The sequence below is a fragment of the Streptomyces anulatus genome (genome assembly GCF_014650675.1).
In the GTDB taxonomy this organism is placed as follows: Bacteria; Actinomycetota; Actinomycetes; order Streptomycetales; family Streptomycetaceae; genus Streptomyces; species Streptomyces anulatus.
Genome location: NZ_BMVK01000025.1, coordinates 1 through 57,083 on the forward strand (window position 1 = coordinate 1; position 57,083 = coordinate 57,083).

A 57,083-nucleotide genomic window follows, 5' to 3' on the forward strand; every position below is an offset into this window, starting at 1 on the left:
TCGCTGCGGGAGTACCCGTCCGCCCGGACGTCGGACCGGGGCTCATCGCCCTGCGCGCTGTGCTCCGGCACTCACGCCTGCACCCCATCGACTCCCTGCCCTGGACCCATACGCGCGCCGGGTGGCGAGCCGCCGACAAGACCTGGCGGGGCGCGGAGGCAACCGGTGACCCGATGGACCTCGCACCGTAAAGCCGTGCGATCGCCCCCACGAAGCCGCTCGGGCCCTGCCCGTCGAACGCGACGACCCTCACCGCCGAGCACCGCGGCGCCCCCCTCCGGCAGCGAGAAGTCCGGGTGAGCGGCAGTCCATCTGGACGGGCCACGCCAGCACGGTCGTCATCCCGCCGCCGGGCCCTGCCAGCTCTTGTCGGCGGCGTGCCATCCGGCGAGCCGGCCGCGCTGCGCCTGGTCGCCGGAGGCAGGTTCTCAGTAGTCGCGATCGTCGCCGTCGCCGTAGCCGTAGTCCGGCTTGTGGCTGGGTCCGGGCTTCGTCGGGGTGGGGGTAGCCGTCGGGGGCCGCGTGATCGGCGGGGTGGTCGGCGGCAGGGTGATCGGGGGGATCGTGACCGGCGGGATCGTGATGGGCGGGTCGGTCACCGGGGGTTGAGTGGGCGGGGGTGTGGTGACCGGCAGTGACGTCGTTCCTAGCGAACCTGGCAGAGGCTTTGGTGACCTGCGTTTTCCCTGATGGGATGGGTTGTGGCGAGTTGCTGATCCTGGCGGCCCGCAGCGGCCCGATGCGCGCCGTGGCGGTCCTGATGGCGACTGCTTGCCGAGTCTCCTGACAGGCTGTCAGGAGGGTGGTGCGGTGCTGGTGAGTGGTCGGCCGGAACCGGTGTGCTCCCACGATCCTGCCGAGGAGTCGCGTTCGACGCCATCTGGCGCTCCCGGCGGTGACGAGGCGGCGCATGCCGGCGTCCTGGATGGGCCGAGCGCAGGGCGAGGATGGGATGCCCGCCCAGCACGCTGGCAGGCGCTGTGTCATCCAGCGTTGTTCTGCGGCACACGGAGGGATACCGGTTCGTCCTGACCGTCCCACACCACCTTGATCACGGCCGGAACGGGATCTTGGTAGTCACCCGCCATCATGAACGTGTGCGGCTCGTTCTCGCCCAGCGACAGCCCGGCCGGCCAGGACCTCATCGCCGGGTACTCTCCCACCGCGCGGATGTTCCCAGCGCGGGCAGCCCCCTGGTTGAACAGCAGGAACATGCCACCACCGCTGTACTCGATGCGGAGGTCCACCCGAGGGCGGGACGCCTCTTCCTCCGCCGCACGCCGCTCCGCCGCCTCGCGTCGCTGATCGGCCAGCGTCTCCTCGGCCACTGTGGCCGACCGTTCCGAAGCAAGGCGTGACAACCGCGCTTCCTCCACCGAAGCTTCAGCGGCTGCAACCGACTTCTCGGCCGCGTTCGCGGAACGTCGACCGTCCCGCTGCGCCCTGATGCTGATGACCAGCGCGACCACGGCGGCCAGGCAAGCCAGCCAGGCGGGCCAGTCCCCCCAACCCAACGATGCGGTCCACGACCGTGCGTATCCCCAGTTCATGGACGGACCGTACTGTCGCGGGCCTACGCGGCGCTGCCGGAACGGCGAGCGGAGTTCTTCGTGGCCTGGGGCCGGTCGCCCCGTGGGCGTTGTCAGTGGACGGGGTCACACTGCTGTCATGAGCGTTTCTTCGTCTCCCGAAGCCCATTCGTCCTGCGCCTCCCCGGTCTGGGTGGAGTCGATGGGCGGGCCTCTGATAGTCGTCCCCGTCTCCGCGTTGGATGCATGGCGCGGGTGTACGGAGACCGGGGTCATGGTGGGAGACGCCACCGCGCCGGACGACTACGACCGGGCCTGCGCGGTGGACGGTCTGGCCGGTGTGATCGCCGTCGGCGAGAACGGTGCGCAGGCACTGGTGTTGGCGGACGAGCCGGCCACGAGCTGCTTTCTACCGGAGCATCGGGCCTTCCTGCGGTGGCTCGCGGCTGACTCCGAGGCCGGGCTGAAGGCGGCGGCCAGGGCTGTTCTTGCCGACCCCGACACAGAGTGGGAGGAGTGCGGCACGTGGTCATCGGACGGTCCAGCCACACTCATGGACTCTGCCGAAGCGGGTTCCGCGCTGGACGCCGAGTATCCCGGCGGCGGGATGCCCTCCCAGGCGCCGGCGACGCTGCCTGCCGGCCGCTGGAGGGTCCGAGCCACCCATGCCAAGGCGGACGGAAAGAACTGGGTCGGCCTGGTCCAGATGCTGCCCGTCGAATCCTGAACGGTCAGCTGCTTCGGCTGAGTGCGGTCACATGCTGCGCGCAAGGTTGTGCGGGGCCTGTCCAAGACGGCTCCGGTGCCGTGACCCACACCAGCCACACCAAGATCATCTCGCCTGTCGCCTGTCGCCTGTCGCCTGTCGCCTGTCGCCTGTCGCCTGTGGCCAGGCGTTACGGGACAGCTCTCAGGCGGACGAGGCGCTTCGCCTTCCGATGTCCGGTCACTCCCTGGGTAGGACAGCCGGAGTCGCTCTCACCCGCCCGGCGGAGGCGGTTCCGTACCCGGAAGGATCCTGACCGGCCTCGTCGGCTGCGAGTCTCGAAGCGCGGGTCGGTCCGGCCCGCGGACGCAGGGAGCGCAGATGTCCATGGCCAGGCCGACCACGACGAGCGAAGGACCGGCACACGCGCCACGCGGAGTGGGCCGCCTGCGGCAGGCGTGGCGTGCGGCTCACGAGCCCGCCGCGGGGGTACCGCGCTGGGCCCGCAGGGTCGCCTGCACCGTGCCGCTGGTGGTGCTCCCGTCCGGAATCTGGCGCCTGGGCGTGCTGTTCACCGAGGACAAACGGGGCGGGGCCATCGAAGACTGGGCGATGAACGGCTACATCGTCCTCCTCACCCTCCTCTCCGAGGTCCTCGCGTTCACGGCCGTCGGGCTGGTCGCCCGCTGGGGCGAGGTGGTCCCGCGCTGGATGCCGTGGCTGCGCGGGCGGCGGGTACCGACAGCCGCCGCGGTCGTCCCGGCCATGATCGGGGCGACGATCCTGACCCTGGTCTTCACGGTCGTCGCGACCGTCACCACGGTCACCCAGTCCAAGACCAATGGCGATCCGCTGCCGGCCGACTTCCCGAGCAGGGCCGGTGGCTGGGAAACCGTCTACTTCTACGCCGCCTACGTCCCCCTGGTCCTGTGGGGCCCGATGCTCGGGATCCTCACGTACGCGTACTGGCGCCGGCGTGGGTCGGCAACGACCGGGCCGCTGCTGCCGCCGACGAGCGGCACCATCACGTGATCCTTTGCCAGTCGCATCTCCTCGCGATGTTCTCCTGGGGAATCGTCCTTGCGACGTGCTCGGGCAGCGACGTACACCTCCGCAGCACCACCTCGGCGGGTGAGGAGATGAGACGGCCACCGGGACGAGAGCTCTCACGACGGTGATCTGTCGGTGCGCCGGCCGGAGTGCCCGATCATCCGCGTCACCGGTGCAGCCGGTGGGAAGTGGCCCGGGGCCTCTCCGTTGTCCGCTGCGCCGAAAGGTGTACAGGGGGATCGTCCGCGTGCACGACGTTCCTGACTGGTGGTCGGGCGAGCCTGGAAGGCACACGGGGTTGTCGATGGGAGTCGGCCCTGCCGTCAGAAGGAGCGCTGTGACCGAGCTGCACGTACGACATCCTCCGTCCGCGCCCACGGCCGCCGGGGCCATGGGCCGTGCGTTGGCCGGCGGCCTGATCATGGCGGTGGCTCTCGGTGTCGGCAACGGCCTCGGCCCCGTACTGGCGGACATCACCGGAGCCGGTGGCCTGGCCGCCCGGCTGATTGCCGCGGCCATCGTTACCGTCATGGCCGTGCCGTTCGTCCTGCGGCTGTCACACTCCCGGACGGTCGGTTTCGGCAGCCCGGGCGCGAGCCTACGGGCGTTCCTCACCGGCGTCGGGGTGACGGCCGCCGGAGCGGTGCTGGTCCTGGGCGCGGGCACGGCCATGGGACTACTCGTCTGGCAGCAGCTGGACCTCGTCACCCTGGTTGGCTTTCTCGTCACCAACACCGCCGTCGCGTTCCTGCTCGAAGCCCTGCCCGAGGAGACGACGCTGCGCGGCTACACCTGGACATCGCTGCGCGGACGGTTCGGGCCCGCACCGGCGGTGCTCGGCACCACAGCGGTCTTCATGCTCGTGCCGGGCGCATCGACGCTGGTGACGGCGGGCATCGCCCGGTTGGCCGGTGACGATCCGGGCCACATCGGCATCGCCCCGGAGGGGCAGCATCCGGTCGACTACCTCGTCCTCCTGGCGATCTTCAGCCTCACTCTGATCGCCGCCCGTGCGGCCGTGGGCCACGCCCCGCTGTGGGCGGCGATCGGCACGCACCTGACCGTCCTGACCGCGAACCGCATCATGCTGCAGGGCGAGGACCGCGACACGGGCGTGACGGTGGAGCAGACGTCCGGTGACGCGGTGCTGCTCGTACCGCTGTACCTGGTGGTCGTCGCGATCGCCTTCCTGGCGTGCCGCCGGGTCACGCGTCGGCACACGCCCGGCGAAAAGTAGGCGGTCACCGTCACCGGTCTGCTCGACGCCGGGCTGGTCCGACCCGCACGTCCTCGGTCAAGGAGGATCTTCATGAGCGTGTCGTAAGCGTTCCGCTGTGCGGCGAGCCCGACGTGCCGGTCTCCACGGAGAGAACGAAGTCCTTGTCGACGGTGGAGGAGAAGGTGTTGATCCGGTGAGAAATCCGGACCAAGGGCTGTCCCTGTCCCGCAAGGACTGCTCATGGCTCCGGGAAGGGCAGGGTGTAGTCCATCACCTGCAGCAACTTTCGAGCAGGGGCCGCCTCCTCCGGCCGTACGGAGGAGGCGACCCCCTCGATGACTGACCGGCCCGCGTACACGGCTGTCCTCGCGGCTGTCTCCCAGCCGGTCTGCTGCTGGTAGCTCGCGTCGTGCTTGCGGTCCCGGGTCGCCGCAGCGGCGGTGTGCCACTGGTCGGTCCGGCATATGTCTCCCAGCAGGTCCAGCAACTCGGCCCCGCAAGCCACGTGCGGGGAACCGACCAGTTCGAGAAGAAACGGGACCGTGGGAGCCGTCGCCTCTCCGACGACGAACCCCAGCGCACAGATGGCATCACCCAGGTCGTCGATGGCGATGCGGGCCATGTCCTCATCCCCGTAAGCGATCCGGGACAGCAGAGAGGGAATGCCACCGGCCGCAGCCCCCGTCGCATCGCGCAGTTCTCCCCAGCGGACCCCGGAGACGCTCCTCAACACACTTCCCACGCCCTGCTCCTCATCAGATCCTCGTGCCGGCCCCTGCGGCGTCCTGGAAGCCGTATATCTCAACCGGTCATGACGCCGGGTGGTCGAGCACATCTCATGGCCCGTTACATGCAACCTTGGGCTTGCGCCGGGAGTCGTTTCAGTCATGTCCTCCTCCCCGATTGTCCGCGGCCGCGGGGCCACTGCCACGCTGCGGAAGTCAGCCGTCATCGTCGACCGCGACCAGGTGCGCACCACCATTCCGTTCGAAGTCATTCAGGAGGCACGAGTAGGCGGACGTCGCGCGCGTACGGTCGAGATTGTTCTCACCGACGGCGTGACTCACGAACTCCGGGCGAACAACGCGACCTCCGCAACAGCGTTCGCGGCTGCCGTCAGCGCCGGCCTTCCGGTGGAACTCGATCCGCGCGGAAGCGGGCTCGTCCGAACCAAGAGGTTGCGCGCGCCCGAAGCCCCGCCACTGTTCACCGACTGGCGCATACCAACTGCGGTCCTCTGTGGCGCAGTCGCCTACTGCGGATACCTGATATATCTCGGCGTCGCGCATTCATCCGAGCTCATCATCGGTGCGGTCGTCGGCCTCTTCCCTCTCATCCTGGGCTCGGTAGGCACTTTCATGTCAGTGAAGCACCTGTGCGACAGGGTCGTGCTGCGACGGAGAGGCGTGACGGTCGAGGCGGTCTCCGCGCACAAACTGCATGGGAGATCGGAGTACCGATTCATCGACGGAGAGGGCAGTAAACGCACCTTCAAGAGTGCGCTCAACACGGGCATCCTCGAGGTGACCTACGACCCCAGGAACTCGAAGCGGATGGCTGCGAACATTCCGCTCCTGCTGGCCGTGCCGGTAACGGTCCTGAAGCTGGCTGTCGCCTTGGGCCTGGTGGCAGTGGGCGTGGTCGCCGCCTTCAGCCCCGTGATTCCCTGACGCCCCGTGTGCTCGCACCCGGCCCCTGGGCGGTCCTTGCACCCCCGGCCACGGACCGCCGGCCGGCACTGAATGCCCCGGCGCCTCCAGGAGGAGCCACCCACGCTCCGCCGGGCGCCGGGCTTTCGACCGCAGCCCCTCGACCTTCGCCGGCGTCGCTCCGAGGCCGAGCTCCACCGCGATCTCCTTGGCTCGCAGCGGCCCGTGACCTGTGGATCGCTGCTGTTCCAGCACGCCCAGAATCCGTTGACAGTCCGGCGCCGGAACCATCACCGGCCGGTCCGCTGCGGTATGGCGTGAGCTCCCACCGGGTGGGGCCCTGCGTGGAGCCTCGCTCCGATGATCAATGGTTCACGATCTCCTGAATTCACCATTACGTGTACTCTCATCGATGTGCTGACTCTCGCTGCTGACATCGAGGTGCTTGCGCGGTTCGGCCGCGCCCTCGCCGACCCGATCCGATGCAGGATCCTTCTCGCCCTGCGTGAAGCTCCGGCTCATCCCGCTGACCTCGCCGACGTCCTGGGGATCTCCCGGACCCGGTTGTCGAATCACCTGGCGTGCCTGCGCGACTGCGGTCTGGTTGTTGCGGTGCCGGTCGGTCGACGTGCCCGCTACGAGCTCGCCGACGAACGCCTGGGGCGTGCCCTGGACGACCTGCGCACTGCGGTCGTGGCCGTCGAGGCCGACAAGACCTGCCCGGACACGGACTCGAAGGGCTGCTGCTGATGACCGCGGAGATATCCATCGGCACAGGCCCGTCCCCGGCCCGCCGCGAGGTGTTGGCGAAGCGCATACGGCTGCTGGTCGCGGCCACCATCACCTACAACGTCATCGAGGCGGTCGTCGCGATCACCGCCGGGAAACTCGCCTCCTCGACCGCACTGATCGGTTTCGGTCTGGATTCCGTCATCGAGGTGTCCTCCGCCGCCGCGGTGGCCTGGCAGTTCTCCGCCCGGGAGCACGCCGTGCGCGAGGCACGGGAGAAGACCACCCTGCGGATCATCGCCGTCTCCTTCTTCGTGCTCGCCGCCTACGTCACCGTCGACGCCGTTCGGGCCCTGACCGGTACCGGAGAAGCGGAGCGCTCCATCCTCGGCATCGTCATCGCCGCCCTGTCCCTGGCGATCATGCCGTTCCTCTCCGCCGCCCAGCGCAAGGCCGGCCGCGAACTCGGCTCCGCCAGCGCGGTCGCCGACTCCAAGCAGACCCTGCTGTGCACCTACCTCTCCGCCGTCCTGCTGATCGGCCTGGTCCTCAATGCCACCCTCGGCTGGTCCTGGGCCGACCCTATCGCCGCCCTCGTCATCGCCGCCATCGCGCTCAAGGAAGGCCGCGACGCCTGGCAGGGCAAGGGCTGTTGCGCGGCGCCGGCCGCAGCCGGGTCTCTTCCGGCGTCCGAAGCTGACGCCTGCGGCTGCCGTTCCGGGTGCGGCTGCAGTACATGATCGGCCGGCCCCGGTGCCGCCGAAACCCGGGCTCCGGCCGCTCGGACGCATCGGACTCCAGGCCGGAACCCCGCGCACGGACCGGATCGTCCGGGCGCTGAGTCAGGAGTGCCGGCGGTGTCGGACGGGGCGCGCTCCCGGCGGATGCGGTCTGTCGGGTCGCTGTCGGTTCAGGTGGTCAGACCGCTGATGGCGTCGCCGAGGTACTTCACGCCCAGGACCAGGAAGAGGACGGTCATGATGGCGGTGTTGTGGCGGGCCATCCACGCCTTCCAGTCGCCCAGGACCTTCGCCGACTTCGTGCCTCCGCCGAGGTAGACGGCGAGGGGGAGGAGGGCGCACAGAGAGGCGATGAGGACCATGAGGACGCCGGCGACGGCCTTGCCCCCGGCCGTGGCGGTGGAACTCGCGATGGAGACGGCGCCGCCGACGGCGAGGACGAGGTTCTTGGGGTTGGCCACGACCAGGGCAGCGGCGAGGCCGGCGGCCTTGGCGGGAGTGAATGTGTCGACGGCCTTCATCCAGCCCGGGGTCGATGCCTCGTGGCCCTCGCGGGGCCTGTCCTTCCACTGCCTGGCGCCCAGGAGCAGGAACAGCAGACCGAGGGCGAGCTTGAGCCACAGGGTCCAGGGGGCGGGTCCGTCGGCGCCCGCCGCGCCCGCGCCGGAACCGGCGAGGATCACGGCGGTGACGACGGCGGTGAGGGCGATGACCCATCCGCCGGTGAACGCGAAGCCGTTCGTGCGCCCTTGGGGGGTGGCCAGCATGAGGATCACCGCGATCAGCGGCAGGGGGCTGATCGCGATGCCCACGGCCGAGGTGAGCATGTGACCGATGGCGTCACCCATGCGTCGTCTCCTTGCCGGACGGAACGGGCCGGGCTGTCAGGATCGGGGGGTGACGATGGCGAATCCGGGGTCGGGTTCGTCGAGGACGGACATGAGGGTGGCAAGGACGTTCGGGTCGCCGGTGTGGTCGATTCCGTCGAGGCCGCGGCCGGCGAGCATGCCCATGAGCTGTGGCCTTGTCAGGGTGAGTGTGAGGTCGGTGCCCTCCGCGGAGGCGGCGGTGACGGGGTGGTGGACCAGGACACCGTTGTGCAGGCTCGTCCTGTACGTCTGGTCGAGGTCGGTGAACCGCCACAGTGCGGTCAGGGAGTGGTTCCACGCCTTGGGGCCGTTGACGCGGATGGCGAGGGAGTCGAAGACCTGCTCGACGGAGAGCGCCGTGGCCATGCTGCCGGTCGCGATCGCGACCGGCTTGACACCGTTGCGGAGTTCGTCGGCGGCCGACAGGTAGTTGTTGCGCCAGGTGCCGCATTCGGAGCCGTAGCCCAGGCGTTCGAAGGTCTCGGCCAGCAGTTCCTTGGCCCGGGTGTCCTCGGGGGCGGCGAAGGTGGCGTGCTTGAGGAGCTGGGCGGCGAAGCGCAGGTCGCCTTCGTCGACGTAGGCGCGGGCTTTGGTCAGGACGGAGCCGAGGCCGCCCATGCAGTCGACATAGCGCCGGGCGGAAGCGGTGGGCGGGTGCTCCCAGAGAGAGGAGGGGTGGCCGTCGTACCAGCCCATGTACCGCTGGTAGATCGCTTTGACGTTGTGGCTGACCGAGCCGTAGTAGCCGCGGGTGTGCCAGGCGCCCGCGAGGCGGGGCGGCAGCTCGATCATCTCGGCGATCTCGGTGCCGGTGTGGCCCTGGTTGAGCAGGCGCAGGGTCTGGTCGTGGAGGTACCCGTAGAGGTCGCGCTGTTCGGAGAGGAAGGTCGTGAGGCGTTCGGTGTCCCACGTGGGCCAGTGGTGGGAGGCGAACAGGACGTCGGAGTCGGCGGCGAACAGCCCGATGGCCTCGGTGAGATAGCGGGACCAGATCCGGGCGTCGCGGACCAGGGCGCCGCGCAGGGTCAGGATGTTGTGGAGGTTGTGGGTGGCGTTCTCGGCCATGCACAGGGCGCGGCGTTCGGGCAGGTGGAAGTTGAGCTCGGAGGGGGCTTCGGTGTCCGGCGTGAGCTGGAAGCGGAACAGGACGCCGTCGAGGCGTTCTTCCTGCCCGGTACGGGTGATCTGCAGGGTGGGCGGCAGGAGGCTGGGCAGTCCCTGGGAGGCGGTGAAGCCGAGGCCGACGCCGATCAGGCCGCGCGGGCCGGGTTCCAGTTCGCCGCCGGTGTGGTAGACGCCGCGGCGCAGCATCGCGGTGCCGGCGTAGACGTTCTCGGCGACGGAGTGCTCCATGAAGCCCTCGGGGGCGACGATCGGAAGGTCGTCGTCGGGGCCCATCACGCCGAGTGTGCCGCCGAAGTGGTCGATGTGGGAGTGGGTGAACAGCACCGCGGTCACGGGCCGATCGCCCCGATGGGCCCGGTAGAGGGCGAGTCCTTCGGCGGCGCACTCCTGGGACACGAGCGGGTCGACGACCACGACCCCGCGCTCGCCTTCGATGAGGGTCATGTTCGACAGGTCGAAGCCCCGGATCTGATAGACGCCCTCGGTGACCTCGTACAGACCGGCGCGGGCGCAGAGTTGGGACTGGCGCCACAGGCTCGGGTCCGCCGTGTCCGGGCAGTCGTCCTGGAGGAACGCGGTCGCCTCGAAGTCCCAGACGACCCGGCCGTCGTCCGCCGTGATCTTCGCGTTCGCCGGGGCGGCCACCAGGCCCCGGTCGGCGTCCTCGAAGTCGGTGCGGTCGGCGAAGTCGGGGACGGTGTCACCAGTCACAGCGGGACCTCCAGATCGGGGTTGGCATGCCGGGGGCCGGTGCGAGCCCGGTCCCGCCATCCTCAGCCGACCGGGGGGCGGCCGCCCCGGGAGTGGGCCGAACGGGTGGCCGCCGTTCGCCACGGCGGGGGAACGACGGCCGCGCCGCTGTCCCGGGGGCGCCGGTGCCGAAGCCGATCTAGGGTCCCGTACAGATGCTCCCTCGGGGTTCCGGTCCGCTGCCGGCCGCGTGGCGCGTCACCGCAGGGAGAAGGGGACCTCTGGCCGGCCATGCGCACGCACACCCTCCGCAGGAACAGGATCCGCCGCCCTCGCCTCGGACGGCCCACGGGATCGGACGTGACCTCGGGGACGGTGACGGGCCTGTTCTCGATCCCGGAGGGAATGGCGTACGCGGCGATCGCCGGATTCAACCCGGTCGCCGGACTGTACGCGGGTGTGGTTCCCGCGATCGTCGGCTCCCTCACCTCCCGTACCGTCCTCATGGTCACCACTCTGACCAGCGCGATCGCGTTGACGTCGCAGAGCGTGCTCTCCGACGCGGGGCTCGACCCGAAGAACGCCGGAAACGTCGCACTCCTGACGGTGATGGTCGGTGCCGTCATGCTGCTCATGGGGGCGCTGCGGCTGGGCGCGGTGATGAGTTTCGTGTCGAACGCCGTCATGACCGGCTTCTCCACCGGTATCGCCCTCCAGATCATCACCGGCGTCCTGAAGGACGCCACCGGCTACAAGCCCGAGGGCCACAACAAGATCCATCAGCTCGGAGACTGGCTCCGGCACGTCGGCGACTGGCAGCTCGCGGCCACCCTCACCGCGCTCGCCACGATCGCGCTGTGGGCAGTCGCCCGTGCCGTGAAGCGGCTCGAACCGGTCGCGCTGCTGATCGCGATGGTCCTCGTGAGTGCGGCGGTCGCGGTCCTGTCCACGGACGTGGACCTGGTCAAGGACATCGCCTCCATCCCCGCCGCCCTGCCGTCCTTCACCGCCCCCGATCCCACGGCCGCCCCCGACCTCGTCCAGGGCGCGGTATCGGTCGCGCTGGTCGCCCTTGCCCAGGCCGCCGGCATCGCCCCGTCCATGCCCAATCCGGACGGCACCCGCTCCGACATCAACGGCGACTTCCGCTCCCAGGGCTACGCCAACCTCGCCGGCGGCCTGTTCCAGGCGCTGCCCTCGGGCGGTTCGATGTCCCGCACCGGCGTAGCCGTCTCGGCCGGCGCCCGTACCCGCTGGGCCGGCATCGTCTCCGGTGTCTTCCTCGCCCTGGTCGTCCTGCTGTGCGGCTCGCTCGCCGAACGCATCCCCATGCCCGTGATCGGCGGCCTGATCCTCGTCGTGGGCGGCGAGCTGATCTGGGGCAAGCGCCACGACATCGCCCTGGTCCTGCGTACGTCGTGGATGTCGGCCGGGGCGATGGCCGTGACCTTCCTCGCCACCACCCAGCTCCCGCTCCAGCAGGCCATCGCTCTCGGCGCGGTCCTCTCCCTCCTGCTGTACTGCGCGCAGACCGCCCGCCAAGCCCGTCTCGTCGCCCTCGTCCCGAAGAGCGACGGCCGCTGGGAAACGGCCCCGCCGCCCGCCACCCTCGCTCCGGGCGAGGTCACCGTCCTCGACTACGCGGGTTCCGCCTTCTTCGCCGAACTGCCCCGCATCGAAACCCAGCTGCCCTCACCCGGCAGCGTTCACGGCGCGGCCCTGGTCCTGGTCGTCCGCGCCCTTCCCGACGTCCCGTCCTCAGCCATGCTCAAACTCCTCGACCGGTACGCCCAACGACTGGCCGACCGAGGTAGCCACCTGATCCTCTGCGGCGTCCAGCCACCCCTCCTGCGCCTCCTGAAGCGCTCCGGGATCGCCGACCGGCTCGGCGAGGACGGGATCGTCCCCGCCACACAGGAACTGTTCGGTGGGCTTGACAGGGCACTCGCCACAGCCCGGAGCAGGATCAGCGCCGAGCAGGACAGACCTCCCCGATAGCAGGGAGACACTCATCAGCCGCAGCGTACGACGAGGGTGTGACAGCCCGGCCGAAAGCGAGCACGAACCCTGCCCCTCCCAACCCCGGCCTCCGGGGGCTGCGGGACGGGCAGCCCCCAATCCCGCTTGTCCACGGAGGGGACGCTGTGGGTCGCCTACCCCCCCACAGCTCGCCCGGAGTGCCGCCCCGACGAGGAGATCGGTGCGTTCGTCCTTCTCGACGACGGGTTCGTCGTCTCCTGGGTCAGTGCTTCCCGCCCGGTCCGTGGGGAACGGAGCCGGCCCACATCTCTGCCGCAGCCTCGCGTGGCCCGGTACACGCAGGAGGGCGAGTGCCTCTGGTCCACGCCGATCGCGCTCGGTGCGATGTCGTTCCCGGGCGTGGTGGAGATGGGAGACCGAACCGGATGGGAGCTCCGGCCGCGTCGGCCCCGGGTCCCGGAGGAGACCGGCGTGGACCACTGGGAGCCGCTGCTCGTCTCGGCCGACCGGATCGCGGCCGGCTTCACCGACACACGGGGCGGCATCGGGCGGACGTTCTTCCTCGACCTGGACAGCGGCGAGACCGTCTCGGCCACCTCTCCCGCTCCTGCGGGACGAAAGGCGATAGCGGGACCTGGCCAGTTCCTGATCGGATCCCAGGGCTACGGCGCGTTCACGACCGGCCGCTTCGGCCGCGATGGCGTCGAAATCGCGCGCTGGGCCAGCCACGGGGCCATGCTCGTCGACAAGAACGGCAGCCCCAGCGGCCCCGAGCTCGAGAACTGCCTGCCTTCGGGATCACGCTTCCGGCGGCTCGCACCGGACGACACCCTCGTGGACGGGCCGGCGCTGACGGGCTTCTACACGTCCTACCCGGCGATGGACTGCGAGGGAACCACGGTGTTCTGGCGTGACGGCAAGCTGCTCGCCGTGGACAAGGACCTCGTCGGGTACGAACTGTTCGCCATGGACGACGACCGAGCCGTCATCGGTCGCGCGCTACTGCTGGACGAAGGTGGCGTCGCCATCTCCCTGGACAACGAGATCCTGGTTTTCCGTACACCGCTGGGCCCCCTGGCCGAGGGCCCCTGGCCGTGCGGTGAAGCGAACCTTCACGGCAATCCCCTGGTGAGCTGAGACCGCGTGCGTGACGTTCGAAGGGAAGGGACCGTTGCCTCTTCCCCGGCCGGTTGCTGAGCACCGTACCCGGCCGGGCGGGCCGAGTACGGTGCTCAGTCACCCTGATGTGACGTGGGCCGGACCGGACCGGACTCTGTGGCACGCCTCAGTAGGCAGTGCTGAGTTCCCAGAACCGGAAGACGGTCGAGGTGTCCAGGCAGTTCTGCAGGCCCCGGACGTTCTCGTGGGCGACCGCGTACTGCTTGCCCTGCCAGAGCGGCAGAATCGGCAGCTGTTGCGCCACGATGTCCTGCAGTTTCATGTACTGCTGCCGCGTGTTCGCGCGATCCGTCATGGACGAGGTCCGCGGGATGATCCGGTCGACGATCTCCTCGTTGTCGTAGTTGTTCGACAGGACGTTGCCCTCGCCGAAGAACGGCTGGGTGAAGTTGTCCGGATCGGGGTAGTCCGGCACCCAGCCCTTGACGTAGATGCCGTACTTGCCTTCGGCGATGCCCTTCTCGTACTCGCCGAAGGGGACGGACTTCATACGGGCGTCGAAGAGGCCGCTCTGGTTCAGCTGATCGGCGATGGTGTCCAATTCGTCGTCGGTGGCCGGTCCGTAGCGGCTCGGGGTGGACCAGAGGGTGAGTTTCACCTTGTCCGCTATGCCGGCCTTCCGTAGCTCCGCCTTGGCCTGTTTCGGCTTCGGGCTGTCCCCGTAGGTGTCGAAGAAGGAGGTGCCGTGGCCCGTGATGCCTCCCGGGATGATCGAGTAGAGCGGCGCCGCCGTGGACTGGTAGACCTCGCTGACCAGGGAGTGGCGGTCGACGAGGTAGGCGATGGCCTTCCGGACGGCGAGCTTGCCGACGACCGGGTCGTCGACGTTGAAGACCATGTGCTGGACTTCGGCGCTGTTGCCCTGGACTACCTCGATGCCGTCCTTCTCCGCGGTGGACGAGGTATCCAGTTCGGCTATCGCCTTGGCGCTGAGGCCGCGGTAGGCGATGTCGACGTCGCCCTTCTCCAGAGCCGACTGGAGGGCCTGCTGGTCACCTTGGAAGAGCTCCAGGGTCACGCCCGAGTTCTTCACCTCGGCGGTGCCCTGATAGCCCGAGTAGACCGAGAAGACCGCTTTCCCCTTGTCGATGGAGTTCAGCTCGTAGGGACCCGAGCCGACCGCCTTGCCACCCTCGAGCAGGCCGTCCTCGGGGTAGACCTGACGGTCCACGATGGAACCGCCCCCCGAGGCGATCTTGCTGGGGAACGTCGCGTCGGGCACCTTGAGGCGGAAGACGACGGTCCTGTCGTCCGGGGTGCTGATCGACGCGATCGTGGAGAGCAGCGGCGCGGGGCCCGCCGGGTCGTTGATCCTGATCGTCCGGTCGAAGGAGTACTTGACGTCCGCCGAAGTGAGGCTGTTGCCGTTGCTGAACTTCAGCCCGTCACGCAAGGTGCAGGTGTACGTCTTGCTGCCGTCGGAGAACTCGCACTCCTCGGCAGCCTCCGGCACCGGAGTGGACGCTCCGGGCGGGAAGCTCAGCAGAGACTGGAAGACGTTGTTGAACAGCAGCCAGGACCCCGGGTCGTATCCCGAGGCCGGATCCGTGGCGATGATGTCGTCGGACATCCCGACGACCATCGTTCTCTCGGAGTCCTGGGAGCTGCAAGCCGTCAATAACATCGCTGCCAGTGCCCCGGCGATCAGGGTGCTCGGCCGCCTCGTACGAACCTTCACAGAACGTTCCTCATGCTCTCGGCCGGCCGCGTGGGGGGTGTCCCCGGACAACCGGATCAGGTCGGAAACGACAGCGAACACCGCGACCGTCCAGCGCTGTCGGGCCCGACCGGCTTGATTCTGCAGACCGACGGGCTGTCCGGGCTCGGTGTTCGTCAGGAACTCTTCACAAGATGACTGACCGCCAAATACCTGTCGGTGAACTGCAGTTGGCAGGTCGATATCAATCTCGCGATGGTGTTGGCAATCTACTGGTATACCGCGATGCGCACGGTCACATCGTACGAAAAAAATCTTCATCCAACAGCCCGCGAACCCACGGGAATCAACCCTGCGACCTGGGCAGTCCGGGTGTCTCAGCGATTTACCCCTTCAAGCCGGACGCTTCGTACCTCTGTATAACCTGTCGGTGTATACGAACAGATTGACGGCCCCTCAGGTGAACGCCGGACGATCGGATATCGCAATCGAGTTGCCCGAAGGTTCCGGGTGGGACGGGAATGTCCTCGCCCGGGCCGCGATCGGTCCCGCAGGTGTTCCGGGACAGGACCGGGACCTGATCGAGCGGGAGTCGCTGATGGCGTCGGCACGGCGGGAGCACACGGCACTCCGGGCGGGGGCGGCGTAACGTTGTCGGGGGACCTGTCGGTCGGCAGTGGGCGGCGGACGGGGGGAGAAGGGACGCGGTTCCGGTCGCGCGCTGTGGCCTTCCGAAGGAGGCGCCATGACTTCCATGACTCAGCAGGCGTTGGATCCGGTCCGGCAGGAGGAGTTCGCCGGCCGGATGGTGCAGGTGCTCAACGATTCCTGCCTGGGGTATCTGTGCAGTCTCGGGCACCGGACGCGGCTGTTCGACGTGATGGCGGAGCTGCCGGCGTCCACCAGTGAGCAGATCGCCGAGGCCGCGGGGCTGAACGAGCGCTATGTGCGCGAATGGCTGGGCGGGGTGACCGTGGGCGGGATCGTCGTGTACGACCCGGCGGACCGTACGTACCGGCTGCCGCCCGAGCACGCCGCCTCCCTGCGCCGCGCCGCCGGGCCCGACAATCTGGCCTCCTTCCTCCAGGACCTCGCCCTGATCGGCCTGGTCGAGGACGAGGTGGTCACGGCGTTCCGGGACGGGGGCGGGGTGCCGTACTCCTCGTACCCGAAGTTCCAGGAACTGCAGGCCGAGGAGACGGCGCGGGTGTACGACGCGGCCCTGGTCGACACGATCGTCCCGCTGGTGGCCGGTCTGCCGGAGCGGCTGGGCTCGGGCGGCGGACTGGACGTGCTCGATATCGGTACGGGCCAGGGGCATGCCGTCAACCTGCTGGCGCGGGCGTTCCCGGCCAGCCGGTTCCGCGGGGTGGACATGTCGGAGGGCGGGATCGCGGCGGCCCGGGCCGAGGCGGAGCGGCTGGGCCTGAAGAACGCGCGCTTCGACCTCGCGGACGCGGCCGCGGTGACCGGCCCGTACGACCTGATCACCGCCTTCGACGTGATCCACGACCTGGCCCGCCCGGCGGAGACCCTGGCGGCCGTCGCCGGTGCGCTGCGGGACGACGGGGTGTTCCTGATGGGGGACATCGCGGCCTCCAGCAAGCTGGAGGAGAACCTCGACCTCCTGCTGGGTCCCACGCTCTACGCCTTCTCGGTCTTCTACTGCATGACGGTCTCGCTGGGCGAGGGCGGTGCGGGTCTGGGGACCGTATGGGGCAGGCAGACCGCGCTGCGGATGCTGAAGGACGCGGGCTTCGGCGAGGTCGCGGTGCGCGAGGCGGAGGGCGACATCCTGAACGTCTACTACGTGGCACGCAAGGGGAGTTGAGGGCTCTGCGGTACGCGGCCCTTCCTTAGGCGGCCCGGCCGCTCAGCGCACCCGGAAGACCGGTCCGCGCGGGGTGAACGGCAGCCCCGCGCCCTCCGGGATCAGGTAGGCGTGCTCGCGGCGGACCCGCAGCACGTCGCACCAGCCGTCGGTGATCACCAGGACCGGGGCCGTCGGCGGGAAGTCGTCGGCCCGCTGCAGCAGGTCGATGCCGGGTTGCAGGACCGTGCCCCCGCGCCCCCTGACCCGTACCCGCCCGGCGATCTCCGTCGGCGCCAGATACCCGGCGTCGTAGGCGGCGGCGTCGCAGAACACCACGCGGGCGGCCGGCACGTCGCGGGCCTCGGCGTAGGAGGCGATCGCGCCCAGAGCCTTGGCGAGCAGCGGGCCGGACATCGAGCCCGAGGTGTCCAGGACGACGCCGAAGGTGCAGCGCGCGACCTCCTCGGGCGGGAAGGAGCGGCCCGCGCGCGGGATGTCGGGGGTCGAGGCCTGGCGCCGGGCGGGCCGGGAGTAGCTGCGTACCGGCTCGGGGCGGGGCACGAACTCGTCGAACCAGCGCGCCAGCCGGGCATCCCACGGGACGGGCGGGTGGGCGAGCGCGCGGATCTCCTGGACCAGTCCGGCCGGTAGCAGACCGCGCTGTCGGTCGGTGTGCAGCTGGTGGCCCTGGACGAGGGCGCGCCGGTAGAACGCGTCGAGGTCGACGGGGTCGGCGGTCCGGCCGGGCAGCGGTTCGCCCAGGATGTCGCCGGCGCCCTTGCCGCGCAGGGTCGCGAGGCGTCGGCCGCGCCGCAGCCCGGTAGCGATCCGGTCGTACACCTCCTCGGTCGACAGGCCCTTCAACTCGGCGTCGTACAGAAGCCCTTCGGGCATCGTGCCGACGTTCATCTCGACCAGCCAGCCGTTGATGACGTAGTCGGCGGCGACGTTGAAGAGATAGTGGTCGCGGGCGCCGCGCCGCCCGCCGTGCCGCAGGGCGGCGTGCAGCATCTCGTGGGCGAGGACGAACCGCCACTCCTCGTCCGTGAACCGCTTGAGCGGGTTGATGTAGATCTCGCCGGCGGAGGCGTCCACGGCGGCCACGGCGATGTCGTGCACGCGGGCGAGTTCGGCGTCGGCGACGACGGTCAGTCCGGCCGCGAGTCCGCCGAGCAGCGGGTAGGACGAGACGAACCAGTTGAGGGCGCGGTCCCAGGGACGCTGGGCGACGCGCTCACCGGTGAGCCGGTCCCGGCGACCGCCCGCGACGTCCATCGCGGCCGAGACCGTACGGGTCAGGGCGTACGCGAAGGCGAGCTGCCGGTCGGGCAGGGCGGTGTCCCAGCGCGGCCACTGGACCAGCAGCTGGTCGGGCTCGCCGTCCGCGGTGCCGCCCCGCTCGTAGGCGGCCGGGACGCCGGTCCTGCGCCAGCGGGCGGCGAGCTGCTCCTCGTCGCCGTCGGGGTAGCTCTCGGGGAGGTGGTCGGGGGCGGTGCCGATGGGGAAGGTGGCGAGGAAGCGGTTGACGACGGTGCAGCGGGCGGCGAGGTCGAAGCGGTCGGGCTGCTCGCGGAGCTCCTTGGCGGCGGGGAGGTGACCGAAACCGAGGTGGAGGAGGGCATGGGCGAGCGCCCAGGCCCACTCGCCCGGTTCGGCCCGGCGGGTGGGGTGGATGTGCACCCGCCCGTTGGAGTCCGCCCGGACGAGGCCCCGGCCGGGGGCGTCGGCGTTGCCCTTGGCGCGGACGAAGTCGGCGTGGACGGCTGCGAGGGCGGGGTTGCGGCGCACCAGGTCGGCACCGGCGGCGAAGGCCTCGGCGGCCGGGTCGGGGCGGTCCGCGCCCTGCTTGCGGGACCTGCTCAACGCCGGGCCTCGACCAGGCGCGGCATGTCGCGGGCGGCCTCCACCAGGAACCAGGCGGGCAGCACCGGGTTGCCGTCGGCGTCCTCGGCGATGACGGTCTGGGCGACCTCGACGGAGATCTCGGCGAGCTGGACGAGCAGCGACTTGGCGCGGTAGGAGGTCTCGCGCACGGCGGCCGAGGCGTGCTCGCGCCGGGCCGGGAGATCCTTCACGAGCCGTCCCCGGAACGCCTCGGCGAGGTAGTAGAGCAGGTCGCGGTCCTCGACGCGGCGGGGCCAGGAGGCGTCTCCCTTGATGATCGCCTCGATGCCGTAGGTGTGCCGCACGATCTTGGCGTACCCGCAGAAGGAGACGGCATGGGCGGGGGTCAGCGTCCCGTGGGCCACGATCTTCAGTGTCTCCTCGTCCAGCGCCGGCCCGAAGGAGTGCAGCGCGTCGGAGAGCATGTGCCAGGAGCGGGGCGTGGAGAACGGCTCCTCGGTCTTGGGCGGCTGCGACCACAGGTGGTCGGGCCGGTCGGCGAGGTAGTCCACCACCCAGGGGTGGATGCTGTTCTCGCCCGCCCACACCAGCCAGTCGGTGGCGGAGGCCCGCAGATGGACGTGGGTGAGTCGGTTGACGAGTGCGGAGGCGATGGGGCGTGCCAGGGCGTTGTCGGTGGCGCGGTTGCCGGCGCCGATCACGATCGAGCCTGCCGGGAGCTCGTAATTGCCGATCCGGCGGTCGAGGATGAGCGAGTAGAACGCCTTCTGCACATCCGGGGTCGCGGCGTTCAGCTCGTCCAGGAAGAGGCAGTACGGCTCGTCGCGGGCGATTGCCTCCGGCGGACAGAACACGGAGCGGCCGTCGCGGATCTGCGGCACGCCGATCAGGTCCTCGGGGGCGAGCTGCGTGCCGAGCAGGCTGACGCACTCCAGGCCCAGGGACTCGGCGAATTTCCTCACCAGGGAGGACTTCCCGATGCCGGGGGCGCCCCAGAGGAATACCGGGCGGACGGTGGCGAGCCCCAGAAGGAGCTCCGGGATCTGGGTGGGGGTGACGGTTACTGCGGCCTGCAAGCTGGTGGGCTCCTCCGGGAGGAATGTGCTGTTCGGTCAACGTAGGGGGCCGGCGGAGGCCGTCGCACCTGGTTTTCACTGCCCTGCCTATGTGCCGATGCGCCGACGTGCCGGCTCGCTGGGAGCCCCGCCGGCAACAACGTTTCCGTATGTCGGAGCAGCACCATAAATGGCGCCGATATACGAATGATGCTGAGAATGTGGTGGGGGTTGTGAGAACCCGCACGGCAACTCAGCCCGCAGCGGGCATGGAGGTAGGAATGCCGAGGCCTTTGTGGACCGGTGCGATCAGCTTCGGCCTGGTCACCATCCCGGTGAAGGTCGTCTCCGCGACCCAGGACCACTCGATCCACTTCCGCCAGGTCCACCTGGAGGATCTCGGGCGGGTGCGCACCCGTAAGGTCTGCGAGCTGGACGGCGAAGCACTGTCGCAGGACGAGATCGGCAAGGGCTACGAGCTCTCCAAGGAGCAGACGGTTCCGATCACGGACGAGGAACTGGACCGGATTCCGCTGCCCACCGCGAAAGCCATCGAGATCGTCGCCTTCGTGGACGCCGACAGCGTCGACCCGATCCGGATCAGCGACTCCTACTACCTCGCGATCGACGGCCAGGTCGCCGCGAAGCCGTACACACTGCTGCGCCGGGCGCTGGAACGCTCGGACAAGGTGGCCGTCGCGAAGTTCGCCTGGCACAACCGTGAGCGGCTGGGGCTGCTGCGGGTCCGGGAAGGGGCGATCGTGCTGCACTCGATGCGCTGGCCGGACGAGATCCGCAGCCCCGAGTCCCTGGCCCCGCGGCAGGTGGAGCTGGACGACGACGAGATCGACCGGGCAGTCCAGCTGACCGACACCATGGCTCTGGACAGCATCGCCGGGTTCCGCGACGCCTACCGGGACGCCCTGGAGGAGCTGATCGCGGCGAAGTCGGAGGGCAGAGAGCTTCCGGAGCCCGCCGAGGGCGAGGAACAGGGGGAGGGCAAGGTCGTGGACCTGATGGCCGCGCTGAACGCGTCGGTCGAGGCGGCGAAGGAGAGCCGGGGGGAAGGCGGGGGAGGGGAGGCCACGGTGCACGCGATGCGGCCCCGGAAGAAGACCGCGTCGAAGAAGGCGGCCTCGTCCGGAAAGGCGACCACCGGCCGGAAGGCGGGAGCGTCCGGGAAGACCACCGGCCGGAAGGCGGGCGCCGGGAAGACGACCGCGGCGAAGAGGACGGCCGGCGCCAAACGCACGGCGAGGAAGCGGAGCGCCTCCTGACCGAGGACCGGGACGGTTCCGTGGCGCGTCTGCCCCGCATCGCACCGATGCTCGCGACCCCCGGACGGCTGCCCCCGCCCTCGGAGGACACCTCGTACGCGTACGAGGTGAAGCAGGACGGGCAGCGGTGCATGGTCTACGCCCCCGGCGACGGTTCGGTGGAGCTGCGCTCCCGGTCCGGGGCCGACATCACCCCCGCCTATCCCGAGCTCGCGAGCCTGGGAACGGTGCTGGGCTCCCGCCCCGCCGTGCTGGACGGGGAGATCGTCGCGCTGGACGACGAGGGGCGCAGCGACTTCCAGCGGCTGCAGCCCCGGATGGGGCTGGCCGGCTCCCCGGTCAGGGCGGCCCGCATGGCCGCGAAGGCGCCCGTGCACCTGATGCTCTTCGACGTCGTGTTCCTCGACACGAGCCGGCTCACCCGCACCCCGTACTCCGAGCGCCGCGCCGTCCTGGAATCCCTGGACCTGGGCGGGCCCGCGTGGTCGACTCCGGCGGCGGTCGTCGGGCACGGTCGGCGGGCGCTGGAGATGACGCGGACCGCCGGCTTCGAAGGCCTCGTCGCCAAGCGACGCACCTCCCTCTACGAGCCGGGCGCCCGCTCCCGGGCATGGATCAAGATCCGGCACGTGCGGACCGAGGACATCGTCGTCGGCGGCTGGCTGCCCGGCCACGGCCGCCTCGCCTCCCTGCCCGGCGCCCTCCTCATGGGCCGCCCGGACCCCGGCGGGGGACTCCGCTACGTCGGCGGCGTGGGCACCGGCTGGAGCGACGACGAACGCACCACCCTCGCAGCCCTCCTCCACGCCGCGGCGACCGACATCTGTCCGTTCACCGAGCGGCCCGCGGTGGCCGGGGCCCGGTGGGTGGCGCCCCGGCTGGTCGGAGAGGTCCGCTACACGACCCGCACCAGGGCCGGACGCCTGCGTCAGCCCTCCTGGCACCGCCTGCGGCCCGACCTCACACCCGACGACCTCCACTGAGTCACGGACGGACGTCCGTCCTCCGTCGAGCAATCGCCGTACCGCGTCCTCCACCTGCCCCGCGCCGGGGTGGAAGGCGTGATGTGCCGAGAACGCGCCTTGTTACGCTCGGCCTCATGCTGAGACTCGGAATGCCTGTCGTCGGTGTCACGGACATCCCCCGAGCGGTGGCCTTCTGGACCGGGGCGTTGAACCTGGTGGCCAGCCAGGAGCGGGCGAGCGAAACGTGGCGCACGCTCGACCACGCCGACGGCTCCGGCCGGGCACTCGGCCTGCTGCGCAGCGACTCCCCGGCCGAACCCCGCCCCCGTCTCCACCTGGACCTGTTCACGGATTCGGCCGAGGAACAGCACCGGGAGGTCCGGCGGCTGCTCGGACTCGGCGCGCGAAGCGTCGACTGGGACCACTACCCGCCCGAGCCGGACTTCGTCGTCCTGGCCGACCCGGACGGCAACATCTTCTGCGTTGTGGACCTGAGCCGCGCACCCGGCGGCGGGAGCTGATCGGCCGGCCCGGCAACCGTTCACCGGTTCAGCGGACGGCCACCAGGACGCTGTCGTCGCCGCACTGCCAGACGGTGGCGGCGCCGCTGAAACCGGCCTCGCGCAGAAGAGCGATCTGGTCGGCGGTCGTCAGGCCGTTGGGCTCCCTGAAGGTGCGGTGCGCGATGGGCGAGCGGGCCCGGGCCTCGGCGAGCGGGGCGAGTTCCGGGGCCGAGAGAAAGGCCTTCCACCAGCCCGCCCAGGCCTCGCTGCCCTGACGGCCCGTCCGGAGGGCGCGGCGGGCCCGGACGTGGTGGGCGATGTCGTTCAGCTCCCGGCTGTCGGTGGGCCTGCGGTTGTCCGCGTCGACGAAGACGCCTCCGGGGCGCAGCCGGCCGGCCAGGGTGCGGTAGAGCAGCGTGAGTTCGTCGGGGGTGAGCCAGTGGAGCGCGGTGGTCGAGACGGCGGCGTCCCAGGGTGCCGGTCCGATCTCGTCGGCCCAGCCGGGTGCGGTGAGATCGCGCGCCAGGAGGCGGATGTCCGTGCCCGTGACGGCCTCCTCGGCGAGGCCGAGGAGGAGCGGGTCCGCGTCGACGCCGACGGTGTCGGCCCGAGGGAAGGCGCGGGCGAGCCGGGTGGTGAGCGAGCCGGTGCCGCAGCCCAGGTCCACCAGGAGCGGCCGGGCGGCCGTCCCGTCCCGTTCGAGAGACCGGCCGACGATGTCGATGACGACCTGGAAGCGTTCCTCCCGGTCCGGGCTGTAGCGCTCCTGCTGCCGGTCCCAGCGTTGCAGCCAGGTGCGTGCGGTCTCGCCGAGCATGTTCGCCTCTTTCTGTCGAGGGGCGGGGAGTACCGGGGAGTGCGTCGTACGGCGGGATGAACGGGGGCGGGGTGGGGCCCGGCGTGGCCGGGTTCGTCGCCCTGTCGCAGGGTGCTCAGCCGCGGCCGACGAAGGGCATCGTGGTGGGGAGGACGGTGAGGGACTGCACATTGGCGGTGACGGGCAGGGAGGCCATCAGCAGGAGGGCGTCGGTGAAGTGGGACACCGGCAGCGTCGCCTCCACCGCCTTGCTGCCGTCGGCCTGGCGCGCGGGGGGCTGCGGGGCGCCGTCCGGGGGCTCCACGTTGCCGACGTCGATCTGGCCGCAGGCGATGTTGTGGGCGCGGCCGTCGAGCGAGAGTGAGCGGGTGAGGCCGAGGACCGCGTGTTTGGCCGCGGTGTAGGCGGCGGATCGCGGACGCGGTGTGTACGCGGACGGCGCGCCGTTGTTGATGATCCGTCCGCCGCAGGGGTCCTGCTCGCACATGACGCGGAACGCCTCCCGTGAGCACAGGAACGTACCGGTGACGATCGTGCCCAGCACCCGGTTCCAGTCGTCGAGGGCCACCTCGGCCACGGGGACGCGGGGCGCCGGGGCGCCGGCGTTGTTGAAGAGCAGATCGACCCTGCCGTACCGGTCGCGGGCGGCACGGAACAGCGCCGCGACCTCGTCGGGGCGGGTGATGTCGGTGGGGACGGCGAGAGCGTGACCGGCCCCGGCCGGGGAGAGGGTCGCGGTCCCGTCCAGGGCGTCGGGGCGCCGTCCGGCCAGGACCACGTTCCAGCCCCGGCCGAGCAGGGCCAGGGCGGCGGCACGGCCCAGTCCGCTTCCCGCGCCGGTGACGACCGCCGTGCCGATCACGGCGCCACCTCGTCCAGCCACAGGCGCAGGACCCGCCGATGGTGCGGTTCGGGGCCGTCGGTGAACGGGGAACGCCCGTGCATGACACGGCTGTTGCGGATGATCAACAGGTCTCCGGAGGTCAGGGTGACCGGGTAGGCGGTCTCCGGGCGGTTGAGGACCTCGTCCAGGACGTCCAGGGCCTCGGCGCGTGCGGCGTCGAGCGGGGGCCGCCCGTCGCGCCCGGCGGAGGCCCGTACCGTTCGGGACTGGTAGTAGCAGGTGACGGTGGAGTCCGGTCCGGTGGTGAGGATCGGGGTGTGGACGAGTTGGCTGCCCGCGCGGCCGGCGCGGTCGAAGTACCACTTCTGGCCGAGGAGTTCCAGCACGTCGGGGTGTTCGGCGGCGAGGACGTCATGGATGTACGGCGCGCCGGCCACGCGTGTCGCGCCGCCCCGGGCCGCCGGCCGCAGACAGAGCAGCACGAGGAGGTCACAGGTGTCGCAGTGGAAGGCGATCTCGTCCGGATCCCCTTCCCGGCGCCGCAGCACCTGCGTCACGTCGCCCGCGCCGTTCTGCGGCACGATCTCGCCGAAGTCCCGGACGAGACGCGAGACCCGCTCGGTGACGTCCGCCTCCTGGCCGACGTCCGCGACAGGGCCGGCGGGGAAGAGCTGCCGCACGAGGGCGAACCCGAAGGCGTCGAGCCCCGTGCGGATGCGGGAGCGCAGGGCTTCCCAGACCGGGTCGGGCTCCCTTCCCGGGCTGCCGGCGGCCGACCACAGCCGGGCGCGGTCCTGCTCGGTCGGTGTCAGGCGCCACACCTCATGTCCGGCCTTGAGCCTGCTGGTGTCCCAAGCCCCGGAGGGGGTGGGCGCGTTGACGTGCGAAGCGTTCTCCATCGGGGTCCCTTCCGCTGTCCTGTACGTCGTGCCGGCCCGGCCCGCCACCGGGTGGGGGGTTCGGCCCGACGAGTCGACGGGTGCTCAGCCCTGTTCCCGCACGGAGGCCGCGACGGCCTTCGACCAGAGGGCGAGCGCCTCGTCGATCTGATCGCCGGTGACGGTCAGGGCGGGGATCATCCGGACGGTGTTCCCCCAGACCCCGCAGGTCAGCAGCAACAGGCCGAGTTCCGCGGCGGCCTGCTGGGCCCTGCCCGCGGTGTCCGGGTCGGGTGACCCGTCGGGCCGGCGGAACTCGCTGCCCAGCATCAGCCCACGCCCGCGGACGTCGGCGACGGCCGGGGTCTGCGCCGCGACGGTGTGCAGGCCGCGGGCGAGCCGCATGCCCTGCTCGGCCGCGTTGGCGACCAGCTTCTCGTCGCGGATGACGTCGAGGGTCGCGAGGGCGGCCGAGCAGGCGACGGCGTTCCCGCCGTACGTACCGCCGTGCGAGCCGGGGCGGGCGAGGCTCATCAGGTCGGCGCGTGCGGCGATCGCCGAGAGGGGAAAACCGCTCGCCAGGCCCTTGGCCGTCACGAGGATGTCGGGGGTCGCGTCCCCGGTCTCGTATTCGTGCGCCCAGAACCGCCCGGTGCGGCCGAACCCGCACTGCACCTCGTCGAGGACCAGGACGATGCCGTACCGGTCGGCGCGTTCGCGCAGCCCGGCGAGGAAGCCGTCGGGGGCGGGAACGTACCCGCCTTCGCCCAGTACGGGCTCCACGACGAACGCGGCGGTCTCCTCCGGGGCGCTGGTGGTGGCCAGGACCCGGTCGAGGCCCCGCAGGGCGTACTCCACCGCGGCGGACTCGTCCAGGCCGAGGTCGAAGGCGTGCGGGAAGGGCGCGACCGAGACGCCCGGCATCAACGGGCCGGTGCGCGCCCGGAAGCGGGAGCCGGCCGTGGTCAGGGAAGCGGCGCCCATGGTCCGGCCGTGGAAGCCCCCGTCGAAGACGACGGTGCCCGTTCGCCCGGTGGCCTGCCGGGCGAGGCGCAGCGCCGCCTCCACGGCCTCGCTCCCGGAGTTGGCGTAGAAGAGGGTGTCCAGGCCCTCGGGCAGAACCTCGCCCAGGCGTTCGGTCAGGGTGAGCAGCGGTTCGTGCAGAACGGTCGTGTACTGGCCGTGGATCAGCCGGCCGGCCTGTTCGCGGACCGCCTCGACGACCCGCGGATGGCAGTGACCGGTGCTGGTCACGCCGACGCCCGAGGTGAAGTCGAGGTGGCGTCGCCCCTCCGCGTCGTAGAGGTACAGCCCTTCCCCTCGGACGGCGGTGACGGGAGTGGCCTGCTTCAGTACGGGTGACAGCCGGGGCATGGTTCACCTCACGGTTCGGGGACCTGCGGCGGGAGCCTGCGGCCCGGGGCGGGAGTACGTGCGTTCAGTGGCCGGCGGGGTCCGGCCGGGGCAGGAAGCCGGACTCGGTGGCCCAGGCCAGTGCGGAGGCCCACCACCGGGGTGTCGGTGCGGTGAACCGGACCCCCAGCCGGTCGAGTACGGCCAGGGTGTGCGAGGAGTCGGTACGGATGTTGCGGTCCTCCAGCAGACTCCAGGCCGCGGCCAGCCGGACCTCCTCGGGGTGATCGCCTTCCGCCCGGTCCAGCGCGGCTTCGAAGTCCTTCGCGTCGCACAGCTCGATCCGGTGGCCGGACCGCCTTATCCAGCCCACCAGTTCGTCGTGGGCGACCTGGTGCGGGGTCTCGACGTGGTGGGCCCCGGGGGCCGCGTCCGCGTACAGGGCCAGAGCCGCGATCCCCGCGGCCACCGTGTCCACGTGGCTGAAGGCGAACGTCGCCCCCTCCAGGCGCGGGGCGGCTCCGGCCAGCAGATAGCCGCGCAGGGTCTGGTAGACGCGGTTGGTGGCGATGCCCCCGTGGAACGCGCCGGTGCGGCTGTGGGCGGCGACGTGGCCGCTCCGGTGGATGTGGCAGCGGCGGCCGGAGGCGGCCCAGGCGCGGACCGCCTCCTCGGCGAGGAACTTGGACCGCTCGTACGGGGTGCGGAAGTGCTGGCCGATGTGCAGATCGGCCTCGCTGAACCGGCGGTTGGGGGCCGCGGGGTCGATCCCGCCGGCCACGGCGAGGGTCGAGATGTGGTGGAACCGGACCCCGCCCATGGCCTCGGCGTCGATCCAGGCCAGCAGCCGCCGCACCCCGTCGTGGTTGGTGCGCTCCAGTTCCTCGGGCGGAGCGACCAGGCGGACGTCGGCGGCGGCGTGGACCACGACCTGGGCGTCCCGGGCGAGGGCCCGCCCGGCCTCGGAGAGGCCCAGCCCCTCGCGACCGATGTCCCCGGCCACCACACGCAGACCGGGCGGGACGCGGCGCAGCCGGCCCGCCGCTTCGTGGTCGCGCTCCCCGCGTACCAGGCAGGTGACCTGCGCGCCGCGCTCCAGCAGGGCGTCGAGGAGGTGCCCGCCCACGTATCCCGTCGCCCCGGTCAGCAGGACGCGGGCCGGTTCGCGCACCACACGGACCGCGGGGGACGGGGCGGGGGGCGCCCCCAGGTGGAGGGGCTGCCCGGAGGTGGAGCGGGCGAGCCGGGCCGGGCGGGACGCGGTGGTGGCGGCGGTGGCCGCGACGACCCGGGCGAACCGGGCCATGACCCCGTCGGCTTCGGTGTCGGCGACGTCCGGCCGGGCGTGCACGAGGTCGGTCACCAGCCTGCCCTCGACGATGCGGGCCGTCAGCCGCAGCCGGTACACCGGGTCACCGCTGGGGCACCGTGCGGTGCCCACCTGTTCCGCGGCGGGATACCAGCCCAGAGCCGGCTCGGCCGGCAGCCGGAACGTGCCCAGGAAGTTGAACGCGACCTCGGGGCGCGGCCCTTCCACGTCCATCGGGAGCAGGCGCGCACGGCGCAGCCGGCTCTCCGCCCCGGAGACCCGCTCCGCGATCCCGGCATCGGGCGCCGCGATCCCGGCGTCGGGCTTCGTGCCGGCCGCCGTGGCCGGGAGGTCGGCACTCACCCGGGTGATCGCGGTGAACCAGCCGACGGTGTCGAGGTGTTCACCGGCGGTGTCCCGGCCGTGCGTCTCCACCTCGACGAGCGTCCGTGCGGCGGGGGGCCGGCCGGAACCTCGGGGTCCGTCCCGGTCCGCGTCGAGGGCGACCGTGTCCGCGAACGCGGTGAACAGCAGCGCCTCCAGACGCCGGGACCCTCCGTACCGTTCGACGAGACGGGCGGTGGCCTCCTCGTCGAGGCCCCAGCTCACCGTCCCCGGCGGGGGAGGCGGGCCGGACCGGCCCCCGGACGGCGGGGTGCCCGGGCCGTTGCCGGGCAAGGGGTTCACCGGCTGCGCCGGCCCGGGCCTGCTCGCGGCCCACCGGTAGAAGTCGGCCGCGGGCGGCAGACCGGGCGGCCGGCCCGACAGCGCGGCACGGTAGGCGTGAGCCAGGTCGTCCAGGACGACGCGCCACGACAGCCCGTCGACGACGAGGTGATGGGCGATCAGCGCCAGCCGGTCGTCGGCGCCCGGAGCACCCGGGAAGAGATGGAAGCGGATGAGGCGGCCGGCCTCGGGGTCGAGGCTCCGCTGCAGTTCGGTGCCCAGGGCCGCGATCTCCTCCGCGATGTTCCCGGGGTCCTGGATCCGGGAGAAGCTGACGAGGTCCAGGTCGCCCACCGGCCGGGGAGCGCCCGGCCCGTGCGGGCCGACGGGACGGCGCAGCGCGGGGTGGCGTTCCACCACGGCCGCCGCCGCGATGGCGAGGGCGGCCGGGTCGACGCTCTTCGTGCAGCGGAGCAGCACCGACTGGTTCCAGTGGCGGGGGTTGTCGACGCCCTGGCCGAAGAACCACCGCTGGGCGGGGGCGAGCGCGCCGCCCCCGACGGGCAGGTCCGTGGCGGGGCCTTCGGCATCGGCCTGCGGGGCCGTCGCGCGTACGGCGGACGCCAGACGCCGGGAGGTGGGATGGCGGTAGAAGTCCGCGTAGGCGGCGTGGTGTCCGTGGCGGCGCAGCTGGGAGACCGTGCGCATGGCGAGTAGGGAATCGCCGCCCAGCTCCAGGACATCGGCATCCGGATCCACCGAGGGCAGGCCCAGGGACTCGGCCCAGAGCTCCGCTATCTCCTGCGCCAGCGAAGACACTTGGGGCCCGGACGGCGGCGGGCTCCCGGCCCGTCCGGCCAGCACGGCGTCGAGGGCGGCCTCCAGCCGGGCGGTGTCCAGCTTTCCGTTGGGGCCGAGGGGGAACTCCCTGAGCACGATGAGCGGCTGGGGCACGGAGTACGCGGGCAGACGGCTGTTCAGGTGCGCGCGCACGGCGTCGAGCAGCCGGGGCTCCTCCACCGCGCCGTCGGCGGGCCGGACGGCGGCCAGCAGCCGGTTGCCGGTGGCGGTGTCCCGTACGACGACGGCGCAGCTCTCGACGCCGGGGACCTGCCGGACGAGGTGCTCGATCTCGGTGGGCTCGACCAGATAGCCCCGGATCTTGGTCTGCCGGTCCAGCCGGCCGAGGAAGACGAGCTGCCCGTCGGAACGCCGTCGGCAGAGGTCGCCGGTGCGGTACGTACGGGTTCCTCGGTGCGGGACGAAGCGCTGTGCGGTCTGCGCGGGCCGGCCGAAGTACCCGGCGCTGACGCCGCGCCCCCCGATGTGGAGGTGGCCGGGCTCGCCTTCGGCGACGGGGAACCCGGAGCTGTCGAGCAGATCGAGGGTCGCCTCGCCCAGCGGTGTGCCGATCGGGACCGTCGCCTCGTCCTCCGGCAGTTCCCCGGCCGACGTGGCGAGGAAGCAGGCCGCCCCGACCGTCGTCTCGGTGGGGCCGTAGTGGTTGAGGAGCCGGTGGACACCCTCGTCGTGCAGCAGGGAGGCGCCCAGGGACCGGGGGAGGGCCTCGCCGCCGAGGATCAGCGTTCCCGGGCGGTAGGGAGCCGTTTCGTGCCGCGGGTCCGGGCGGTCCCTCCAGAGTTCCGCCATGTGGGAGGGGGTCGTCTTCACGACCGAACACCCCGCATCGCGCAGCGCCGCCCAGCAGGTGGGGGCGTCCCGGGCGTGCTCGTCGCCGACCACATGGGTGCGCCCGGCGGTGGCGAGGGCCAGCAGCCAGCTGGTGTGCCCCAGGTCGGCGGCGAGCGTGGTGAGGTGGGCGACGCACGGCGCGTCCGCCTCGGTGAGCTCCAGCCTGTCGCGCAGGGCCAGCGCGTAGTGCACCGCGTTGCCATGGGTGACGACGACCGCCTTGGGCTCGCCGCCCGAGCCCGAGGTGAACGAGAGATAGGCGGGATCGTCGCTTCCGACGCGTGGAGCGGAACGGTCGTGAGGAGTGGGACGGTCCGGTGGGGGCGGTGCGAACGGTGCGGCGAGGAGGACGTCGGGGTCGGTGTGTTCGACGTACCGGACCCCGGTGGCCGACAGGGCCCGGACCTCCTCGTCCGGCAGTGCGGTGGTGGTGAGCACCCCGGCGGCGCGTACGGCCGCCAGCCTGCGCAGCCGGTCCTCCGCGCTCCAGGCCGTGTCGAGCGTCACCACGGCCGCACCCGCGCGGAGCACCCCGTGCAGCAGCACGAACAGCCGGCTGTCCCGGCGGCCCAGGATCGCCACCCGGTCGCCCGGCCCGATGCCCGCCTGCCGGAGTCCGGCGGCGACCCGGCCTGCCGCGGCCCCCAGTTCCGCGTACGTGATCACCCGGGCGTGGTCCGTGACGGCCGGGCGGTGCGGGTGGAGCCGCTCGGCCCGGTGGAGGAGCCCGTACAGGGTGGAGGTGTCCGTGGCCGGTACCGCTGTGCGGCCTGGTGGCGTGTCGGCGGGTATCGGCCGTAAGGACCAGGGGCTGGTGGCGGACGTCGTCATACCGGTTTCCCTTCGAGGGGGGTCCCCAGGCAGGCGGGAAGGGTCTCGGCCGCCAGGTAGGCCGTCACGGCGGCCCCACCGCCCAGCCGGCCCGCGACCTCCCACCCGACCATGCGGTGCAGCCCGTCGAGGTGGATGAGTCCCTCCCGGACCCGTACGTCGGAGTAGTCCGGGTGGTCCACCGGGCGGGCGCTGAGGTAGACCGCCGTGAACGCGGCACGGGAGAGCCGGTCGAGCTTCGCCGCGCAGACCGGATTGGCCTCGGCGTATCCGGCCGGATCGGCACGGATCAGATCCGCGGCCCGACCGACCGTCAAACCCGTTCTCGGTACCAGTTCACGCGCACCGCCTTCGCTCAGGTGCCAGGGCAGAACCACACGGAGAATATCGGCCCGGCCGAGTTCGATTCGATACCAGGAACCGAACAGGGAATGCGCGCGGCGCAGATTTTCCTCGCCGTCCTCGTTGGTGTTCGCCCTGTGCGGGCGGTCCGCCGGATGGTCCCGCCCATAAACACGCAGAACTTCGGAGAATGCGACGGCTTCCACAGCGCTCATGGAAGATCTTCCCACAGTCGTCATCGGCCCACCGCTCCCGGAAACTCCGTGAAGTGCCGCTCATCGAACAGTTCCGGCCATTGCCCGCTGCCGAGGCCGAGTTCCCTGGCCCGGGCGAGCATGTATCGCCAATACGGTTTCACGGGCCGCCACCGCGCACCGGTGCGGCAGTAGGAGGCGTCGACGAAGTACCGGTCGCGTCCGGCCAGGGGGGACAGGGCGGGGCGACGGGCATGGAAGACCGCCGAGTTGATCAGAACCGTCGAACCGTGCGGCAGTCTGTCGATCACCACCTCCCCGGGCAGCGCGGTCGTGCCGAGCGCGGCGCGGAAGTCCTTGGGCACGTCCTCGCGGTGCGATCCGGGCAGCACGGCGAGGCTGCCCACCGCCTCGTCCAGCCCGCCCAGGTAGTGCAGCGCGTGCACCATCGGTAACGACCTGTCCCCGAGATCATTGGGTTCATGGTCGTGATGCCACGGTTTGCCGGAATCTCCGGCCCCCTGCCGCTGGCTGTGCAGGTGATGGTGGGCGAACGCGCCGCCCATGACGTCGGCCAGGACGGTCATCAGGGGTGGGTGCACCAGCAGTTCGCCGTGGGCGGGAAGCTCCAGCTCCAGCACCGGCGGGCGGGCTCCCGCCTCCGGTCCGGTACTGCAGGCGATGGAGCGGGCGCGCAGCCCCTCGTCCATCCACCGGTCCACCTCGGGCACCAGACGCGCCAGGAGCGGAGGGGGCAGGAACGCGGGGAGGACCAGGTAACCGCGTTCCTCGAAGTTCTTCCGCTCTTCGGTGGTGTCGCCGCGGGGGCTGACCCAGGGGTCCGTATTTCCGCCGAATTCCGTTCCGGCGGGACTGAAGGATGATCGCAAGATGTACAGTCCTCCGCTCCAGAGGTTGAGTACATTTCTCTTCGCGTGCCTGGCATGCTCGGTGCGCTTCGCATTCTTCGCCGAGGATTGCTCGGCTTTTGCCGAAAACCGCTCGATGCCGGCGTCGGAGTTCGGGCCGGACGGCCCAGAGCGTGGAACGGGGAGTGACGCTATCCCGAGGTGACCCGGACCACAAGCAATGATTTTCGGTCACCGAATTCGATCATCGTGGCTGCTGGTCACCCTGCCGGCCGCTGCCGGTGCAAGGGAATGCCGAGGAATTCGGCTTGCCGGCTCCCGGGGTGGTGGCGCGCGGTATGCGGCTGCGTGCGGTGCGCGGCTGCGCCCCGGCGTGAGGGCTGCGCCCCGGTGTGAGGCTGCGTCCTGGTTCGCGGCCGCGTGTGCGTTCCGGTCCGTCCCGATGGCCGGTTCGCCGTCCCGGGCGGCTTCCCTGCCCGGCGTGCCCCCGCCGCCGGGTGCCTGGCTTGAATTATTCGAACGTTCGAGCGAATATCGAAGAGTGTGGACAGGTCAGCAGGTAGTCGAGGAGCGGGGCGCGGTAGCCGGTGCGGTGGCGTCGCCACTGTCCGCCCTGCTGCCGGGAGGAGGTATTCGCCCTGGTACCGCAGTGGGTGCGGGTGGGGATCTGCCGCTGCTGCTGGCGCTGGCCGCTCTGGCGGCAGCGGATTCGGTGGCGTGGGCGGCGGTGGGAGTGCCGGAGCTGGGCGGGCTGGCGGCCGCGCAGGCGGGTCTGGATCTGGCCACCGGTCTGGTGGTGAGCGATCCGGGGCCGCGCGCGGCCCAGGTGCTCGCCGTGCTGCTGGAGTCGGTGCCGGTGGTGCTCGTCGGCGCCTCGGTACGGGTTCCGGAGCGGGCGGTACGGCGGCTGCGGGCGGTGATGCGGCGCAGCGGATCGGTGCTGCTGGCGGCCGGCCGGTGGCCGGGAGCGGACGTGCAGCTCCGGGTGGCGCCGGTGGGCTGGGCCGGAGTGGGCCGGGGGCACGGGCTGCTCCGCGGTCGCCGGGTGACGGTGACGGCGGGCGGGCGCGGCGCCGCCGCCGCGCCGCGGAGCGCGGAGCTGTGGCTGCCCGGTCCGGACGGTCTGGTGGGCAGGGTGGAGCGGGGGCCGGCGGAGGCCGTGCGGAGCGGGGCGCGGGCGGATCTCCGCGTCGTCGGATGACCGGCGCGACCGATTCCGTACGGGTGGTCGTGGTCTGGGTGCCCGATTTCCCGGTGCTGGCGTGCGGCGCGCAGGACGGCGAGCCGGTGGCGGTGGTGCACCGGGGCGCGGTGGTGGCCTGCTCCGCGTCCGCGCGGGCGGCCGGGGTCCGGCGGCACATGCGGCTGCCGACCGCGCAGGCCAGGTGCCCCGGGCTGCGGGTCGTCGAGCGGGACCTCGCCGCCGAGGTGAGGCTGTTCGAACAGGTGGTGCACCGCGTGGAGGCGGAGGTGGTGCCGAGGCTGGAGGTGATCCGTCCCGGGCTGATCGCGGCGCCGGCGCGCGGGGCCGCGCGGTACTGGGGCGGTGAGCCGCAGCTGTCCGTACGGCTGGTCGCCACCGTCGCCGAACTGGGGCTGCCCGCCCGTGCCGGGATCGCCGACAGCACGTTCGTGGCGGCGCTCGCGGCCCGCCGGGGCGACGGGGTGGTCGTCCCGGCGGACGGGAACGCCGCGTTCCTGTCCCCGTATCCGGTGGGCGTGCTGGGCGTGCCCCGCCTGGCCGAGCTCCTGAAGCAGCTCGGCATCCGTACCGTCGGGGACTTCGCGCGACTGCCGGCGGGCCGGGTCGCGGAGCGGCTCGGCACCGAGGGGATCGGCGCCCACCGTGTCGCCCGCGGAGGGTCGGCCCGGCCGGTGTCCGTACGGACCGCCGTCCAGGACCACACGGTGCAGCGGCTGTTCGAGGCCGCCGAGGAGCAGCTGGACGCGGTCGTGTTCGTGGCGGTCGCGCTTGCGGACGAGCTGCACGAGCGCCTGGCGGCGGCGGGGGTGGTGTGCGGGCGGGTGGAGGCCTCGGTCGAGACGGCCGGCGGCCGGATTCTGACGCGGATCTTCCGGCACGAGGGACGGCTGTCCTCCCGGGCGGTCGCCGAGCGTGTGCGCGGCGTGCTGGCCGCCTGGTCCGAGACGGGCCTGCTGGACGCCGTCGACGGGGAACCGGGAATCCGCCGCCTGACCCTGCGCCCCGACGGGATCGCTCCGGACACCGGCTCGCAGGGCGCGTTCGACGGGGAGCGGGACACCCCGGTGGAGGTGGAGCGGGCCGCCGCCCGGGTGCAGGCGGTGCTCGGGCACCGGGCGGTCGCGCGGATCATCGAGGTCGGCGGCCGGGGCCCGGGCGACCGGATCCGGCTGGTCCCGGTCGGCGACGTCCCCGACGACGGTGCGGTCGCCTCGGGCGGTCCGTGGCAGGGACTGCTGCCCGCCCCGCACCCGGCCGCCGTCTACCCGGTCCGGCGTCCGGCGCGGCTGACCGGGGCCGACGGTGCGCCGGTCGGCGTGGCCGGCCGGCTGGAGCTGTCGGCCGAGCCCGCGTTCCTCTCGGTCGACGGACGGCGCCCGGCCGGGGTGAACGGATGGGCCGGGCCGTGGCCGGTGCTGGAGCGGTGGTGGGCGCGGGACGGCGGCCGACGGGTCGCCCGGATGCAGGTCACCACCGACGACGGGCACGCCTGGTTGCTGCTCGTCGACCGGAGCCGCTGGTGGGCGGAGGCCCACTATGGGTGACCTCCTGCGCCTCCCCACCGCCGGCCGTCCGGAGGAGGACTGGGCCGAACTGCACGCGCACAGCGCGTTCTCCTTCCTCCGGGGGGCGAGCCGGCCGGAGGACCTGGTCGCCGAGGCCGCCCGGCTCGGCATCGGCGTGCTGGCGGTGACGGACAGGGACGGCCTGCACGCCGCGCGCCGCCTGCACGCCGCCGCCCGCGACCACGGGATCGGCACTGTCCACGGCGCCGAACTCACCCTCGGCGAGCCCGCACTGGGAACGCCGGTGGTGCTCGCCCGCTCGGTGGAGGGGTTCCGGCTGCTGTCCTCGGTGATCACCGACGCGCAGCTCGCCGGTTCGAAGAACGCCCCGGTCTACGACCTGGACGCGGTGGCCCGGGCGGCGGCCGCGGGGCACTGGGCCGTCCTGCCCGGCTGCCCGCCGCCGGGCACGGACCGGTGCGACGTCGCCGCCGTCGCCCACCGGCTCGCCCGGCTGACCGACGTCTTCGGTACGAGCGGTACGCACGCCGAACTGGTCGACCACCGGCTCCCGGAGGACTCGGTCGCCGCCGACGCGATGTGGGTGGCCGCCCGCCGGGCCGGGGTCCCCGTGGTGGCCACCGGCGCCGTGCACTACGCGGCCCCCCGCCAGGCCCGCGTGGCGCAGGCGCTCACCGCGCTGCGCCGCCGCGAGACCCTGGACCGGGCCGCCGGGCATCTGATGGCCGCCCCGACCGCGCACCTCCGCCCCCGGGCCGAGCGGGCGGCGTTCCTGTCACGGTATCCGGGCGTCGCGGACACCACCGTCGCCCTGGGCCGCTCCTGTGTCATCGACCTCGGCGAACTGCGCCCCGAGCTGCCGGAGTTCGCCGTGCCCGCCGGGCACACGCAGGACTCGTGGCTGCGGGACCGCGCGGAGGCCGCCTGCGTCGGCCGCTACGGCCCCCGCGTCGACCCGGGGGCGGGAGCGGCCTGGCGGCAGCTCGACCACGAACTCGACCTGGTCGCCGGGCTCGGGCTCGCGGGCTACTTCCTGATCGTCCACGACATCGTCCGGCACGCCGCCGAACAGGGGATCTGGTGCCAGGGCCGGGGCTCGGCCGCCAGCAGCGTGATCTGCTACGTCCTCGGCATCACCGCCGTCGACCCGCTCCGGCACGGCCTGCTCTTCGAACGGTTCCTGTCCCTGGAGAAGGCGGGTCCGCCGGACATCGACCTCGACCTGGAGTCCGGGCGCCGCGAGGAGGTCATCCAGTACGTCTACACCCGTTACGGCCGCCTGCACGCCGCCCAGGTAGCCAACATGATCACCTATCGGCCGAGGCTCGCGGTCCGCGACGCCGCCCGGGTCCTCGGCTACCCGGAAGCGCAGACCCGGGAGATGACCCGGCACATCCACCACTCCCCGCCCGGCCCCGACGCCGGCCTCCCCGGCGACGTGCGCGACCTCGCCGCCCAGCTCCACACCCTCCCGCGGCACCTCGGGGTGCACTCGGGCGGCATGGTCCTCACCCGGCAGCCCATCGGCGAGATCATGCCCGTGGAGTGGGCGACCGCCGAGGGCCGCAGCGTCCTCCAGGGCGACAAGGACGACGTCGCCGCTGCCGGACTCGTCAAGATCGACCTGCTGGGTCTCGGCATGCTGTCCGCCCTCCACACCGCCTGCGACCTCATCCACGAGTACCACGGCGTCCGCCACGACCTCACGTCCATCCCCCAGGACGACCCGGACGTCTACGGGATGATCGCCCGGGGGGACACCATCGGCGTCTTCCAGGTCGAGTCCCGTGCCCAGATCTCCACCCTTCCCCAACTGCGGCCGACGAAGTTCGAGGACCTGGCCGTCGCCGCGTCGATCATCCGCCCCGGCCCCATCCAGGCCGGCAGCAAGCACCCCCTGCTGCGGCGGCGGCGCGGCGAGGAGACGGTGACGTATCCCCACCCGCTCGCGAAAGCCGCGCTGGAGCCGACCCTCGGCGTCGCCCTCTGGCAGGAACAGGCCATGCAACTCGCGATCGACTGCGCGGGGTTCAGCCCCGGTGAGGCCGACCGGCTCAGGAAGGCGATGGCGGCCAAGCACGCCCCGGAGAAGGTCGCCGCGATGCGCGACCGCCTGCTGACCGGCATGGCCGGGCGCGGCATTCCCCCGGCCGCCGCCGAGAAGATCGTCTCGATGATCGAAGCCTTCTCCGACTACGGGTTCCCGCAGTCCCACGCCCAGTCGATGGCCGGACTCATCTACGCCAGCGCCTGGATCAAGCACCACCATCCCGCCGCGCTCATCGCGGCGATCATGGCGCACCAGCCGATGGGCTTCTACGACACCCAGACCCTCATCGGCGACGCGGAACGCCACGGCATCACCGTCCGAGGACCCGACGTACGGTCCTCCCGCGTCCACGCCACCCTCGAACCGGGCCCGATGCCCGGCCAGAAGCCTGGCCCGACGTCTGACTCCACGCCCGACACGAAGCCCGGCTCCACGTCCGATATGAAGCCCGGCTCCACGTCCGATACGAAGCCCGACTCCACGCCCGGTCCGACGTCCGGTGAGCGGCCCCCGGCGATCCGCCGCGGCCTGACCGACGTCACCGGCCTCGGCGAACAGGCCGCCGAGGAGATCGTCGCCCTCCGCGCGGAACGGCCGTTCGCCGATCTGGACGACTTCGCCGCCCGCACCCGTCTGCCGGTCCGGACCCTGGAGCAGTTGGCCACCGCGGGCGCGCTCGACGGCCTGGGCGGCCACCGTCGTACCGCCCTGTGGAGCGCCGGCACCGCACCCGGCCGCAGTCACCAGGCCCCGCTCCCCGGATTCGCCACCCCTGCGACCGCGCCCGAACTCACCTCCATGACCACCGCGGAGGAGACCACCGCCGACATCACCGCCACCGGCGCCAGCGCCACCGCCCACCCCGTCCAGCACGTCCGCCCCCGCCTGGACCGCCTCGGCACGCTCACCGCGGCCGCCGCCCGCACGCTCGCCGACAGGGCCCCGGTCCGGATCGGCGGGCTGCCGAAGTACCTCCAACGCCCCCCGACCGCGCACGGCGTGGCCTTCGGCGCGATCGAGGACGAGACCGGCATGGTCAACCTCGTCTTCGCCCCGCACGTCTGGGACCGCTGCCACCGCACCCTCCTCGACGCCCCCGCCGTCATCATCACCGGGCGGGTCGAGCGCTCCGACGGCACCGTCAACGTGACCGTCGACCGGGTGGAGGCGATCACCGTGGCCACGCCCGTTCCCCGACGCCACGTCGGACGGCGCTAGAGCATCGGTCGGACGCACCGCACGCGGCTTTCGCCCATGATCATCAGATGGGGTGAACCCCCGGCTCCCCAGGGGTGATACGCCCATATCGCCCACCATGATGAGGTCGTCCCGCCCACCTCCCCACAGGAGTCACGACGATGTCAGAGACGTCCGAGCCCAATGTCGGCGCCTTCACCCTCGGCGGCCCGCTCACCGCTGAACCGGCCGGGCCCATCGAGGTACCGGAGCACGAGGAATGGCCCCTGCCGAACGGCTTCGCGTGGGTCTTCCCCGGCGAGGGCAACAACGGCAACCTCGTCCGGCCCGTGATCCTGGCCGACGGCTTCAACCTCGGCCGGAGCAAGCTCGACGTGCTCTACCACGGGCTGGAGAGCGGCGGCTTCCCCTTCATCAGCGAGCTGCGCCGGCGCGGCAGGGACGTGATCCTCCTCGGCTTCGAGGAGCGCAGCGCGTCGATCCTGGACAACGCGGAGGCGGCGTTGGCCGTCATCCTGCGGACGTCCGCCGAGCAGCTGGGCGACGCCCGCCTGGTCGTCGGCGGCTTCAGCATGGGAGGCATCGTCACCCGCTACGCACTCGCCAAGATGGAGAGGCAGCGGATGGACCACCGGACCGCGCTGTACTTCTCCTACGACAGCCCGCACCGCGGCGCCTCCATCCCGGTGGGCGTGCAGGCGTTCTCCCACTTCATCCCGTTCCCGAACGACTTCGCGAGGCAGATGAACAGCCCGGCCGCGCGTCAGATGCTGTGGCAGCACTACGACAAGGACACCGAGAAGATCACGGTCGCCCCGGAGCGCACGGAGTTCCTGGCCGCCCTGGACCGGGTCGGCAACTGGCCGCAGATCCCGATGAAGATCGCCGTGGCCAACGGCCGCGCCGACGGCATCGGCCTGCCGGACGTGAAGCCCGGCGAGGTCGCGCTGCGGATCGACCGGATCTACCCCGGCACCACCTTCTACACCCAGGCCCAGGGCGACGACGTGACGGCCGCGTACCTGAACCGCAGGTTCCCCAAGGCCGAGCAGACCGTCGCGACCAACGGCTTCCCGGAACTGGACGGCGCGCCGGGCGGAACCCTGCACACGTACAAGATCCTCTCCGGGGCGATGGAGAAGCTCGGCGGCAAGATCGACCTGCGGCACGAGGACGTCTGTTTCGTCCCCACGGTCAGCGCGGTCGCGATCCGCGACATCGAGAAGCAGGACGACCTGTACGCGAACGTCGGTGACCTGGACCCGCAGGAGAGCGAACTCGACGATTTCCTCTGCTCGTCCACGACCACCGCGCACACGGGCATCACCGAGGAGCTGGGCACCTGGATCATGGACCGGCTTCCCGACTGATCCTCGTCCCGCGCCCGTACCGCTCGGCGATCATGGGACCCATGACTTCTCCGCCGCAACGCTGGGCGCGGGCCGAGCGCCTCGATGCCACCAGGACGCTCGACGCTCTCCGAGCCCGGACCGGTGTCCGTCTGACGTTCGACGGCCCGTGTCCGGGCGGGCAGGTCGGCACCGCCTATGTGCGCTGGCCGGACCAGCGCCGTTCCGTGCTCAAGTGGCGACCGCACAGCCGCGTGGCGGACCTGGAGGCAGGGCCGCTCACCGTCGGCCGCGTGCTGCGACAGGCAGGCTGTCCGGCCCCGGCCACCGAACTGGTGGCCCAGGTCGGCCACGCGGTCGTCATGGTCCAGGAGCTCCTGCCCGGCACGAAGATCGACCACCTCGACCACGATGTCCTGGTCCAGGCCCTCGAACTCAACCGGTTGCAGGCGGGCCGGCTCGCCGATCACCCCGAGGTCCCCGCCACGGAGCTGTTCCTGCGTCAGGACGGTCCCGGCTACTGCCTGCACGAGCCCCTGCGCCGGCACAACCGCCGCAGCGCCGCGCTGGAACGCCGGGTCGCCACGATCGGAGCGGATCACCCCGACCGGCTGGCCGGCGACGATGCCGTGCACATGGACTTCCACCCCGGGAACCTCCTGGCGACCGGAGGCGCGATCACCGGCGTCGTCGACTGGGACGGAGCCGCCCGCGGTGACCACCGGTTCGACCTGGTCACCCTGCGCTTCGGCATCCACGGCGGGGGAGCGGACCCGGGGGTGACGCGACACCTCGACGCCGTCCTCGACACGGTCCCCGAGGACGTCCTGCGGCCCGCATGGGCCCACATGGGCCTCCGCATGGTCGACTGGGCCATCAGACACTTCGCCCCGTCCGACGTGGAGCACTGGCTCGACCTCGCCGAACAGCGCGTGGGCTGACGGGCGGCGAGGAAGCACCGCCCGGTGCTTCCTCAGCCTCCGAGGCGTTCGGCCCGGTGCGCTGCCCAACGCTCCATCATCGAGCCGAGTTCCTTCTCCAGGAACCGGAAGAACTGCAGGGTGTCGTCGATCCGGCGTCCCTGCGGGGTGTCGAGGCCGAACTGCTCCACGCCCTCCCGCATCGTGGCCTGCCAGTTCTTCAGGAAGGTGTCCCGCTCCAGCAGCGCGTCGTACCACTGGTTGCCCTGCACGCGATAGCGCTCACGCCGGGACCCCGGCTCCCGCTCGCGGCTGACCATGTTGACCTGGGCGAGATAGCGGACGGCTCCCGACACGGCCGCCGGGCTGATCTTCAGCTGCTCGCTCAGCTCGGCGGAGGTGAGCGCTCCCTCCTCAGAGGAGAGCAGGGCCGCGAAGACTCTGGCCGGCATGCGCGCCATGCCCGCCTGGCACAGCTGGGCGGCGAAGCGCTCCACGAACCGGGAGACGGCCGCCTCGTCGTCGCTGCCGTCCACGCGGCTCTCTTTCCGCCGCTCGTCCATGCTCCGACCTCGGTCCCTGTGGTTCTGGCACACGTGTGCGCCTGTGCTTCCGGCCAGTCTATCGAGCGATTCATACAGTTTCTTAACTTCACACACTTCTGAAAGAAGCGTACTTTCGGAATATGAAGAAGGCCATCACCGTCGCCGGACTGCACAAGTCGTTCGGCCGTACGCACGCCCTCGCGGGCCTCGACCTCGCCGTCGAAGCAGGTGAGGTCCACGGCTTCCTCGGGCCCAACGGGGCCGGCAAATCCACGACGATCCGCATCCTGCTGGGGCTGCTGCGCGCCGACTCCGGCGGCGCCCAACTCCTCGGCAAGGACCCGTGGAAGGACGCGGTCGAGCTGCACCGGCGGCTCGCCTACGTCCCCGGGGACGTGGAGCTGTGGCCGGGCCTCACCGGAGGCGAGGCCATCGACCTGCTGGCGAAGCTGCGCGGCGGCCTCGACCGGCGCCGACGCGACGAACTCATCGAACGGTTCGACCTCGATCCGGTCAAGAAGGGCCGCGCCTACTCCAAGGGCAACCGGCAGAAGGTCGCCATCGTCGCCGCGCTCGCCTCCGACGCCGAACTGCTCCTCCTCGACGAGCCCACGGCGGGCCTCGACCCCCTGATGGAGGTCGTCTTCCAGGACGTCATCCTGCAGGCGAAAGCGGCGGGGAAGACCGTGCTGCTCTCCAGCCACATCCTGGCCCAGGTCGAAAAGCTCTGCGACCGCGTCAGCATCGTCCGCCGGGGCCGCACCGTGCAGTCGGGCACGCTCGGCGAGATGCGCCACCTCACGCGCACGACCGTCGAGGCCGAGACCGAGCGCCCGGCCACCGGGCTCGACGCCATGCCCGGGGTGCACGGACTGAGGGTGACGGACCGGAGGGTGAACTTCGCCGTGGACGGAGCACACCTCGACGCCGCGATCCGCAGGCTCGGCGAGTTCGGCATCCGGAGCCTGACCAGCCATCCGCCGACGCTCGAAGAGCTGATGCTGCGCCACTACGGCGACGAGCTCGCGTCAGGCGGCCGTACGGGGAAGAACGATCCCGCGTCCTCCGGCGCGGCCGACACCCTCGACGCGGCGGCTCCCTCCACCGGCGGAAAGGGCGGCGTTGCCCGATGACCGGCACCGTAGCGCCGCTCGACGTCTCCGGAACGTCCGCGACCACCAGGACCGCTTCCGTCGCCTTCACCGGCACCGGGACCCTGGTCCGGTTCGGACTGCGCCGGGACCGCGTCCGTATGTCCGTATGGCTGCTCGCCCTCACCCTGGGCACGCTGGCCACGGCGGCCGAGTACAAGGCGCTGTACGCCACGCCCGAGGAGCGTGCCGCCGCCGTCGGCTCCATGGACAGCCCGGCAGCACTCGCCATGACCGGCCCCCGTCACTATCTCTCCGACTACACCGCCGGGGCGATGCTCGGTCACCAACTGCTCGGCTTCATGGCCGTCCTGGTGGGCCTGATGAGCGTCCTGATCGTCACCCGCCACACCCGTGACGAGGAGGAGACCGGCCGCGCCGAACTGGTCCGCTCCACCGTCGTCGGACACCACGCGCAACTCGCCTCCGCTCTGCTGCTCGCCGCCGTGGCCAACCTCGCGCTCGCCCTGCTGCTGGCCCTGGGTCTCACCGCGATGGGCATCGACGGAATCGGCCCCGGCGGGGCGCTCCTGTACGGCTTCACGCATGCCGCGATCGGGCTGGTCTTCGCCGGGACCGCCGCGGTCACCGCACAGATCACGGCGCACACCCGGGGCGCCTCGGGCATGGCACTCGCGGCGATCGGCGTCGCCTACGTGCTGCGGGCCTCCGGCGACGTGGGCAACGACGCCCTGTCCTGGCTGAGCCCGATCGGCTGGATCCAGCGCACCTATGTCTTCGTCGACGACCGGTGGTGGCCGTTGGCGCTCTGCCTGGGACTCGCCGCGCTGACCGCGGCGTACGGCTTCGTGCTGAGCACCCGACGCGACGTCGGCGCGGGCCTGCGCGCCGCGCGGCTCGGCCGGCGTACGGCGTCCGACGCGCTCACCCGGCCCTTCGGCTTCGCCCTGCGGCTGCACCGGGGGACCCTGCTGGGCTTCGGCGCCGGACTGTGCCTGATGGGCGTCATGTACGGCTCGATCCTCGGCGAGGCCGCCGACATGGTGAAGGACGTCGAGCAGGTCCAGGAGGCGCTGGCGAGGATCGGCGGCAGCACCGTGGCCGAGTCGTTCGCGACCATGGTGATGGTGGTCGTCGCGGTCGTCGCCGCCGTGTACGTGGTGATGGCCGCGCTGCGACCGCGCGCCGAGGAGAGCGCCGGCCGCGCCGAACCGCTCCTGGCCACCGGCCTCTCCCGGAACCGCTGGCTCGGGAGCCACGTCGCCGTGGCCCTGGCGGGCGGCACGGCACTGCTGGTCCTCGCCGGGCTGGGCTTCGGCCTCGCCGGCGCGGCGTCGGCAGGGGACGGGGGCCTGGTCCTCGACCTGGTCGGAGCGGCCGTCGCGTACGCCCCCGCCCTGTGGGTGACCGTCGGTGTGGCCGTCCTGCTCTTCGGCTGGTTCCCGCGTGCGGGAGCGTTGGCCTGGATCGTGCCCGTGTACGCGTTCCTCGTCGGGTACCTGGGGCCGATCCTCCAACTCCCGGACTGGATGAAGAACCTGTCGCCCTTCGGCCATGTGCCCCAACTCCCGGCCGCCGGGATGGACTGGCCCCCGCTGCTCGCCCTGACCGCCGTCGCCGCCGGACTGATCCTGCTGGGGCTGATGGGCTTCCGCCGCCGGGACCTGGAGACCAAGTGACGCACCGAGGAAACATGCTGACGACTCCTCACCAGCCGGTCCACAGGAGGTGGTTGATCAGCAGAGCCGGAATCGCCGACGCGGCCAGCCACCACCGCACACCCCGGCGGGGGAGCAGCGCCGTCGCGGGCAGCAGCCACAGCAGGAACGGCTGCCAGATGCGCTCGGTCTCCGCCTTGCTCATGCCGGAGAGGTCCGCGGCGAGCAGCGCCGCCAGCGCCGCCAGGACGAGGAGCGCCAGCCTCCCTTCCGGGGAGGCTGCCGGGGGGCCACCCCGCAGCGCCCGTACGGCGCCGGGCGCGGCCACCGCGCTCCGGCGCAGCCCGGCGACGGCGGCGAGCCCGGCCGCGAGGGTCGCGCAGGCCAGGTTGGCCCAGACCCAGTAGCCGTACGGGCGGACACCCCCCGCGCCCTGGTAGTAGCGCTCGACCAACAGGTGGTAGGCGGTCCACCAGTTGAACCCGGCGAGGGTGAAGGCCACCGGGACCACGAGGGCGCCGAGCAGGAACAACGGCACCGGGCGGGCGGTCCGGGCGAGCACCGCCACGGCCAGCAGGACGGCCGCCATCAGCCCCAGCCCGTAACTGAGGTAGCAGGTCCACCCGAACAGCAGACCCCCGCCGACCGCGGCCACGGCAGGGAAGCGGACCCGGCGGGTGGCGGCCAGCGCGAGCAGCGCCACCGACCAGGCCGCGACGGCAGCGAAGTACCCGTCGGCGGAGACGCCCGCCCAGACGGCGGCCGGGGCGAGGACGAGGAAGGGCGCGGCGCGCCGGGCCAGGCGCTCGCCGGCCAGCACACGCACGGTGATCAGGGCGGCCAGCACCCCCGAACTGCCCACGACGACGCAGAAGACGGCAGCCCAGGCGCCGCTACCGAGACCGATGCGGTCCAGCCACACGAAGGTCAGCGTCGCGCCCGGCGGGTGCCCGGCGATATGCGCGGGCCAGTTGCCGGGCTCGCCGATCACGATGTGGTTCGTGAAGTCGCGCAGGGTGGCGGGAATGTCCTCGAAGCGGTCGATGACCCGCAGGTACTCGTGCTTCGTGGTGAGCCGCTTCGCGACGCCCCGGTGCCAGCCGTCGATCAGCGCCATCGAGAAGACCCAGGCCGTCGACCCGGCCCAGGCCGCCGCCAGCAGCCCGCGCCAGGGCAGCCGGGCGGCGAGCGCCGGGCCGTGAGCGACCACCAGGACCGCCATGATCAGGGCGGCCGGAGTGCCGGGACCCAGGTGCGGGTCCCAGGAGGCCAGCAGCGGTGGCCACTGGGCACGCAGACTCCCGTCCCGGTTCTGGATGACATGGCCGACGACCACCGCGGCCGTGACCAGCAGCACGCCCGCGGCGGCGGCGACCAGGTCGGCCCGCCCCGCGCGCCGGGCGCGGTCGTGGTTGCGGTCCGGCGGCGCGGGCGGGCCGTTCCCCGTGCCGCCGACGGTGTCCGTGGGGGTGGCGTTCTCGGTCTTCACGCTGGCACGCTATGCACACCGGGCGGCGATCGGGCGGTACGGCAGGGCCGCGTCACCGAACCGTCAGATCTCTCCGGCCGGGACGCAGGTCGCCCCTTTCCGGCCGCGACATCGGCCACCGCCCGGCCGCGACGTCAGAGTTTCGTCAGGAGTCGCATCCGCCCGTCGGCGCTGTTCCCCGCTTAGCGTCGGCCCCATGCCCGAACGTCGTCGCATCCGCTCCCTCCCCGACTCCCTCCGCGCCCTGCGCACGCCTGCCGACCCGGCGTTCTGGCGCAGCCCCGTGCGCGGAGCGCGTTTCACCGCCGTGCTCGGCGTCATCCTGCTCGTCGGCCTCACGCTGCTGTTCGTCACCGGTCTGCTCTCGTACGCCGCCTACAACCCCGACCTGAACCGGGTCAACGACAAGACCCCGGGCAAGGGGTGGCTCGGCTTCTACCTGTTCTCCTGGCCGACCGGCCCGCACTGGCTCTACCGGCTGACCCAGGGCCTGCACGTCACCGTCGGCATCGTGCTCGTGCCCGTCCTGCTCGCCAAGCTCTGGTCGGTGGTCCCCCGGCTCTTCGCGCTGCCGCCCGCCCGTTCCGCGGGCCACGCGCTGGAGCGGATCTCGCTGCTGCTGCTCGTGGGCGGGGCACTGTTCCAGTTCGTCACCGGGCTGCTCAACATCCAGCTGGACTACCTCTTCCCCGGGTCCTTCTACACCCTGCACTTCTACGGGGCCTGGGTCTTCCTCGCCGGATTCATCACCCATACGGCCCTCAAGCTGCCCCAGGCCGTACGGGTGTTGCGCAACGGCATCCCGCGCGGCGAACCGGACACCCTCGCCGCCCCCGACCCGCTGCCCGCCACCCTGTCCCGGCGCGGCGCGCTGGCCCTCGTGGGGGCCGGGTCGCTCCTTCTGCTGGTCACCTCGGCCGGTCGCAGCTTCGACGGGCCGCTGCGCCGCATCGCCCTTCTCACCCCGCGCGGCGGCACCGACCCGGGGCCGGGACCGAACGCCTTCCAGATCAACAAGACCGCCGCCGCCGTACGGATCACGCCCGCCGACACCGGTGAGCGCTGGCGGCTGACGGTACGGGGGCCGGCCGGGGAGTTCCGCTTCTCCCGGGCCGAGCTGCTGGCCATGGAACAGCACAGCGCCGCGCTCCCGATCGCCTGCGTGGAGGGCTGGTCGACCTCGGACCAGCGGTGGTGCGGGGTGCGGCTCTCCGATCTGGCGGCGCTCGCCGGATACCCGCACCGGCCGCCGGGCGTGTTCGTCGATTCTCTCCAGCGCAGCGGCTCGTTCCGCAAGGCCGCGCTGCGCGACAACCAGGTCCGCGACGGCCGCTCGCTGCTCGCGCTGGAGGTGAACGGCGCGCCGCTGTCGCCCGACCACGGCTACCCGGCCCGGATCATCGTCCCCGCCGCGCCCGGGGTGCTGAACACCAAGTGGGTCGAGACCCTGACGTTCGGAGAGCTGTGATGTCCACCCGAGCCGTGCCGCCCACGCCCGCCGCACCCCGCCGCCGGCGCTTCTCGCCGCGCCGCGCTTACGGCGAGGGCCCGCTCCATCTGCTCCTGCTCGCCGCCACGTTCTGCCTGGCCGGCTACGCGGGCGTACGGCTGCTGGACGGGGACACCGTCGGCGTGCTGCTCTGGTTCGCGGGGTCGGCCGTCCTGCACGACCTGGTGCTGCTGCCGGTGTACGCGGGGGCCGACCGGGCGCTGCGCGCCGTGCTCGGCCCCCGGCAGGCCCTGGTGAACTTCGTCCGGGTGCCGGCGTTCCTCTCCGGGCTGCTCCTGCTGATCTGGTACCCGCTGATCGCCCGGCGGACCGAGCGGCGGTACGAGGCCGCCGCCGGCACCTCCCCGGACGTCTACTTCGGCAACTGGCTGCTGATCACCGGCGCACTGTTCGCGCTCTCCGCGCTCTGGCTGCTGGTCCGGGCACTCCGCTCCCGTACGGGCCGGCGCAGCGAGACGAAGGTCCGTCCCTCCGCGCCCCACTGACCGGCCGTACGCCAGCCACCCGCGCGGGCGTGCCGCAGCAGGGCCGGCGTCCCGATCCGCGCCCAGGGGAACGGCTCGGCGTCACACGTGGAGGCGGGGGCGGTCCTCCCGTCCGTTCCGTCCCGGCCGTCGTCGAGACGGACCCGGACCCGTTCGTCCACATCGACGGGGGCGGTCTCGGCGATCAGCAGCCCGTCGGCGCCGAGCAGATCGGCCGCCCGGTCCAGCAGGGCGGCCGGGTCGCCCCCGATGCCGATGTTGCCGTCGAGGAGCAGGAGGGTGCCCCAACGGCCCTCCCCGGGCAGCGGGTCGAACACGCTGCGGAGCAGAGCGGCGCCGCCGAGCCCGCGCGTACGGGCCACCGCCGCCTCGCTGACGTCGATGCCGAGCGCCCGGTGTCCGAGCGAGGCCAGCTCCGCCACCAGCCGCCCCGGCCCGCAGCCGATGTCCAGCACCGGCCCCTCGCACCGGTGCAGCGCGGACAGGTCGGCGGACCCCGCGTCGGAGCACCAGCGCTCCACGTCCAGCGGCAGCAGCCAGCCGTCGCTGCGGCGCAGGAACAGCGGACCACGGCCGGTGCGCAGGGCGTTGGCGTACGGGTCGGCGCCCCAGGACGCGGTGCGGACCGGCGCCGCGCCGGCGGCGTCCGGGCCGTCGACGACCGCTTCGTGGGCGTCCGGGGCCTCGACGCGGTCGGCCGGGGCCGGTGCGGCGAGCCCGGACGAGGGCACGGTCGTGCTCATCGCACCCCCGCCCCGGTCAGCCGGCCGAACGCCGAGGCGAACCGGCCGCCCGGCGCCGCCGACGCGACCCGGCGGGCGTCGGCGGCGGTGTCCACGTCGACCAGGACCGGCAGATCGCGTACGGCGAGCCCCGCCTCCACCAGCCTGTGCCGCTGCACCGCACCCGTTTCCGGTACGGACATCGGCACCCCGCGGAGCAGCGCCGGATCGGGATCCGCCAGGCCCAGGGCCCAGAAACCGCCGTCCTCGGCCGGACCGAACCAGGCCCCGACGCCGTCCCAGGAGCCCGGAGCGAGAGCGGGCGCGAGCAGCGCGGCCGTGATCTGCGGGGTGTCCATGCCGACCAGGAGGGCCGGGCCCGTACACCCGCCGAAGGCCGCGGCGAGACGATCGTCGAGACCGCCCGCGCTCTGCGGCACCACCTCGAAGCCCGGGGGCACCCAGGGGCCCGGCCGCCCGTCGAGGACCAGGACGCGCCGCCGGGCGGGAAGGGCGAGCACGGTTTCCAGCGTGTCCGCGAGGGCCGCGGCGGCGAGTTCGGCGGCCTCGGCGGGGGAGAAGGGCGGGCAGAGCCGGGTCTTGACCCGCCCCGCCACCGGCTCCTTCGCGATGACCAACAGCTCCGTGGGTCCGTACGCGCCCGCCCGACGGCTCCCGTCCCCGTCTCCGTACGCGCCCGTGCGACGGCTTTCGCCCCCGTCTCCGTACATGCTCATCGGGCGGCTCCCGTCCTCGTCTCCGTACGCGCTCATCGGATCGCTCCGGACTCCGCGCGTGCGACCCGGCCGGACGCGCTGTCCGCCGGTGGCTCCCGCAGCACGCCCCGCATGTCGCGCACCGCCTGCCAGGTCCCGCGCCAGGTGCCGGTCACCTTCGACTTCCCGGTGCGCGGCCGGTAGGGGACGTCGCTCTCGGCGACCCGCAGCCCGGCGTCCGAGGCCCGGACCACCATCTGGAGCGGATAGCCGCTGCGCCGGTCGGTGAGGTCCAGGGCGAGCAGATCGCTCCGGCGGGCCGCCCGCAGCGGGCCGAGGTCGTGCAGGCGCAGACCGGTGCGGCGGCGCAGCATCCGGGCCAGCGCCAGATTGCCGGCGCGAGCGTGCGGCGGCCAGGCGCCCCGGCCCTCGGGGCGGCGGCGGCCGAGCAGCAGATCGCACTCGCCGTCCGCGATCCGCCCCACGAAGCCGGTCAGCAGCGCGGGGTCCAGCGAGCCGTCGCAGTCGCAGAAGCAGACGAACTCGGCCTCGGCGGCGAGCAGGCCGGCGTGGCAGGCCGCGCCGAACCCGCGCCGTTCCTCCGTCACGACGTGCGCGCCGAGGGAACGGGCGAGCTCGGCCGAACCGTCGGTCGAGCCGTTGTCGACCACGATCGCGCGCCAGCCGTCGGGAATGCGATCGAGCACCCAGGGCAGCGCGGCCGCCTCGTCGAGGCAGGGCAGGACGATGTCGGCCCCGGGGAGGCCGGTGTGGGGGGCGGGCGGAAACGGAAGCGCGGCAGAAGAATCGGTCACCCGCATCACCCTACGGAGACAACTCCGGCATTTAGGTCATCAGGTTCTTACGAAACACGGACATCAGCCTGATCGGGGCGGTCGGCCCACGGCGTCCCGGGTTGCCGGTGCCACAGTGGAGACCATGGAGAACACCCCGCCCGCCCGGCATCCGGCGCCCGCCCAGGGGGCGCGCGGCCGGGTCCTCGTCGTGGACGACGACCCGACCGTCGCCGAGGTCGTCGTCGGCTATCTGCACCGCGCCGGTTACACCGTCGAGCAGGCCGGCGACGGTCCCGCCGCGCTGACACGGTTCGCGGCGCACCGGTCCGACCTCGTCGTCCTGGACCTGATGCTCCCCGCCATGGACGGGTTCGAGGTCTGCCGCCGGATGCGGGAGCACGGGCCGGTCCCCGTCATCATGCTCACCGCCCGCGGCGACGAGGAGGACCGCGTCCTCGGGCTGGAGACCGGCGCCGACGACTACGTCACCAAGCCGTTCAGCCCGCGCGAACTGGTCCTGCGCGTCGACTCCGTGCTGCGCCGCGCCCGGGCCGCCGCACCGGCGGACGGGGCCGGCCCGCTGTCCGGGGGCGGGCTGAGCCTCGACCCGGCGGCCCGGCAGGCCTACCGGGACGGTCGCGGACTGGCCCTGACACTGCGTGAGTTCGACCTGCTCGCCCACCTCCTCCGGAACCCCGGCAAGGCGTTCGGCCGGGAGGAGCTGATGCGGGAGGTCTGGGGATGGGACTTCGGCGACCTCTCGACGGTCACCGTCCACATCCGCAGACTGCGCGGCAAGGTCGAGGCGGATCCGGCCCGCCCCCGGCTGATCCGCACGGTGTGGGGCGTGGGGTACCGCCTGGACCTGGACGAGGAGGGCCCGGGCACACCGGCGGACGCCGACGGGGCCGGGGACCGCCCCGTCGTGCCGCCGACCGGGGGCCGCCCGCGGTGAACGACGTCCTGCTCATCGCACTCTTCGCCTTTCTGGGAGCGGCGGCCGCCGGGCTCCTCGGCGCGGGCGTCCTGCGCCTCCTGCGGCACCGGTCCCTGGTGGTCTCGCTGAGCGTCGTCGCCGGGGTCGCCGTCGCGGCGATGCTCGCCGGGACGCTGACGGTCGCCTGGGCGATGTTCCTCTCGTCCCACGATCTCTACGTCGTCACGACCGTCGTCGCCATGGCCGCCCTGGTCTCCCTGGCCACCGCCGTCCTGCTGGGCCGCTGGGTGGCCGCCCACAGCCGTGAACTGACGCTGGCCACACGGTCGTTCGGCGACGGCGGTACCTTCGCCGCGCCTGCCGGACAGCCCACCGCCGAGCTGGCCGAACTCGCCCGCGAACTGGCCGCCACCAGTGCCAAGCTGGACAGTTCGCGGGAGCGGGAACGCGCTCTGGAGGCCTCCCGGCGCGAACTCGTCGCGTGGATCTCGCACGATCTGCGCACCCCGCTCGCCGGGCTGCGGGCGATGGCCGAGGCGCTGGAGGACGGCATGGCCGCCGACTCCGGGCGCTATCTGCGGCAGATAAGGACCGAGGTCGAACGGATGAACGGCATGGTCGGCGACCTCTTCGAACTCTCCCGGATCCAGGCCGGTTCGCTCACCCTGACGCCGGCCCGGATCTCCCTCTACGACCTGGTCGGCGACGCGCTGGCCGGGGTCGATCCGCTGGCCCGTGAGCACGGGGTGCGGCTGATCGGCGACCGGATCGACGAGGTGCCGGTGGAGGTCGACGGCAGGGAGATGAGCCGGGTCCTGGGCAATCTCCTGATCAACGCCATCCGCCGCACCCCGCCCGACGGCACCGTGGCCGTCGCCGCGCACCGCTCCGACGGCGGCGTCGTGCTGTCGGTGACCGACGGCTGCGGCGGCATCCCGGAGGAGGACCTGCCCCGGGTCTTCGACACCGGCTGGCGCGGCAGCCACGCCCGCACCCCGCCGGCCGGGGCGGGCCTCGGGCTCGCCATCGTGCGCGGCATCGTCGAGGCGCACGCCGGGCGTGCCGAGGTGCGCAACGTACAGGGCGGCTGCTGCTTCTCGGTCACGCTCCCGGCAGCGTGACGGCGATCCCCTCCCGGCGGCCCCCCGGACCGCGCAGCGGGGCCGCCGCGAAGTCCTCCATCCCGCCGGCGAACGAGACCCGGGGCCGCCAGCCCAACTCCTCGCGCAGCGCCCGCGAGTCCGCCGTGACATGGCGGACGTCCCCGAGACGGTACTCCCCGGTCACCACCGGGTCCGGCCCGCCGTACGCGCCGGCCAGCGCGGCGGCCATCTCCCCGATGGTGTGCGGCTCGCCGCTGCCGGTGTTGTACGCGGCGAAGGACGCGGGCCGCCGCTGCCGCACCGCTTCCAGGGCCACCGTGTTCGCCGCCGCCACATCGTGGACATGGACGAAGTCGCGCCGCTGGCCCCCGTCCTCGTAGACCCGGGGGGCCTCGCCGCGCGCCAGGGCCGAGCGGAAGAACGAGGCGACACCGGCGTACGGGGTGTCGCGCGGCATCCCCGGCCCGTACACGTTGTGGTAGCGCAGCGACACCGCCCGGCCACCCGTCGCCCGCGCCCACGCGGCGGCCAGGTGTTCCTGGGCCAGCTTGGTCGACGCGTACACGTTGCGCGGGTCCACGGGCGCGTCCTCGGCCACCAGACCGGGCGTCAGTTCCGCTCCGCAGTCCGGGCAGCGCGGCTCGAAGTCCCCCGCCCGCAGATCGGCCTCCGCGCGCGGCCCGGGGCGGACCGTGCCGTGCCGGGGGCATGCGTAGCGACCCTCGCCGTAGACCACCATCGACCCGGCCAGCACCAGGTCCCGGACCCCGGCCGCGGCCATCTCCGCCAGCAGCACCGCCGTACCGAGGTCGTTGCACCCCACGTACAGCGGAGCGTCCGCGAACTCCTTGCCGAGGCCGACCATGGCCGCCTGGTGGCACACGGCGTCCACCCCGGCCAGCGCGTCCGCCACCGCCTCCCGGTCCCGGACGTCCCCGACGACCACCCGGTCGCCCGGCAGTTCCGGCGGTGTGCCGCCGGGATGGGCCGAGGGCAGCAGGGCGTCCAGCACCACGCTCTCGTGCCCGGCCGCGGCGAGAGCGGCGACGACATGTGACCCGATGAACCCGGCTCCGCCGGTGACCAGTACGCGCATGACCGCCACGCTAGGGCCCGGTGAACCGTCGGGCCGGGCGCGGCGCGCACACGTCACGGGTCCGTAAGGACACGTCCGGGGGCCGTCAGCGCACCCGCTGGCCGGGGGCCGCTTCGAGACGGACGAAGGGGATGCGGCGGCCTGCCCGCCGGTAGGAGTCCGCGCTGCCGTCGACGTCGAAGCCCATGAAGGCGCACAGCCGACGGGCGGTGCGCGGGTGGGCGGGGGCGTAGCGGGCCATGATCTCGCCGCCCTCGTCGGCGCCCGGGAAGTGGGCGGTGACGGCGTAGTGGCGGTTGCCGACCTGAATCGTGGTCTTCGGCGTGGCGCGCAGATTGCGGTACCAGGCGGCCTCGGGGCCGAAACCGGAGGCCAGGATCCAGGTTCCCTCCGCGCGGTCGTGCGCGACGACCTCCAAGGCCACCCGCCGGTCCAGGCCGCTGTTCCGGCCGGTGTGGTGCAGGAGCAGCAGGCGCCGGCCGAAGACCGGGCCGAGGCCCACGCCGTAGAAGGCTATGGGCAGGCGGGCGAGGCGTCGCCGCCAGCCGCGCGGCAGGGGCGGGCGGCTGCGCCGGGCGTGTTGTTGTGACGTCATCACAACGCCTCCTCTGGACGCGAACGGGAGCCGACGGCACGGTGCGGCCCGAGCTCGACTCTTAGTTTGTGCAATCTTTGCATAGTCTAAATCTTGGCCGCGAAGGCCGAGGGGGCGGGGCGCGCCGTGCCCGGAGCAGGGTAGAAAGGTGCCATGGCCAGGAAGGCGGCTCCTGCGGAGCGCATGGACGATGTGGACGCGGTGACCGGGGCGGTGCTGACGGCTTCCCGGTTGCTGGTCGCGGTGTCGGCGCGTTCGCTGGCGCAGGTCGAGGACCGGGTGACGCTGCCGCAGTTCCGGATGCTGGTGGTGCTCTCCTCGCGGGGGGCCACCAAGCTCGTGGCGCTGGCGGAGCTGCTGGGGGTGGCGCCTTCGACGGCGATGCGCATGGTCGACCGGCTGATCGCGGCGGGGCTCGCGGACCGGCAGACCAACCCGGACAACCGCCGGGAGACGCTGCTCCGGCTCACGGAGGAGGGGCGTCGCACGGTCGAGAACGTCACCGCGCGCCGGCGTCAGGAGATCGCGTCGATCGTCGAGCGGCTGGCTCCGCACCAGCGGACGGCGCTCATCGAAGCGCTCACCGACTTCAACCAGGCGGGTGGTGAGCCGCCGGCCCCGCCGCCGGAGGAAGGCGCCGGACCGCATCCCCTGGGCTGGGGTGACGCGACCACGGCGGGCTGACCGGCCGGCCGCGGCGCTCCGTCGGCACCGGGCCCGGGCGGGCGGGAAGGCGCGGCCCGGTCACCGGCCGCCGGCCGTCAGGATCTCCACACCGAGTGCCGTGAGCTGTCCGAGGACCGGGTCGTGGGCGTCGGCGTCGGTGATCAGCCCGCCGACCTTCTCCCAGGGCAGGACCCGGAACCGGGAGGCTGTGCCGATCTTCTCGGCGGAGGCCAGGACATAGGTCTCCGCGGCTCGCGCGGACAGGGCGCGCTTCATCGCCGCCTCCTCGGCATCCGCCGTGGTCAGCCCGGCGTCGGGGTGCACGCCGGTGACGCCGAGCAGACAGAGGTCGGCGGAGACGTTCTGGGCCGCTTCGACGGCGGCGGCGCCGCAGGCGACCGCCGAGTGCTTGAAGATCCGGCCGCCGAGCAGGAACAGCTCCGCCCGCTGGTGGTCGAGCAGCGCCGCGACGATCGTCGGGCTGTGGGTGATCACGGTGCAGGCGAGGTCCTGCGGGAGCGCGCGGGCGACGGCGAGGGCGGTGGTGCCGCCGTCGAGGATCACCGAACCGCCCGGCCGCACCAGGCCGGCGGCCACCGCCGCGACCTTCCGCTTGCCGTCCGGGGCGACGGTCCGCCGTGCCGCGTAGTCGACCACCGCGGGCGAAGCGGGCAGGGCGCCGCCGTAGACCCGCTGGCACAGGCCCTCGGAGGCGAGGTCGCGCAGATCGCGCCGCACGCTGTCCTCGGAGATTCCCAGTCCGGCGGCGACGTCCTTGGCGACGATCTTGCCCTCGCGGGCGAGCAGGCCGAGCAGGTGGTCGCGGCGTTCAGCAGCCAGCATGCGCACTCTCTCCTGTTCTTGCACGTTTCTGCCTGTAGTGTAGCCGCCCATGACCGACCGAGATTCCCCGCCGTACGCCGCGGAGGGCCGTGCGACCGGCCGACCCGGCATCGACACCCCCGACCACCGGGGCCGCACGGGCCTCGACCGGGCCGGACGCGGCCTGGACCGCAATCGCGACATCGTGATCCGCGACGTCGAACTCACCTCCCAGGGCTGGCATGTCCTGCGGCGCACCACCTTCGACCGCCGCCGCCGCGACGGCCGTTGGGAGACGCAGCAGCGCGAGACGTACGACCGGGGCGACGGCGCCGTCGTCCTGCCCTACGACACCGCGCGCGGTGTCGTCCTGCTCACGCGGCAGTTCCGCTACCCCGCCTATGTGAACGACCACCCCGACGGCATGCTCGTCGAGGCGGCCGCGGGGCTGCTCGACGCGGACGACCCGACCGCCGCCGTCCGGCGCGAGAGCGCCGAAGAGCTCGGCGTCACCCTCGGCCCGCTCACCCGGGTCCTCGCGGCCTATATGAGCCCCGGTTCCGTCACCGAACGTCTTCACTTCTTCGCCGCTCCCTACACCCCGGCCGACCGGACCGGGCCCGGTGGCGGCCTGGAGGAGGACGGCGAGGACATCGAAGTCCTGGAAGTGCCCTTCTCCGAGGCCCTCGCCATGACCCGCGACGGGCGCATCGCCGACGGCAAGACCATCCTGCTGCTGCAATGGGCGGCTCTGGACGGGCCGTTCGCTCCGGGGGCGGGCGCCGCCTGACGAGCCGGTCGCACCTCTGTCCTCGGCGCCTGCCGTCCCGGACACTCGCACCACGGATGGCACGCCATATGGTTGCCCCTTAAACAACTCATGTCGTGAGAAGAGGAGCGGTCCCATGAGCGATCGACCGGTGGGCGACATGGCGGCCGAGCGACCGGACGCGTGGGCCGAGGACGTGGTGGCCGGGCTGGAGGCCGGGAGGGCCGCGGAGCGTGCCCTGGCGGAGGCCCTGCGTCCGGCCATGTCCCTGAAGGAGGAGAAGGCGCAACGACGGGCCGAGGCGGTCCGGGCGGCGGCCATGGGGCTCGGCCCCGAAGGCTGTGCTTCCGCCGCGGGCGTCTCGACGCGCCTGCTCGCGTCCTGGCGCGCCGAGGACCCGGTCTTCGACGCCGCCCTGTCGGCGGCCAGGTCCCTGGCGTATGTGCATGACGTGGTACCGGACGTCGCCACCAACCCGGCGGTGCTCAGGGTGGCGCTGGACGCCATCCTGAGCGGTGTGCCGTTCGTCTCGGCGGGCGCCCTGGTGGGGGCGAAGCGGGACGCCTTCTACCGCCTGCGGCGAGGCAACCCCCGACTCGGCGCGCTGTTCGGAGCGGCGCAGAACGCGCGCCGCCGGACCATGCCGCCGGCCCGGAAGAAGAAGGCGGAGCTCAAGGGGTATCGGCTGGTCCGCATCGATGCCCCGAAGGCGTCGCGCGCCGACCCGGTCCGCTGAGCGGGAGCCGGGCGGCGGTCCGCTTCCCCGGGGCCCGTCGCCGGACTGTCGTCTGCCGGGCGGGCGACGGCGGCGGTCCGACGGCAGTCCCCGGGATCAGGGGCGACCGGTGAGATAGCCGCCCATCGAGGTGAAGTACTCGGTCGCGGGCAGCTCGCGGCCGTCCTCGGTCCGTACGCGCGTGATCGCGAGACCGTGGTTGCGGCCGGTGCGGGCGTCGGCCCCGGCGACGATCACCACGCCCTCGCCCTCCCGGTAGAACACCCGGCCGGGCGTGCCGCCGTAGCGGTTCTGGGACACGACGGCGGAGAGGACCTCCAGCCGCTTGCCCCGGTGGAAGGTGAAGGCGCTGGGATAAGGGGCGGACTGGGCGCGGATCAGGCGTTCGAGATCCTCGGCGGGCCAGTTCCAGTCGATGCGGATGTCCTCGGTGGCCCGCTTGTGGAAGAAGGTCGCCTTCGACCGGTCCTGCGGGGTGAACTCGGTCTGTCCGGAGGCGATGAGGCCGAGCGCGCCGATGGTGACCGGGGCGATGAGGTCGACGGTCCGGTGGAAGAGGTCGGTGGCGGTGTCCGTCGGGCCGACGGCGATCGCCTCCTGGCGGACGATGTCGCCGGCGTCGAGTTCGTCGTCCATCAGGTGTGCGGTGACGCCCACTTCGCTCTCACCGTTGATCAGCGCCCAGATCAGCGGCGAGAAGCCCG

General features: G+C 72.3%; 49 protein-coding genes and 1 pseudogene (1 of these 50 running past the window's edge). 26 read left to right on the forward strand and 24 right to left on the reverse strand.

The genetic code is table 11. The features are described from left to right. Positions 1-191 (forward strand): annotated as a pseudogene (locus IE272_RS38965) (hypothetical protein); the annotation flags it as partial. 237 nt (positions 192-428) lie between these two features. On the opposite strand, the gene IE272_RS35965 reads toward IE272_RS38965, so the two are convergent. Next, a complete protein-coding gene (locus IE272_RS35965; protein ID WP_229897988.1) occupies positions 429-599 on the reverse strand; it encodes a hypothetical protein in 171 nt (56 codons plus the stop codon). A 384-nt stretch (positions 600-983) separates the two neighbouring features. Beyond that, positions 984-1,550, reverse strand: a complete 567-nt coding sequence (locus IE272_RS35970) for a hypothetical protein (protein ID WP_229897990.1) — start codon at positions 1,548-1,550, stop codon at positions 984-986. A gap of 181 nt (positions 1,551-1,731) precedes the next feature. On the opposite strand from IE272_RS35970, the gene IE272_RS35975 reads away from it, so the two are divergent. The 3 genes from IE272_RS35975 to IE272_RS35985 all read left to right on the forward strand — a co-directional run bounded on the left by IE272_RS35975 (position 1,732) and on the right by IE272_RS35985 (position 4,522). Then, entirely contained in the window at positions 1,732-2,256 is a 525-nt protein-coding gene (locus IE272_RS35975) for an Imm21 family immunity protein (RefSeq protein ID WP_308433895.1), read from the forward strand. Between the two features lie 366 nt (positions 2,257-2,622). Then, positions 2,623-3,267 (forward strand): hypothetical protein, encoded by a 645-nt coding sequence (locus IE272_RS35980; RefSeq protein WP_373304232.1) that lies wholly within the window; start codon positions 2,623-2,625, stop codon positions 3,265-3,267. A 355-nt stretch (positions 3,268-3,622) separates the two neighbouring features. Next, positions 3,623-4,522, forward strand: coding sequence for a CPBP family glutamic-type intramembrane protease (locus IE272_RS35985; RefSeq protein WP_229897995.1), 900 nt, complete (start codon positions 3,623-3,625; stop codon positions 4,520-4,522). Between the two features lie 220 nt (positions 4,523-4,742). On the opposite strand, the gene IE272_RS35990 is transcribed toward IE272_RS35985, so the two are convergent. Next, a complete protein-coding gene (locus tag IE272_RS35990) occupies positions 4,743-5,246 on the reverse strand; it encodes a hypothetical protein (RefSeq protein ID WP_056707717.1) in 504 nt (167 codons plus the stop codon). Positions 5,247-5,391: 145 nt separating this feature from the next. Here IE272_RS35990 and IE272_RS35995 point away from each other — a divergent pair, with 145 nt between their 5' ends. The 3 genes from IE272_RS35995 to IE272_RS36005 all read left to right on the forward strand — a co-directional run bounded on the left by IE272_RS35995 (position 5,392) and on the right by IE272_RS36005 (position 7,622). Then, on the forward strand, positions 5,392-6,174 hold the full coding sequence (locus tag IE272_RS35995) for a hypothetical protein (protein WP_050361450.1): 783 nt from the start codon (positions 5,392-5,394) through the stop codon (positions 6,172-6,174). Between the two features lie 393 nt (positions 6,175-6,567). Further along, the gene (locus IE272_RS36000; protein WP_190009911.1) at positions 6,568-6,903 is read left to right on the forward strand and encodes an ArsR/SmtB family transcription factor; all 336 of its coding nucleotides are present in this window, start codon (positions 6,568-6,570) and stop codon (positions 6,901-6,903) included. Then, a complete protein-coding gene (locus IE272_RS36005) occupies positions 6,903-7,622 on the forward strand; it encodes a cation efflux transmembrane domain-containing protein (RefSeq protein WP_190009913.1) in 720 nt (239 codons plus the stop codon). Before IE272_RS36000 ends, IE272_RS36005 begins: the two co-directional genes overlap by 1 nt. A gap of 170 nt (positions 7,623-7,792) precedes the next feature. Here IE272_RS36005 and IE272_RS36010 read toward each other — a convergent pair whose 3' ends face one another. Next, complete coding sequence (locus IE272_RS36010; RefSeq protein WP_057661073.1) at positions 7,793-8,470, reverse strand: GAP family protein; 678 nt, start codon at positions 8,468-8,470, stop codon at positions 7,793-7,795. 36 nt (positions 8,471-8,506) lie between these two features. Then, a complete protein-coding gene (locus tag IE272_RS36015) occupies positions 8,507-10,327 on the reverse strand; it encodes an alkyl/aryl-sulfatase (RefSeq protein WP_190009915.1) in 1,821 nt (606 codons plus the stop codon). Between the two features lie 339 nt (positions 10,328-10,666). Between IE272_RS36015 and IE272_RS36020 the strand changes: the two genes are divergently transcribed. Together IE272_RS36020 and IE272_RS36025 are read left to right on the forward strand one after the other, a co-directional pair. Then, positions 10,667-12,304 (forward strand): SulP family inorganic anion transporter, encoded by a 1,638-nt coding sequence (locus IE272_RS36020; protein ID WP_229897997.1) that lies wholly within the window; start codon positions 10,667-10,669, stop codon positions 12,302-12,304. A gap of 453 nt (positions 12,305-12,757) precedes the next feature. Beyond that, positions 12,758-13,423, forward strand: coding sequence for a hypothetical protein (locus IE272_RS36025; RefSeq protein WP_229897999.1), 666 nt, complete (start codon positions 12,758-12,760; stop codon positions 13,421-13,423). 148 nt (positions 13,424-13,571) lie between these two features. Here IE272_RS36025 and IE272_RS36030 read toward each other — a convergent pair whose 3' ends face one another. Next, positions 13,572-15,143, reverse strand: coding sequence for an ABC transporter substrate-binding protein (locus tag IE272_RS36030; protein WP_190009917.1), 1,572 nt, complete (start codon positions 15,141-15,143; stop codon positions 13,572-13,574). A gap of 724 nt (positions 15,144-15,867) precedes the next feature. Between IE272_RS36030 and IE272_RS36035 the strand changes: the two genes are divergently transcribed. After that, positions 15,868-16,953 carry a class I SAM-dependent methyltransferase gene (locus tag IE272_RS36035; RefSeq protein WP_190009919.1) on the forward strand — a complete coding sequence of 362 codons (1,086 nt, stop codon included), beginning with the start codon at positions 15,868-15,870 and terminating at the stop codon, positions 16,951-16,953. Between the two features lie 42 nt (positions 16,954-16,995). Here the strand turns inward: IE272_RS36035 and IE272_RS36040 are convergent, their stop codons facing one another. Together IE272_RS36040 and IE272_RS36045 are read right to left on the reverse strand one after the other, a co-directional pair. Then, positions 16,996-18,798, reverse strand: coding sequence for a vWA domain-containing protein (locus IE272_RS36040; protein WP_057661064.1), 1,803 nt, complete (start codon positions 18,796-18,798; stop codon positions 16,996-16,998). After that, positions 18,795-19,856, reverse strand: coding sequence for an ATP-binding protein (locus IE272_RS36045; protein ID WP_056707742.1), 1,062 nt, complete (start codon positions 19,854-19,856; stop codon positions 18,795-18,797). Before IE272_RS36045 ends, IE272_RS36040 begins: the two co-directional genes overlap by 4 nt. A gap of 260 nt (positions 19,857-20,116) precedes the next feature. Here IE272_RS36045 and ku point away from each other — a divergent pair, with 260 nt between their 5' ends. The 3 genes from ku to IE272_RS36060 all read left to right on the forward strand — a co-directional run bounded on the left by ku (position 20,117) and on the right by IE272_RS36060 (position 22,598). After that, positions 20,117-21,112, forward strand: a complete 996-nt coding sequence (gene ku / locus IE272_RS36050) for a non-homologous end joining protein Ku (protein WP_050361460.1) — start codon at positions 20,117-20,119, stop codon at positions 21,110-21,112. A gap of 20 nt (positions 21,113-21,132) precedes the next feature. After that, positions 21,133-22,095 carry a non-homologous end-joining DNA ligase gene (gene ligD, locus IE272_RS36055; RefSeq protein ID WP_050361461.1) on the forward strand — a complete coding sequence of 321 codons (963 nt, stop codon included), beginning with the start codon at positions 21,133-21,135 and terminating at the stop codon, positions 22,093-22,095. Between the two features lie 116 nt (positions 22,096-22,211). Beyond that, the gene (locus IE272_RS36060; protein WP_050361462.1) at positions 22,212-22,598 is read left to right on the forward strand and encodes a VOC family protein; all 387 of its coding nucleotides are present in this window, start codon (positions 22,212-22,214) and stop codon (positions 22,596-22,598) included. Between the two features lie 28 nt (positions 22,599-22,626). On the opposite strand, the gene IE272_RS36065 is transcribed toward IE272_RS36060, so the two are convergent. The 7 genes from IE272_RS36065 to IE272_RS36095 form a co-directional block, all read right to left on the reverse strand. After that, a complete protein-coding gene (locus tag IE272_RS36065; protein WP_050361463.1) occupies positions 22,627-23,397 on the reverse strand; it encodes a class I SAM-dependent methyltransferase in 771 nt (256 codons plus the stop codon). A gap of 115 nt (positions 23,398-23,512) precedes the next feature. Then, on the reverse strand, positions 23,513-24,259 hold the full coding sequence (locus IE272_RS36070; RefSeq protein ID WP_050361464.1) for an SDR family oxidoreductase: 747 nt from the start codon (positions 24,257-24,259) through the stop codon (positions 23,513-23,515). After that, a complete protein-coding gene (locus IE272_RS36075; RefSeq protein WP_050361465.1) occupies positions 24,256-25,140 on the reverse strand; it encodes a TauD/TfdA family dioxygenase in 885 nt (294 codons plus the stop codon). Before IE272_RS36075 ends, IE272_RS36070 begins: the two co-directional genes overlap by 4 nt. Before the next feature lie 84 nt (positions 25,141-25,224). Further along, a complete protein-coding gene (locus tag IE272_RS36080) occupies positions 25,225-26,493 on the reverse strand; it encodes an aspartate aminotransferase family protein (protein ID WP_050361466.1) in 1,269 nt (422 codons plus the stop codon). A 64-nt stretch (positions 26,494-26,557) separates the two neighbouring features. Beyond that, positions 26,558-30,970, reverse strand: coding sequence for an AMP-binding protein (locus IE272_RS36085; RefSeq protein WP_190009921.1), 4,413 nt, complete (start codon positions 30,968-30,970; stop codon positions 26,558-26,560). Further along, positions 30,967-31,551: a DUF6309 family protein gene (locus IE272_RS36090; protein WP_308433893.1), complete on the reverse strand. Its 585-nt coding sequence runs from the start codon at positions 31,549-31,551 to the stop codon at positions 30,967-30,969. Before IE272_RS36090 ends, IE272_RS36085 begins: the two co-directional genes overlap by 4 nt. Then, positions 31,548-32,396 (reverse strand): phytanoyl-CoA dioxygenase family protein, encoded by an 849-nt coding sequence (locus IE272_RS36095; protein WP_107085803.1) that lies wholly within the window; start codon positions 32,394-32,396, stop codon positions 31,548-31,550. The genes IE272_RS36090 and IE272_RS36095 overlap by 4 nt, the downstream gene beginning before the upstream one ends. 571 nt (positions 32,397-32,967) lie before the next feature. Between IE272_RS36095 and imuA' the strand changes: the two genes are divergently transcribed. From imuA' to IE272_RS36120, 5 genes are all read left to right on the forward strand, one after another. Next, positions 32,968-33,576 carry a DnaE2-dependent mutagenesis accessory factor ImuA' gene (gene imuA' / locus IE272_RS36100; protein ID WP_506555327.1) on the forward strand — a complete coding sequence of 203 codons (609 nt, stop codon included), beginning with the start codon at positions 32,968-32,970 and terminating at the stop codon, positions 33,574-33,576. Further along, the gene (locus IE272_RS36105; protein WP_190009923.1) at positions 33,573-35,123 is read left to right on the forward strand and encodes a DNA polymerase Y family protein; all 1,551 of its coding nucleotides are present in this window, start codon (positions 33,573-33,575) and stop codon (positions 35,121-35,123) included. The genes imuA' and IE272_RS36105 overlap by 4 nt, the downstream gene beginning before the upstream one ends. After that, positions 35,116-38,373 (forward strand): error-prone DNA polymerase, encoded by a 3,258-nt coding sequence (locus IE272_RS36110; protein ID WP_190009925.1) that lies wholly within the window; start codon positions 35,116-35,118, stop codon positions 38,371-38,373. Before IE272_RS36105 ends, IE272_RS36110 begins: the two co-directional genes overlap by 8 nt. A 140-nt stretch (positions 38,374-38,513) precedes the next feature. Continuing rightward, positions 38,514-39,722 carry an esterase/lipase family protein gene (locus IE272_RS36115; RefSeq protein ID WP_073960447.1) on the forward strand — a complete coding sequence of 403 codons (1,209 nt, stop codon included), beginning with the start codon at positions 38,514-38,516 and terminating at the stop codon, positions 39,720-39,722. 41 nt (positions 39,723-39,763) lie between these two features. Then, positions 39,764-40,642: a phosphotransferase gene (locus IE272_RS36120; RefSeq protein WP_229898003.1), complete on the forward strand. Its 879-nt coding sequence runs from the start codon at positions 39,764-39,766 to the stop codon at positions 40,640-40,642. Between the two features lie 32 nt (positions 40,643-40,674). On the opposite strand, the gene IE272_RS36125 is transcribed toward IE272_RS36120, so the two are convergent. Then, positions 40,675-41,184 (reverse strand): GbsR/MarR family transcriptional regulator, encoded by a 510-nt coding sequence (locus IE272_RS36125; RefSeq protein ID WP_190009929.1) that lies wholly within the window; start codon positions 41,182-41,184, stop codon positions 40,675-40,677. 122 nt (positions 41,185-41,306) lie between these two features. On the opposite strand from IE272_RS36125, the gene IE272_RS36130 reads away from it, so the two are divergent. Together IE272_RS36130 and IE272_RS36135 are read left to right on the forward strand one after the other, a co-directional pair. After that, positions 41,307-42,299 carry an ABC transporter ATP-binding protein gene (locus IE272_RS36130; RefSeq protein ID WP_190009931.1) on the forward strand — a complete coding sequence of 331 codons (993 nt, stop codon included), beginning with the start codon at positions 41,307-41,309 and terminating at the stop codon, positions 42,297-42,299. Next, a complete protein-coding gene (locus IE272_RS36135) occupies positions 42,296-43,957 on the forward strand; it encodes an ABC transporter permease (RefSeq protein ID WP_190009932.1) in 1,662 nt (553 codons plus the stop codon). Before IE272_RS36130 ends, IE272_RS36135 begins: the two co-directional genes overlap by 4 nt. Positions 43,958-43,985: 28 nt before the next feature. Here IE272_RS36135 and IE272_RS36140 read toward each other — a convergent pair whose 3' ends face one another. Further along, positions 43,986-45,425 (reverse strand): hypothetical protein, encoded by a 1,440-nt coding sequence (locus tag IE272_RS36140; RefSeq protein ID WP_190009934.1) that lies wholly within the window; start codon positions 45,423-45,425, stop codon positions 43,986-43,988. 196 nt (positions 45,426-45,621) lie between these two features. Here IE272_RS36140 and IE272_RS36145 point away from each other — a divergent pair, with 196 nt between their 5' ends. Next, a complete protein-coding gene (locus IE272_RS36145) occupies positions 45,622-46,893 on the forward strand; it encodes a molybdopterin-dependent oxidoreductase (protein ID WP_190009936.1) in 1,272 nt (423 codons plus the stop codon). A 394-nt stretch (positions 46,894-47,287) separates the two neighbouring features. Here the strand turns inward: IE272_RS36145 and IE272_RS36150 are convergent, their stop codons facing one another. From IE272_RS36150 to IE272_RS36160, 3 genes are read right to left on the reverse strand one after another with little or no spacing between them, the layout of a single operon-like run. Further along, positions 47,288-48,163, reverse strand: a complete 876-nt coding sequence (locus IE272_RS36150) for a class I SAM-dependent methyltransferase (protein ID WP_190009938.1) — start codon at positions 48,161-48,163, stop codon at positions 47,288-47,290. Beyond that, positions 48,160-48,879, reverse strand: a complete 720-nt coding sequence (locus IE272_RS36155; RefSeq protein WP_373304233.1) for a TIGR04282 family arsenosugar biosynthesis glycosyltransferase — start codon at positions 48,877-48,879, stop codon at positions 48,160-48,162. The genes IE272_RS36150 and IE272_RS36155 overlap by 4 nt, the downstream gene beginning before the upstream one ends. A gap of 32 nt (positions 48,880-48,911) precedes the next feature. Further along, positions 48,912-49,679: a glycosyltransferase family 2 protein gene (locus IE272_RS36160; protein WP_073960451.1), complete on the reverse strand. Its 768-nt coding sequence runs from the start codon at positions 49,677-49,679 to the stop codon at positions 48,912-48,914. A gap of 118 nt (positions 49,680-49,797) precedes the next feature. On the opposite strand from IE272_RS36160, the gene IE272_RS36165 reads away from it, so the two are divergent. After that, positions 49,798-50,610 carry a response regulator transcription factor gene (locus IE272_RS36165; protein ID WP_229898007.1) on the forward strand — a complete coding sequence of 271 codons (813 nt, stop codon included), beginning with the start codon at positions 49,798-49,800 and terminating at the stop codon, positions 50,608-50,610. Then, a complete protein-coding gene (locus IE272_RS36170) occupies positions 50,607-51,713 on the forward strand; it encodes a sensor histidine kinase (protein ID WP_056707785.1) in 1,107 nt (368 codons plus the stop codon). Before IE272_RS36165 ends, IE272_RS36170 begins: the two co-directional genes overlap by 4 nt. Here the strand turns inward: IE272_RS36170 and IE272_RS36175 are convergent. Next, positions 51,694-52,791, reverse strand: a complete 1,098-nt coding sequence (locus IE272_RS36175) for an NAD-dependent epimerase/dehydratase family protein (RefSeq protein ID WP_056708675.1) — start codon at positions 52,789-52,791, stop codon at positions 51,694-51,696. The genes IE272_RS36170 and IE272_RS36175 overlap by 20 nt on opposite strands. Positions 52,792-52,876: 85 nt before the next feature. Beyond that, on the reverse strand, positions 52,877-53,386 hold the full coding sequence (locus IE272_RS36180) for a nitroreductase family deazaflavin-dependent oxidoreductase (protein WP_056707787.1): 510 nt from the start codon (positions 53,384-53,386) through the stop codon (positions 52,877-52,879). Between the two features lie 153 nt (positions 53,387-53,539). Here IE272_RS36180 and IE272_RS36185 point away from each other — a divergent pair, with 153 nt between their 5' ends. Beyond that, on the forward strand, positions 53,540-54,070 hold the full coding sequence (locus IE272_RS36185; RefSeq protein ID WP_056707790.1) for a MarR family winged helix-turn-helix transcriptional regulator: 531 nt from the start codon (positions 53,540-53,542) through the stop codon (positions 54,068-54,070). 60 nt (positions 54,071-54,130) lie between these two features. On the opposite strand, the gene IE272_RS36190 is transcribed toward IE272_RS36185, so the two are convergent. Then, positions 54,131-54,895 carry a DeoR/GlpR family DNA-binding transcription regulator gene (locus IE272_RS36190; RefSeq protein ID WP_050361482.1) on the reverse strand — a complete coding sequence of 255 codons (765 nt, stop codon included), beginning with the start codon at positions 54,893-54,895 and terminating at the stop codon, positions 54,131-54,133. Between the two features lie 49 nt (positions 54,896-54,944). Between IE272_RS36190 and IE272_RS36195 the strand changes: the two genes are divergently transcribed. Together IE272_RS36195 and IE272_RS36200 are read left to right on the forward strand one after the other, a co-directional pair. Next, positions 54,945-55,664, forward strand: coding sequence for an NUDIX domain-containing protein (locus IE272_RS36195; RefSeq protein WP_050361483.1), 720 nt, complete (start codon positions 54,945-54,947; stop codon positions 55,662-55,664). Positions 55,665-55,779: 115 nt separating this feature from the next. Beyond that, positions 55,780-56,379, forward strand: coding sequence for a hypothetical protein (locus IE272_RS36200; protein WP_050361484.1), 600 nt, complete (start codon positions 55,780-55,782; stop codon positions 56,377-56,379). A 96-nt stretch (positions 56,380-56,475) separates the two neighbouring features. Here the strand turns inward: IE272_RS36200 and IE272_RS36205 are convergent, their stop codons facing one another. Further along, positions 56,476-57,083: the 3' portion of a methionyl-tRNA formyltransferase gene (locus IE272_RS36205; protein ID WP_050361485.1), read on the reverse strand. The gene runs 340 nt beyond the window's last position; only the last 608 of its 948 coding nucleotides appear in the window; its start codon lies beyond the right edge, outside the window; the stop codon is at positions 56,476-56,478.

Excerpts from the sequence above, each read along its gene's own strand:
- ku (WP_050361460.1), top strand. The coding sequence starts at position 20,117 with ATGCCGAGGCCTTTGTGGACCGGTGCGATCAGCTTCGGCCTGGTCACC.
- IE272_RS36085 (WP_190009921.1), bottom strand. The coding sequence starts at position 30,970 with ATGACGACGTCCGCCACCAGCCCCTGGTCCTTACGGCCGATACCCGCC.
- IE272_RS36135 (WP_190009932.1), top strand. The coding sequence starts at position 42,296 with ATGACCGGCACCGTAGCGCCGCTCGACGTCTCCGGAACGTCCGCGACC.
- IE272_RS36185 (WP_056707790.1), top strand. The coding sequence starts at position 53,540 with ATGGCCAGGAAGGCGGCTCCTGCGGAGCGCATGGACGATGTGGACGCG.
- IE272_RS36190 (WP_050361482.1), bottom strand. The coding sequence starts at position 54,895 with ATGCTGGCTGCTGAACGCCGCGACCACCTGCTCGGCCTGCTCGCCCGC.
- IE272_RS35970 (WP_229897990.1), bottom strand. The coding sequence starts at position 1,550 with ATGAACTGGGGATACGCACGGTCGTGGACCGCATCGTTGGGTTGGGGG.
- IE272_RS36195 (WP_050361483.1), top strand. The coding sequence starts at position 54,945 with ATGACCGACCGAGATTCCCCGCCGTACGCCGCGGAGGGCCGTGCGACC.
- IE272_RS36065 (WP_050361463.1), bottom strand. The coding sequence starts at position 23,397 with ATGCTCGGCGAGACCGCACGCACCTGGCTGCAACGCTGGGACCGGCAG.
- IE272_RS36080 (WP_050361466.1), bottom strand. The coding sequence starts at position 26,493 with ATGCCCCGGCTGTCACCCGTACTGAAGCAGGCCACTCCCGTCACCGCC.
- IE272_RS36180 (WP_056707787.1), bottom strand. The coding sequence starts at position 53,386 with ATGACGTCACAACAACACGCCCGGCGCAGCCGCCCGCCCCTGCCGCGC.
- IE272_RS36105 (WP_190009923.1), top strand. The coding sequence starts at position 33,573 with ATGACCGGCGCGACCGATTCCGTACGGGTGGTCGTGGTCTGGGTGCCC.
- IE272_RS35995 (WP_050361450.1), top strand. The coding sequence starts at position 5,392 with ATGTCCTCCTCCCCGATTGTCCGCGGCCGCGGGGCCACTGCCACGCTG.
- IE272_RS35975 (WP_308433895.1), top strand. The coding sequence starts at position 1,732 with ATGGGCGGGCCTCTGATAGTCGTCCCCGTCTCCGCGTTGGATGCATGG.
- IE272_RS36160 (WP_073960451.1), bottom strand. The coding sequence starts at position 49,679 with ATGCGGGTGACCGATTCTTCTGCCGCGCTTCCGTTTCCGCCCGCCCCC.
- IE272_RS36120 (WP_229898003.1), top strand. The coding sequence starts at position 39,764 with ATGACTTCTCCGCCGCAACGCTGGGCGCGGGCCGAGCGCCTCGATGCC.
- IE272_RS36115 (WP_073960447.1), top strand. The coding sequence starts at position 38,514 with ATGTCAGAGACGTCCGAGCCCAATGTCGGCGCCTTCACCCTCGGCGGC.
- IE272_RS36175 (WP_056708675.1), bottom strand. The coding sequence starts at position 52,791 with ATGCGCGTACTGGTCACCGGCGGAGCCGGGTTCATCGGGTCACATGTC.
- IE272_RS36125 (WP_190009929.1), bottom strand. The coding sequence starts at position 41,184 with ATGGACGAGCGGCGGAAAGAGAGCCGCGTGGACGGCAGCGACGACGAG.
- IE272_RS36005 (WP_190009913.1), top strand. The coding sequence starts at position 6,903 with ATGACCGCGGAGATATCCATCGGCACAGGCCCGTCCCCGGCCCGCCGC.
- IE272_RS36075 (WP_050361465.1), bottom strand. The coding sequence starts at position 25,140 with ATGGAGAACGCTTCGCACGTCAACGCGCCCACCCCCTCCGGGGCTTGG.
- IE272_RS36200 (WP_050361484.1), top strand. The coding sequence starts at position 55,780 with ATGAGCGATCGACCGGTGGGCGACATGGCGGCCGAGCGACCGGACGCG.
- IE272_RS36150 (WP_190009938.1), bottom strand. The coding sequence starts at position 48,163 with ATGAGCACGACCGTGCCCTCGTCCGGGCTCGCCGCACCGGCCCCGGCC.
- IE272_RS36090 (WP_308433893.1), bottom strand. The coding sequence starts at position 31,551 with ATGACGACTGTGGGAAGATCTTCCATGAGCGCTGTGGAAGCCGTCGCA.
- IE272_RS36145 (WP_190009936.1), top strand. The coding sequence starts at position 45,622 with ATGCCCGAACGTCGTCGCATCCGCTCCCTCCCCGACTCCCTCCGCGCC.
- IE272_RS36155 (WP_373304233.1), bottom strand. The coding sequence starts at position 48,879 with ATGAGCATGTACGGAGACGGGGGCGAAAGCCGTCGCACGGGCGCGTAC.
- IE272_RS36010 (WP_057661073.1), bottom strand. The coding sequence starts at position 8,470 with ATGGGTGACGCCATCGGTCACATGCTCACCTCGGCCGTGGGCATCGCG.
- IE272_RS36110 (WP_190009925.1), top strand. The coding sequence starts at position 35,116 with ATGGGTGACCTCCTGCGCCTCCCCACCGCCGGCCGTCCGGAGGAGGAC.
- IE272_RS36165 (WP_229898007.1), top strand. The coding sequence starts at position 49,798 with ATGGAGAACACCCCGCCCGCCCGGCATCCGGCGCCCGCCCAGGGGGCG.
- IE272_RS36060 (WP_050361462.1), top strand. The coding sequence starts at position 22,212 with ATGCTGAGACTCGGAATGCCTGTCGTCGGTGTCACGGACATCCCCCGA.
- IE272_RS36130 (WP_190009931.1), top strand. The coding sequence starts at position 41,307 with ATGAAGAAGGCCATCACCGTCGCCGGACTGCACAAGTCGTTCGGCCGT.
- IE272_RS36035 (WP_190009919.1), top strand. The coding sequence starts at position 15,868 with ATGACTTCCATGACTCAGCAGGCGTTGGATCCGGTCCGGCAGGAGGAG.
- IE272_RS35980 (WP_373304232.1), top strand. The coding sequence starts at position 2,623 with ATGGCCAGGCCGACCACGACGAGCGAAGGACCGGCACACGCGCCACGC.